This is a genomic window from Bradyrhizobium sp. GCM10028915 (assembly GCF_042666195.1).
GTDB lineage: Bacteria > Pseudomonadota > Alphaproteobacteria > Rhizobiales > Xanthobacteraceae > Bradyrhizobium > Bradyrhizobium canariense_D.
Map to the genome: position 1 here is coordinate 115,344 of NZ_JBHTFN010000001.1, position 56,027 is coordinate 171,370.

The window sequence follows — 56,027 nt, forward strand, 5'->3', positions numbered from 1 at the left end:
AGCGGCCTGGCTGTCGTGTTCGCGGTCACCGCCTTCCTCTGCGTGATTGCCTCGGCCAAGGCGCTCGATGCGCCCTTCGCCTTCCATGCCGCGCTGAGCGCGGCGGCGAGCCTGGCCGCGGTCTTCTGCATCATCAACCGTTACCTCGACCGACCGGCGGCGCTGCCGCCTGCGGAGATCAACGGCCGGCCCAACTACAACATGGGGCCGATCAAGTTCTCCTCCGTCATGGCGATGTTCTGGGGCATTGCCGGCTTTCTCGTCGGCCTCATCATCGCCTCGCAACTGGCGTGGCCGGCGCTGAACTTCGATCTGCCCTGGACCAGCTTCGGCCGCCTGCGTCCGCTGCACACGTCCGCAGTGATCTTCGCCTTCGGCGGCAACGTCCTGATCGCGACGTCGTTCTACGTCGTCCAGAAGAGCTGCCGCGTGCGCCTTGCAGGCGATCTCGCGCCCTGGTTCGTCGTCGTAGGCTACAACTTCTTCATCCTGATCGCCGGCACCGGCTATCTGCTCGGCGTCACCCAGTCGAAGGAATATGCCGAGCCGGAATGGTATGCCGATCTGTGGCTGACCATCGTCTGGGTCACCTATCTGCTGGTCTTCCTTGCCACGATCATCAAGCGCAAGGAGCCGCACATCTTTGTCGCGAACTGGTTCTATCTCGCCTTCATCGTGACGATCGCGGTCTTGCATCTCGGCAACAACCCGGCGCTGCCGGTCTCGGTGTTCGGCTCGAAATCCTACATCGCCTGGGGCGGCATCCAGGATGCCATGTTCCAGTGGTGGTACGGCCACAACGCGGTCGGCTTCTTCCTGACCGCCGGCTTCCTCGCCATCATGTATTACTTCATCCCGAAGCGGGCCGAGCGGCCGATCTATTCCTACCGTCTCTCGATCATCCACTTCTGGGCGCTGATCTTCCTGTACATCTGGGCCGGCCCACACCATCTGCACTACACGGCGCTGCCGGACTGGACCCAGACGCTCGGCATGACCTTCTCCATCATGCTGTGGATGCCGTCCTGGGGCGGCATGATCAACGGCCTGATGACGCTGTCGGGCGCCTGGGACAAGCTGCGCACCGATCCCGTGCTGCGCATGCTCGTGGTCTCCGTCGCCTTCTACGGCATGTCGACCTTCGAAGGCCCGATGATGTCGATCAAGGTGGTCAACTCGCTCAGCCACTACACCGACTGGACCATCGGCCACGTGCACTCCGGCGCGCTCGGCTGGGTTGGTTTCGTCTCCTTCGGCGCGCTCTACTGCCTCGTGCCCTGGATCTGGAATCGGAAGGGCCTCTACAGCCTCAAGCTCGTCAACTGGCACTTCTGGATCGCGACGCTTGGCATCGTCCTCTACATCTCGGCGATGTGGGTGTCCGGCATCCTCCAGGGCCTGATGTGGCGCGCCTACACCTCGCTCGGCTTCCTCGAATATTCCTTCATCGAGACCGTCGAGGCGATGCATCCCTTCTACATCATCCGCGCCGCCGGCGGCGGGCTGTTCCTGATCGGCGCGCTGATCATGGCCTATAATCTCTGGATGACGGTTCGCGTCGGCGAACAGGAAGTCCAGATGCCCGTCGCTCTTCAGCCGGCGGAATGAGGAGTCTTCCATGTCGTTCTGGACACGCCACCAAATCTTCGAAAAGAACTCGATCATCCTCATCGTCGGCATCCTGCTGGTGATCGCGATCGGCGGTCTCGTCGAGATCACCCCGCTGTTCTACCTCAAGAGCACGATCGAGGCGGTCGACGGGATCAGGCCGTATACGCCGCTGGAGCTCGCCGGGCGCAACGTCTACATCCGCGAGGGCTGCTATCTCTGCCATTCGCAGATGATCCGGCCCTTGCGCGACGAGGTCGAGCGCTACGGACATTTCTCGTTGGCCGCCGAGAGCATGTACGACCATCCGTTCCAGTGGGGCTCGAAGCGCACCGGTCCCGACCTTGCCCGCGTCGGCGCCAAATATTCCGACGACTGGCATGTGACCCATCTGGCCAATCCGCGCGCGATCGTGCCGCAGTCGGTGATGCCAGGCTATCCGTTCCTCAGCCAGACCGAGATCGATCCGGACACGATCGCCGACCACATGCGCACGCTGCGGACCGTCGGCACGCCCTACACCGACGACCAGATCGCCAATGCGGGCGCCGACATGAAGGCCCAGGCCGATCCTGACAATGCCGGCTCCGACGCTTTCACCAAGCGCTACGCCAAGGCCGTGGTGCGCAACTTCGACGGCAAGGCCGGCACGCCGACCGAGATGGACGCGCTGATCGCCTATCTCCAGATGCTCGGCACGCTGGTCGATTTCAAGATCTACAACGAGAAAGCCAATCTTCGCTGAGAAGGCACCCACGATGAAAGCCATCCTGACACTCGACAATCTCGCGTCCGGTCTCGTGACCACGATCTGGACGCCGGTCTTCGTCGCGATCTTCCTCGCGATCATCGCCTACGCATTATGGCCCCGTAACAAGGCTGCGTTCGACGAAGCAGCACACCTGCCGTTGCGGGAGGAGTGAGAGACCATGACCGATCATCATAGCGACATCGATTCCGTCACCGGCAAGTCCACGACCGGACATGAATGGGACGGCATCAAGGAGCTCAACACGCCGCTGCCGCGCTGGTGGGTGATCAGCTTCTACCTCACCATCGTCTGGTCGATCGGCTACTGGATCGTGTATCCGGCCTGGCCGCTGATCTCCAGCAATACCACGGGCCTGTTCGGCTACTCGACACGCGCCGATGTCGCGGTCGAGCTCGCCAATCTCGAGAAGATCCGCGGAGCCAAGATGGTTGCGCTGGGCGCGGCCTCGCTCGCCGACATCGAGAAGGACCCGGCGCTGCTGGCGCTCGCGCGCGCCAAGGGCAAGACCGTGTTCGGCGACAATTGCGCGCCATGTCACGGCTCAGGCGGCGCGGGTGCCAAGGGCTATCCGAATCTGAACGACGACGACTGGCTGTGGGGCGGTTCGCTCGACCAGATCATGCAGACCATCCAGTTCGGCGCACGTTCCGGCCACGCCAAGACGCATGAAGGCCAGATGCTCGCATTCGGCAAGGACGGCGTGCTGAAGCCGGATGAGATCGTCACGGCCGCCAACTATGTCCGGGCACTGTCGGGCCTTCCGACCCGCAAGGGCTATGACGCGGCCAAGGGCGAGAAGATCTTCGCGGAGAATTGCGTCGCCTGCCATGGCGACGGCGGCAAGGGCAACCCGGAGATGGGTGCCCCCAACCTGACCGATAAGATCTGGCTCTATGGTTCGGACGAGGCGACGCTGATCGAGACCATCAGCCAAGGCCGCGCGGGCGTGATGCCGGCCTGGGAAGGGCGGCTCGATCCCGCCACCATCAAGGCGATGGCAGTTTACGTCCACTCGCTGGGCGGCGGAAAATAGCCAATCCGGGACAAGCGGGGGCGAACAAAAAAAGCCCCCGCTTGCGCTGGATCAACTGACGCGGCGGCGTCGGGTCTAGGTTTTATCGCACCTCTCGAAAAGCTGCAGGCGATGAACAGGACCGCGAACCCAAAAGAGCTCCCATTAGACGATGACAACGGGCCGCTCTATGTGGCCCAGAAGAAAGTCTATCCCCAGAGCACCTCCGGCACCTTCCGCCGGATCAAATGGGGCCTGATGGCCTTCTGCCTCGGCGTCTACTACTTCCTGCCGTTCGTGCGCTGGAACCGCGGACTCGGCGCTCCCAGCCAAGCGGTGCTGATCGATCTTCCCAACAGTCGCTTCTATTTCTTCTTCATCGAGCTGTGGCCGCAGGAGGTCTACTACTTCACCGGCCTGCTGATCGTCGCCGCGGTGGCGCTATTCCTGATGAACTCGGTCGGCGGCCGTATCTGGTGCGGCTATCTCTGTCCGCAGACGGTGTGGACCGACCTGTTCTATGCGGTCGAGCGTCTGATCGAGGGTGACCGGCGCGAGCGGATGAAGAAGGACAAATCGTCCGACCCGATGAAGCTGGAGCGGATCTCCGAGATCGTGCTCAAGCATTCGATCTGGCTCTTGATCGGGTGGTGGACCGGCGGCGCCTGGGTGCTCTATTTCAACGACGCACCGACGCTGGTCAAGGAACTCGTCACGTTCCAGGCGCCGATGCTCGCCTATGTCTGGATCGGCATTCTCACCGCGACGACCTATCTGCTCGCCGGCTACATGCGCGAGCAGGTCTGCACCTATATGTGCCCGTGGCCGCGCATCCAGGCGGCGCTGACCGATGAATGGGCGCTCAACGTCACCTACCGCTACGACCGAGGCGAGAAGCGTACGTCGGTGAAGAAGGCGGCCGAGCTGCGCGCGCTCGGGCAGCAGGTTGGTGATTGCGTCGATTGCTACCAGTGCGTGGCGGTCTGCCCGACCGGCATCGACATCCGCAACGGACCGCAGATGGAATGCATCCAGTGCGGGCTCTGCATTGATGCCTGCGACAATGTGATGACGAAAATCGGCCGGCCGAAGCGGCTGATCGGCTATGACAACGACGTCAACATCCAGCGCCGCCAGGAAGGCAAGGCGCCGATCTACCGCATCGTCCGGGCCCGCACCGTCGCCTACAGCGCGATCATCGCGGCGGTCGGCGGCATCATGATCCATACGCTGGCGACTCGCAGCCTGCTCGACGTCAACGTGCTGCACGACCGCAACCCGATCGCGGTCAGGCTCAGCGACGGCTCGATCCGCAATGCCTACACGGTGCGGCTGCTCAACAAGAGCGGTTACGACCGGGTCATCGCGATCGACGCGAGCGGCCCGGTCAATGCGACAATCCATGTCATCGGAATCGATTCTGTGACGCCGGACCGGCCGATGATCGTGGTTCCGCGCGACTCCACCAGCGAGCTGCGGCTGCTCGTGACCGCTCCGGTGGAGGGCAATCCGGAAAAGTCCATCCCGGTTCACTTTCACGTCACCGATATCGGCCTCGGCGAAGTCGCCAGCGCCACCGACAATTTCGTCGCGCCCTAGGATCAGGAGTTCGCCATGGCAAACAAGCCGCTGACCGGATCAAAAGTGTTTCTGATGCTGGTCGCCTTCTTCGGCGTCGTGATCGGCGTCAACGCGACCATGATGAAGCTCGCGATCGCGACGCTGCCAGGGACGGACGTCGACAGCCCCTATGCCGCGGGCCTCACCTATGACCGCGAAATTTCGGCGGCGCAGGACCAGGCCGCGCGCAAATGGAAGGTCAACGCCCATGTCGAGCGCCGCGCCGATGGCGGCGCCGTGCTTCAGGTCGAGGCGCGCGACGCGAGCGGCCAGCCGATCGCCGGACTGAAATTCGGCGGCCGCCTGGAGCGGCCGACCGACAAGCGCGCCGATCTCGCCATCGAGCTCTCGGAGGCCGGCATCGGCCTCTATCGCGGCAATGTCGCATCGGTCGTGCCGGGCCAATGGGACCTGGTGATCGAGGGCGAGGCGCGGGGAACGCGCGTGTTCATGTCCCGCAACCGCGTGATCCTGAACTGAAGGATTTTGCCATGCACGTCTCGCGGGACTTTTCGCATTACGTCCGGACTGCGGGCGAGGGCGTCCAGCACATCGATCTCGCGGTCGAGGGCGTGCACTGCGCCGGCTGCATGGCCAAGATCGAGCGCGGGCTATCCGCGATTCCCGACGTCATGCTGGCGCGCGTGAACCTCACCGACCGGCGCGTTGCACTGGAATGGAAGGCGGGCACGCTCGATCCTATCAGCTTCATCGACCGCCTCGAAGAGCTCGGCTACAAGGCCTATCCTTACGAGACCGAGAGCGCGGAGGCGACCGAGGTCGCCGAATCGCGCTTCCTGCTGCGCTGCCTCGGCGTCGCCGCGTTCGCCACCATGAACGTGATGATGCTGTCGATCCCGGTGTGGTCCGGCAACGTCTCGGACATGCTGCCGGAGCAGCGCGATTTCTTCCACTGGCTGTCGGCGCTGATCGCGCTGCCGGCGGCGGCCTATGCCGGCCAGCCGTTCTTCCGCTCGGCCTGGCGCGCGCTGTCGGCCAGGACCACCAACATGGACGTGCCGATCTCGATCGGCGTGACGCTGGCGCTCGGCATGTCCGTGGTCGAGACCATCAACCACGCCGAGCACGCCTATTTCGACGCGGCGATCATGCTGCTCACTTTCCTCCTGGTCGGCCGCTTTCTCGACCAGAACATGCGGCGGCGGACCCGCGCGGTCGCGGGCAATCTCGCCGCGCTCAAAGCGGAGACCGCGGCCAAATTCATCGGGCCCGACGAGATATCCCAAGTGCCGGTGGCCGCGATCTATCCCGGCGACATCGTGCTGCTGCGGCCCGGCGAGCGCTGCGCGGTCGACGGCACCGTGATCGAAGGTCGTTCCGAGATCGACCAGAGCCTGATCACCGGCGAGACGCTCTACGTCACGGCAGGCCAGGGCACGCCGGTCTATGCGGGATCGATGAACATCTCAGGGACCTTGCGGGTGCGGGTCTCGGCGGCCTCCGAGGCGACGCTGCTCGCCGAGATCACGCGGCTGCTCGACAATGCGCTGCAGGCGCGCTCGCGCTACATGCGGCTCGCAGACCGCGCTTCGCGACTCTACGCGCCGGTGGTGCATGCCACCGCGCTCGTCACCATCCTCGGCTGGGTCATCGCGGGCGCCGGCTGGCATGATGCCATCGTGACCGGCGTCGCGGTGCTGATCATCACCTGTCCCTGCGCGCTCGGGCTCGCCATTCCGACGGTACAGACCGTGGCCTCTGGCGCGATGTTCAAGGCTGGTGTCCTGCTGAATTCCGGCGATGCCATCGAGCGTCTCGCGGAAGCCGATCACGTCGTCTTCGACAAGACCGGCACGCTGACGCTGCCCGATCTCGAAGTGATGAATGCGGCCGATATTCCCGCTGATATCTTCGAGCTTGCCGGACGGCTTGCGCTGTCGAGCCATCATCCAGTCGCCGCCGCGGTCGCGCAGGCCTCTGACGCCAGATCGCCGATCGTCGGCGCGGTCGAGGAGGCCGGCCAGGGCGTGCGTGCTGTGGTCGATGGCATCGAGGTTCGCCTCGGTCGTCCTTCTTTCTGCGGCGCCGAGACGCTGGTCTCGGACGTGACAAATCTGGATCCCGAAGCCTCGGTCGTCGGTTTCAGCAAGGGCAGCGAAAAATTCATCCTCTCCGTGCGCCAGGGCCTCCGCCCCGATGCGCAAGCTGTGATCGCGGCGCTGAAGGCGCGCAATATCGGCATCGAGATTCTCTCCGGCGACCGTGAACCGGCGGTGATCGCGGCGGCCCATGCGCTGGGCATCTCCGAATGGCGAGCCGGCGTGACCCCGGCCGACAAGATCGCGCGGATCGAGGTCCTGAAGCAGCGGGGCATGAAGGTCCTGATGGTCGGCGACGGCATGAACGATGCGCCCTCGCTGGCGGCGGCCCATGTCTCGATATCGCCGATCTCGGCCGCGCATTTGAGCCAAGCGACCGCCGATCTCGTCTTCCTCGGCCGGCCGCTGGCCCCGGTTGTCGCCGCCATCGATGCTTCGCGCAAGGCGCTGCACCTGATGCGGCAGAATCTCTGGCTGGCGATCGGCTACAATTTCCTCGCGGTGCCGGTCGCGATCAGCGGCGCCGTCACGCCGCTGATCGCGGCTGCCGCCATGAGCGGATCGTCGATCCTGGTGATGCTGAATTCGCTGCGTGCGCGCGGCGCCCCGCGGGAGATCGTGTGATGGAAATCCTGGTCATCCTGGTGCCGCTGGCGCTGATGCTCGGTCTCGCCGGTCTGGCCGCATTCCTTTGGTCGCTTCGAAGCGGCCAGTACGACGATCTCGACGGCGCCGCCTGGCGCGCCATCGCCGACGACGAGCCGCCGCAGGAGGCGCCGGCCAAGCGCTAGCGCTTCAAGGCGAGCGTCAGCAGGGCCGCGACAGCGAGCGCCAGGCCCACCCCGGCCACGCAGGCATGCCAGCCATACGCGTCGAACAGCCGGCCGAGGACGGCGGTGCCGACGAGCCCACCGCAGAAATAGCAGGCGAGATAGGTGCCGCTGGCGATGCCGCGGTTTACAGCCGCAGCCTGTCCGACGAATCCTGTCGCAGCCGCTTGCGCGGAAAAGGTGCCGCTTCCGACCAGAACCATCCCGGCGAGGACCGCGCCCAGGTGCGGGACCAACATCAGCGGCAAGCCGACCCCGGCGATGGCGAGCGAGCCCCAGATCGTCGGACGCGTTCCGAGGCGCGACGCCACTTTGCCAGCCAGCAACGTGGTGACCACCGACGGCAGGAAGACGAAGTAAACGAAGCCGAGGTCCATCATGCCCAGCGACAGCGGTGGTCGAACCAGAACGAAATTGACGAATGTGAAGGTGCCGATGAATGCGAACAGGATGCAGAAGCCGATGCCGTAGGCGGCACGCAGCCGTGCATCCTGCCACTGCGCGATCGTCGCGGCAAACGCCGATGCCGTCGACGTCGTTGCACGCGTCGGCTGTACGCGCGCAATGGTGAAATAGACCAGGGCGGCACCGGCCAGATTGAGGGCCGCGAAGAAGTAGAAATTCCATGCCAGGCCAAGGCTATCGGCGATCGCGGCCGAGACCAGCCGGCCGACGAGATTGCTGGCGACGTTTCCTGTGATGTAGGCGGCAAAGGCGCCGCCGGAATCCATTGCGCTGCATTGCTCGCCGAGATGAGCCAATGTCAATGCGAAGGCGGACGCCATGCAGAGACCCTGCGCGACCCGCAGGCCGGTGAAGACGGCAAGATTGGGTGCAGTCGCCAGCAGGCTCGTCGGAATCGCGAGCAGGGTCAGGCTGAGCAGGATGCCGGTCCGCCTGTCGATGTGCGGGCTGAGAAGGCCGACGACGAGGCCTGCGACAGCCATGCCGAACGTGCTGGCGTTGACGGCCAGGCTCATCGCGGCCGGCGTGACGCCGTAGCGGCGCGTCAGCGAGGGCAGGATCGCCTGTGTCGCGAAGAGATCGACGACCGTCAGGAAGGCAGTGAGGCCGATCACGAGAGAGCGAAGCGCAAGACCTGGTGAATGCGCGTCCATCGTCATCGCGGTCGGTTTGATCGGCGCGGAAAGATCGGTCATGGCAGGCCTCCCTTGATGAATGTGGCGCCCGCATGCGGGGCAGCATGGGGATCGCGGGCGCCACATTCCGTCACGCGTGCGCTGGGGTCGCGCACCCGTTACATGTTGTGGTCGTGCGGGTCCTTGCGGACGTCGCCGACATAGAGAATGACCGTTTCCTTGCCGAGGTTCTTCCACCAGTGCGAGGTGCCGGACACCTCCGGGCGGATGTCGCCGGCCTTGTGCACGATCGGATCGACGCAGTTGGAAACGTGTTCGACGATCTCGCCTTGCTGCACGAAGATCAGGGCAGGGCGGTCGTCATGGCTGTGCCAGGGCACGATGCCGCCGGGCTCGATGGTCAGCTTGCGGAAGCGCAGCTCGCGGCCTTCGATATGCGCCGGCTGTTTGCCGAGGTCGATGGCGCCGAGCGTGACGTCGGTGACGCCGACCGGCTTGTAGTCGACCATCTGCTGCGCGTTCGGCTTGATCTTGTCGGCCGGGCATTCGCCGGCGGAGACTGGCTGCGCCGAGAGTGTCAATACGCCGAGGATGGCCAGGCCGGGCCAGACCGCACGCGACAATGTGTGATGCTTGAACATCGGGACGTCTCCTGTGTTGGCCGCAACCGCAATGGTCGCTGGCTCTGTTGGGACTTTCGTCGAGAGGGCGCTCGTTCTGAAATGCTCTTTCGCTCTCGCTGCGATAGACCGGCGCTATCGGGCCCGATAGGCGCTCGCTATCGAACCGATTGGGGATTGGCATTTCCGCTTCCCGAGCGACTGGCGTTCGATGGTGGGGCGCCCGGTTGGCGGGCGTTCACGTCACTCCGGAGGAACATCTCATGACGAAATTGTCCAAGACCTTGATTGCCACGGCTGCGTTCGTGGTCATCGCCACATCGGCCTTCTCGGAAGCCACATGGGACTTCAAGGCCGGCATGGCCTACATGTATGGCGGACCCGGCAAGATGTCGGCGATGGCCATGGCCCCGGCGGAGAAGAACCACGAGGCCATGATGAAGAACGCCAAGAAAGTCCCCGACAACACCGTCTTCTTCATGGACAACGGATCGCTGTATTCCACCTCGGGGCGCCTGGACCCGACCGGCAATTTCTACGTGAACTGATCGCGTGCGCATGACGGCCGCCCCTTGCGGGCGGCCGGATCGGGCACCTAATATTCGTCCCCTGAACGCTGGAGCGCAAGATGACCTCTCTCTCGCCGGCCGATGCCGAGCGGCTTAAACACGCCTTCCAGCGCTGCCGTGACATGGATGGCACGCTGAACGAGCAGCTCCGCGCCTATGCCGACGCCAGCCGCGACGTGTTCCCGGCCTATGGCGAGGCAGTCGACAATCTGGTGACCAGATTGAATGGAAACGGCGGCGGCGAGACCGCGCCGCGTCCGGGCGAGTCGATGCCGCCGTTCATGTTGCCGGACGAGAGCGGGCGTCTCGTCGCGCTGTCCTCACTGCTGGAGAGCGGCCCGGTCGCCGTGATGTTTTTCCGCGGCCATTGGTGTCCCTATTGCCGGCTCAATGTCCGCGCGGTGGTCCAGGCGCTGGACCGCGTCGAGTCCATGGGTGCGCGCATAGTCGCGATCATGCCGGAGACGCAGGAATACACCCAGCAGCTCAAGGCGGAAGCTGGTGCCCCATTTCCGATCCTGACCGACCTCGACAACGGCTATGCGTTGTCGCTCAATCTCGCGATCTGGCTCGGTGCCGAGATCCAGCACCTGTTGTCCTATCAGGACATGGCGAAATTCCACGGCAATGATGGCTGGATGCTGCCGATCCCGGCCGTGTTCGTCGTTGGTCGCGACGGTCTCGTGAAAGCCCGCTTCGTCGATCCGGATTTCCGCAAGCGAATCGAGATCGATGATCTGCTTGAAGCGTTGGAAGGCGCGAGCAGGGAGGCCTGAAAGAGTGAGGAGCGAGCGTGGCTGCTACCCCGCAATCTCCCGCCAATCCGCACCGCGCAACATGCGCATAACGGCATTGGCCACCGCCGTGCGCTGCCGGCCGGCCACCCCGTAGAGGCTGACGGTGCGACGGGCGTCCAGCCCGGCGACCGCAGCGCGCGTCAACGTCTCCGGAACGGGCGAGGTGTGCGGCAGCATGGCGACGCCGATGTCGGCCTCGACCAGCTCGATCAAATCGCGCTCGTTCGAGATTTCGTGACCCTGCTCGATCGCGATGCCGTGCTCGCGCAGGCTCGCCGAGATACGGGCGGAATGCTCGCAAAACGTCCGGCTCAGCAGCTGCTCCGCGCGCAGATCGTCCAGTGCGATGCTGCTGCGGCCGGCCAGGCGATGTCCGTCGCTGACCACGAGCTCGAAGCTCTCGGTGAACAGCGGCCAGACATCGAGCCGCTCCCAGGCCTCGTCGATGTCCGCGGCAATCCCTAGCTCGGCCTCGCCCTTCTTCAGGAACTCGGCCACTTCACGACTCGAGCCGCGCAGGAAGCGGAATTCGAGCCGGTTGAACTGCCGCTTGATCTGGTTGAGATGCGGAATGAGGAGCGACAGGTCGATCGCATGCGTCAGCGCGACGCGGAGCGCGCCGATCTCGCCGCTCCGGAACGAGGAGGCCAGCGATCGGGCGCCGGTGGCCGCTTCGAAACACTGCTTCAGCAGCGGATGCATGCGCTGGCCGAGCTCGGTCAATTGCGCCGCGGGCCGTTCGCGGCGAAACAGATCGCCGCCGAGCTCGGCCTCGAGCTGCTTGATCGCGCGCGTCAGCGAAGGCTGCGTCACGTTGCATTCCTCGGCGGCACGCGTGAAGTTCAAGAGTTGCGCCACCGCGAGGAAATAGCGGACCTGGTGCATTTCCATGGATCGGCTCCCGGCAAGATCAGCCGAAAGCTAGCCGATCGGCGCGGAGAATGACATCCCGACCGCAATAGCGCACAGGCATGGTTTCGGAAGCCAACGGGCATTTCCGTCAAACCCGGCGATGCTTCACAGTCGGCTCAGCACAAGTCGTCATGTCAAAGGAGTTTGCCCGTGAATATGTCCGTCAAGCCGCAGACGTCCGCCTCCCGGGCGCTCGCGGGCAAGGTTGCGCTGGTCACGGGCTCAACCAGTGGCATCGGCCTCGGTATCGCGCGGGCACTTGCCGCGGCCGGCGCCGACATCGTGCTGAACGGCCTTGGTGTGGCGGCCGAGCTCGACCGGACGCGCGAGCAGATCGCGGCGGAGTTCGGCGTCAAGGCAAGGTTTTCGCCGGCCGACATGACCAGACCGAATTCGATCGCCGAAATGATCGCGGCGACGGTTGCGCAGGCCGGCCGCCTGGATATCCTGATCAACAATGCCGGCATCCAGCACGTTGCGCCGCTGGAGCAGTTTCCGGTCGAGAAATGGGACCAGATCCTCGCGATCAATCTGTCGTCGGCCTTCCACACCACGCGGCTCGCGCTGCCCGCAATGCGACAGAACGGGTTCGGGCGGATCATCAACATCGCCTCCGCGCACGGCCTGGTCGCCTCGCCGTTCAAGGCGGCCTACGTCGCCGCCAAGCACGGCATCGTCGGGCTCACCAAGGTGACCGCGCTGGAGACGGCAGAAGAGGGCATTACCTGCAACGCGATCTGTCCCGGCTATGTCTATACGCCACTGGTCGAGGCGCAGATCGATGGGCAGGCCAAGGCGCATGGAATCTCGCGTGACCAGGTGATCCGTGACGTGCTGCTGGCGCAACAGCCGAACAAGCGCTTCTCGACCGTCGAGGAGCTCGGTGCGCTCAGCGTATTTCTGTCCACCAACGCAGCGGCCACGATCACCGGGATTGCGTTGCCCGTGGACGGAGGCTGGACCGCGCATTGAGGCGAGCGCGTAACATAGGATCGCTAGGAGCGAACATGGCAAGGGTACGGGCTCTCAGGGAGCAGAATATGAACGATGTGAAGCGCGATACCAGCGTGTCGAAGGATCTGCCCGGCCAGGTGGTGCTGGTGCTTCAGGGCGGCGGTGCACTCGGGTCCTATCAGGCCGGGGTGTACCAGGCGCTGCACGAGGCCGGTATCGAGCCGGACTGGATCATCGGCACCTCGATCGGCGCCATCAATGCCTGGCTCATTGCGGGCAACGCGCCTGACCAGCGGCTGCTGCGCCTGAAGCAGTTCTGGAAGCGGATGGAGCAGAATCCGGTCTGGAATCTGCGCACCCCGTTTGCCGGCTTCAATGAAAAGCTCGCCTATTGGTCGACCTTGACCCACGGCATTCCCGGCTTCTTCCGTCCCAATCCATTGGCGCATGCGGGCGATTCCTATCCGCTCGGAGCCGATCACGCCGGCTTCTATTCGACGGCGCCGCTGGAGCGGACGCTGCTCGAGCTTGTCGATTTCGGCCGGATCAACCGCTGCGCGCCACGGTTGACGGTCGGCGCCGCTCACGTCCGCAGCAGCCAGATGCGCTATTTCGACAGCCGCGACGGCGAGCTGACGGTGAAGCATGTCATGGCTTCGGGCGCGCTGCCGCCGGCGTTTCCGGCGGTACGCATCGACGGCGAGCTCTATTGGGACGGCGGCATTCTGTCGAACACGCCGACCGAGGCCGTCTTCGACGACAATCCACGCAAAAATTCGCTGATCCTCGCCGTGCATTTGTGGAATCCCGCCGGCGCCGAGCCGACCACGATGGCGGAGGTGCTGAACCGGCACAAGGATGTGCAATATTCCAGCCGGATCGCGAGCCAGATCACGCGCCAGCAGCAAACCCATCGCCTGCGCCACGTCATTAGCCAGCTCGCCGCGCGACTGCCTGAAAGCGAGCGCAGCAATCCGGCGGTGAGGGAATTGATCGACTACGGCTGCCCGACCAGGATGCATGTCGTGCGCCTGCTTGCGCCGCAGCTCGACCGCGAGAGCCACACCAAGGATATCGACTTCAGTCCGTCCGGCATCATGCGGCGCTGGGATGCCGGCTATTCGCACACAAAGTCAGTGCTTGAGCGAAGGCCGTGGGTTGGCGAGTTCGATCCGCTCGCGAGCGTGGTGCTGCACGAACATATGGACGAGATGCCGATGGCGGCGGAGTAGGGCCGCAAGCGATCGTCCCCTTCATCGAATTGCCACATGCCTTGCGGATTGTCGGTCCTGGTCCGCAATCGAAAGTCCCTGCAGGTGGTGTCCGGGAGCGAACTTGAATCTGCCCTTGATACCGTCCGCGCCAACGCGGCGGGACCGGTCGTCGGCGTGTTCGGCCCTGACACGGTGACCTGGCAAATCGACCGCGAGGCCGTGATCTTTCTCGGCGCCGGCCGGGCGCTGCTCCTTCAACTCGCGCATCCCTGGGTCGCCGCCGCCATCGCCGAGCATTCGAAAACCCTCGCTGATCCGATCGGACGATTTCACCGCACCTTCGACATCGTCTTTGCCATGGTGTTCGGTTCGCTTGACCGCGCGCTGTTGTCGTCGCGGCAATTGCACCGGCGCCACAGCATGATCGTCGGCGAGATGCCCGAGACCGTCGGTCCGTTCGCGGCAGGCTCGCGCTACTGTGCCAACGACATCCCGTCGCTGCGCTGGGTTCATGCCACGCTGGTCGAGACCGCGCTGATGGCGCATGATCTGGTCTTGCCGCCGCTCTCGGCGGACGAACGCGAACGCTACTGGGCCGAGAGTCGGTTGTTCGGTGCGTTGTTCGGGTTGACGGCGCACGATCTGCCGGCGGACTGGTCCGGCTGTGCGGCCTACACCGCGGCAATGACGCAGTCGGATACGCTGACCGTCAGCCCGGCCGCGCGCGATATCGCCGCGCAGATCTTTGGTGGAGCGCGCCCGTGGTTGCGTCCGCCGCGCTGGTATCGCGCGCTCACCGCGAGCCTGCTGCCGGAAAGCTTGCGTGTGGGATTCGGGTTCGAGCTTGACGAGCGTGACACCAGATCCGCCGAGAAGGCGCTGCGATGGATACGGCGGGTCTATCCAAGGTTGCCAGACCGGCTGCGCTATGTCGGTCCCTACCAGGAAGCGCAAGCGCGGCTGCGCGGAGAGCCGCAGCCCGACTGGATGACGCGGTGCCTCAACCGTGCCTGGATCGGACGGTCGCAGATGGATGTGCGCGGGAGGGGGTGAAGTCCTCCGCCGTTGCCACAAACCACCGTCATTGCGAGGAGCTCTTGCGACGAAGCAATCCAGGCTGCTGCCACGGAAAACAGTCTGGATTGCTTCGCTACGCTCGCAATGACGAGGACACGCAGGCCTCACACCGCCGCCAGCTTCCGGTACAGCGCGTTGTAGCTGCCGGCCGGGATGCTCCAGGAGAACGACCGTCCCATCGCACTGCGACGCATGGTGTCGAGCTGGTCCTGCGCCATGAAGGCGGAGAACGCACGGCGGACGCCGCCGAGGAAGGATTCATGCGAAGGTTTTGAGAACAGGAAGCCGGTTTCGCCGTCGGTAATGGTCTCGGCGAGGCCGCCGGTCTGGTGGCCGATCGGCAGCGAGCCGAAGCGCTGGGCGTACATCTGGCTGAGCCCGCAGGGCTCGAAGCGTGACGGCATCAATGTGAAGTCGCTACCGGCGAAGATGCGGCGCGCCTGGGCCTCGTTGAAGCCGATCACGACCCCGATCGCGTCAGGCCGCCGGCGATGCGCGTCGATTAGCGCCTGCTCGAGCGCCGGCTCGCCGGAGCCGGTGACCACGATCTGCCCGCCGGCATCGACGATCTCGTCGGCCGCCGCCAGCACGAGGTCGATGCCCTTCTGGTGCACCAGCCGGGCGACGATGCCGAACATCGGGCCGCGCGACACCGCAAGCCCGAACTGCTTGCGCACGTAATCCGCATTGGCCTTCTTGCCGACCCAGTCGCCGGCGCCGAACTGCTGGGCAAGCTGGGCGCAGGAACGCGGGTCCCAGCTCTCGTCGATGCCGTTGAGGATGCCGGTGAGCTCGGCCGCGTCGGAGCGGACTCGAAGCAGGCCCTCGAGACCGCAGCCGAATTCATCCGTGGTGATCTCCCGCGCATAGGTGCCGCTGACTGTGGTGAGATGCGAGGCGTAGACCAGCCCGGCCTTGAGGAAGGAGAGCTGGTCGTAGAACTCGACGCCGTCGATGTGGAAGGAGCTCTCCGGCGCGCCGATCCGCCGCAGCGAGTCCTTCGGGAAGAGGCCCTGATAGGCGAGGTTGTGAATGGTCAGGATCGACGGCAGCTTGGAGCCGCGCCAGGCGAGGTAGGCCGGCACGAGCGAAGCCTGCCAGTCATTGGCGTGGATCAGGTCTGCTGCCCAATCCTTGTCCAACGTGCCCATCGCCAGCTCAGCGGCGGCCGAGGCAAAGCGCGCGAAACGGATGTCGTTGTCGGGCCAGTCGCGCCCGGACTCGTCACCATAGGGGTTGCCGGGCCGGTCGTAGAGTTGCGAGCACAACAGCACATAGACCGGCAGGCCGTCCTTGGTCGCGGCGCGGCCGAGCGAGCAGGCCGGCATCTCCGCGAACGCCGGACAGCGGCCAACGACCTGGATATGCGTGAGTTGTTCGATGATGTCGCGATAGCCGGGCAACATGACCCGGATGTCGGCGAAAGGACGAAGGGCTCGGGGGAGTGCAGCGGAAACGGCTCCAAGTCCGCCGACGCGGACAAAGTCGTCCATTTCTGTCGTAACGAACAAGACCCTCAAGAACTGCTGCCCTCTGCCGGAGCCCGATTGCTGCTATGCAAGAACGGGTCCAGTTGCCCTGGAATTCCCAAGCCCGCCCGCGAGACGTGTCTGTTCGGTAAAGACTTTCCTACTCAGCCGCCGCCCTCTAGGGTCGGCGCACCAACAACAGAGAACTTCGATAAGTTCCTAAGTGACTCAAGGACGCAAGCAGGCATGCAGCTATCAGATAAGCATGAGGGGACCACGACAAAGGCCTTCGCCGGCCTCAGGGTCCTGGATTTTTCGACCACCATCGCCGGTCCCCATTGTGCGCGGATGCTCGCCGACATGGGCGCCGAGGTCATCAAGATCGAGACCGACGGCGGTGAGACGATGCGGACCCGGCCGCCGCTGCGCAAGGGCTGCAGCACCGTGTTCGGCCAGCTCAACGTCGGCAAGAAGAGCGTCGTGCTCGACCTCAAGTCCGAGGACGGCAAGGAGGCGGTCCGCCGGCTGGCCGCGACTGCCGACATCCTGGTCGAGAACTTCCGCCCGGGCGTGATGCATCGGCTGCGGCTCGACTATGACAGAATACGCACGGTCAACCCGAAGCTGATCTACTGCTCGATCTCCGGCTACGGCCAGAGCGGCCCGTCGGCCGAGCTGCCGGCCTATGCGCCGGTGATCCATGCAGCCTCGGGCTACGACATGGCGCATCTCGCCTATCAGCCCGGCCGCAGCCGCCCGGATTATTGCGGCATCTACCATGCCGACGTCGTCACCGGCACCTACGGGTTCGGCGCGATCGCGTCGGCGCTCTACCAGCGCACCCTGACTGGGCTCGGCCAGCATATCGACGTTTCCATGCTGGAATCGATGCTGACGCTGACATTGATCGAGTTGCAGAACTCGCAGTTCACCGTGAAGCCGCCGCCGCGCCCGATGTTCGGGCCGACCGAGACGGCGAGCGGTTATGTCATGATCACGGTTGCCAGCGAGAAGACGTTTCAGGGACTGATGGGAGTGATCGGCCGCCCCGAATGGATCTCCGATCCGCGCTTCTCCACCTACGCCGCGCGTCGCGATCATTGGGCCGACTTGATGGACGGTGTAGAGGCCTGGTCGCGGCAGCTCTCGACCGATGTCTGTCTTGTCGCGTTAGGTGCGGCCGGCGTGCCGGCCTCGGCCTACCGCACTGTGTCCGAAGCACTGGCCGATCCGCAGCTCGCGCACCGAGAGGCGCTCTCGTCTGTCGAGGATGAAGGCGGCTCGTTCCAGGTCCTCAATCTGCCGTTCCGGATGACCGGTGCTGATACAACACCGGGCAAGACGATGGCCGTTCTTGGCGAGCACACGGACGGACTGCGCGCGGAGATCGGGCTCACCGACAATGCGCCAATTCCGTCAGGCAAAACAGCCGTGCAAGGCTGAGGGCAAGGCTGACGGCAAGTCTCACGGGAAGTCTGACGGATACCACGCTGTGGCAAGCAATGCGGCGTTGCGCGTGGCCGGCTTGCCATCATCCGTCAGCCTAAATTAGACAGGTCCGAGTTTGTCTCGTCCCGCCGCCCATGCCATGGTGGCGACGACAACAAAAATATCCGGGAGGACGCCAATGAAAAGTTTCAAGGTCGCCGATTTCAAGGCGCCGCTGCAGGAGTTCGACGAGGCCACGCCGCAACCGTCCGGCACGCAGGTGCTGATCAAGGTGAAGGCCGCCGGCGTCTGCCATAGCGACCTTCATATTTGGGAAGGTGGCTACGATCTCGGCCACGGCCGCAAGCCGCTCTCGCTGAAGGACCGCGGCATCAACCTGCCGCTGACCATGGGGCACGAGACGGTCGGCGAGGTGCTCGCCTTCGGCCCGGACGTGAAGTCGTCGGACCAGGGCGACGTGAAGATCGGCGATGTCGGGCTGGTCTATCCCTGGATCGGTTGCGGCAAATGCGCGACCTGTCTCGCCGGTGACGAGAACATGTGCCTGACGCCGCGCTCGCTCGGCGTCTATTGCGACGGCGGCTATTCCGACCACATGCTGGTGCCGCATCCGCGCTATTTGCTCAACCTCAAAGGCCTCGATCCCGCGTCGGCTGCACCCTACGCCTGCTCGGGCGTCACGACCTACAGCGCGCTGAAGAAGCTCGAGCAGCACTTCGACACGCCGATCGTGATGTTCGGCGCCGGCGGACTTGGCCTGATGGCACTGTCGCTGCTGAAGGCGATGGGCGGCAAGGGCGCGATCATGGTCGACATCGACGCGAAGAAACGCGAAGCGGCGGAGCAAGCCGGCGCGCTCGCGACCGTCGATCCCAAGGCGGCCGACGCGCTGGAGCAGCTTGCCAAGAAAGCCGGTGGTCCCATCCGCGCCGTGCTCGATCTCGTCGGAAACGCCGCCACCACGCAACTCGGCTTCGACTGCCTGACCAAGGGCGGCAAGCTCGTCCTCGTCGGCCTGTTCGGCGGCGGTGCGACCTGGGCGCTGCCGCTGATTCCGATCAAGGCGGTGACGATCCAGGGCAGCTATGTCGGCAATTTGCGCGAGACGCAGGAGCTGCTCGACCTCGTGCGAGCGAAGAACATAGCGCCGATCCCCGTGACGCGGCAGCCGCTCGCCAAGGCCAACGACGCGCTGGTGCAGCTGCAGCAGGGCGCGGTGGTTGGCCGCACGGTGCTGACGCCGTAACCAACGCTCCATCCTCCGTCATTGCGAGGAGCGAAGCGACGAAGCAACCCAGAGTGTTTCCGCAGATGCAGTTCTGGATTGCTTCGCTTCGCTCGCAATGACGATTTAGCTCGCTCCTCCTGAGGCTTCCCATGTCCGCAAATAACGCCTTCCACATTGCCGTGCTTGCCGGTGACGGCATCGGTCCCGAAGTCATGGCGCCGGCCATCGAAGTCCTGCGCAAGATCGAGACGAAATCCGGCCTGAGCTTTCGCTTCACCGAGGGGCCGGCGGGCGCCAATCATTATCTCGCCGCCGGCAAGTCGATGCCGGACACCACCATCAAGCTGTGCGAGGAGGCGGACGCGATCCTGCTCGGCGCCTGCGGCCTGCCGTCGGTGCGCTATCCTGACAACACCGAGATCGCGCCGCAGATCGAGCTGCGCTTCATCTTCGATCTCTATGCCGGTGTGCGCCCGGCGCGGCTCATTCCGGGCGTGCCGAGCCCGATCGTCGGCGCCGACCAGCGCGGCATCGATCTCGTCGTGATCAGGGAGTCCACCGAAGGCCTGTTCGCCTCGATGGGCAAGGGCGTCGTCACCCATGAGGAGGCGCGCGAGACCATGCTGATCACGCGCAAGACGTCCGAGCGCCTGTTCGAGTTCTCGTTTCGTCTCGCCGAGCGGCGCAAGGCGCGCGGCAAGCCCGGCGCGCTGGCCTGCGTCGACAAGGCGAACGTGTTCAAGGCCTTTGCGTTCTTCCGCGGCATCTTCGACGAGATCGCCAAGCGTCATCCGGAGGTGAAGACCGACCGGCTCTATGTCGACGCCTGCTCGGCGATGCTGGTGAAGCGTCCCTGGGATTTCGACGTGATGGTGATGGAGAACATGTTCGGCGACATCGTCTCCGACATCACCGCGAGCCTGATCGGCGGCCTCGGCATGGCGCCGTCGGCCGACATCGGCGACAAATACGCCGTGTTCCAGCCGTGCCACGGCACCGCGCCCGACATCATGGGGCAGGGCAAAGCCAATCCCACCGGGATGATCCTGTCGGCTGCAATGATGCTGGACTGGCTCGCCGACAAGCACGGCGTCGAAGGAGCGGCCGAGGCCGGCGAGACCATCGAGCGTGCGGTGGACAAGGTCTATGCCGACGGTCTCAAGCCGATGGAATTTGGTGGCCGCAACGGAACCGCCGACATCACGAAGGCGGTGCTTGCGGCGCTGTAGTCAAGGAAGAGAGGCCTCGCGGCCCCTCGCAATTCACCAGCGACGCCAGTGGCGGTGGCCGCCCCAGCCCCACGGACGGCCGCCGTAGAAGCGTCGCGGGCCGCCGTAAAAACCGTAGGCGCCGTAATAATTCGGACGCCAGAAGCAGCGACCCCAGGGGTTGCAGACCCAGCGCACCTGATCGACGTCGGCTGCCGGGCCGCTCGCGATACGGTCGGCCTGCGGAATGCCGTTCGGCATCGCTGCGAGTGCCTGTCCTGATGCGAGAGCGGCGCCGCCCAGGGCAGCCAGACCAACAACAGCAAATTTCAGTTTCATCGCAATCTCCCTCGTTTGATGGCGAGAGAACTTCCAGCAAATCAGCTGGTTGCTATGGTGTTGCGGGGCCGTGGGAATTTAATCTTCCTGAATGCATGTTCAGTTTGCCCGCCGTCATCGCGAAGAGCCAAGCAGGCAGAGGCACTCTGGATTGTTTCATTTTGCTCGCTGGCGACGGAATCACTGTCCCTGGAACTGCGGCTTGCGCTTCTCCATGAAGGCCTGCCGGCCCTCGCGAAAATCCACGCTGTCCATACAGGCCGTGCCGACCGCCCTGATCGCGTCCATGTCGCGCGCGCTTTCGTCCTTCAACACTTGCGCGATGGTGAGCTTGGCGGCCTTGATCGCGAGCGGCGCATTTTGCGAGATCGTCTCGGCGATGGCCATGGTCTCGCCCCAGAGCTGATCCTCCGGAAGCACGCGCTCGACCAACCCGATGCGCAGCGCTTCCGACGCATCGATGCGCATGCCCGTATACATCAGGAGCCGTGCCCAGGACGGGCCAACCAGCGACACCAAGTGCCGCAAGCCGTCATAGCCATAAGCGATGCCGAGCTTCGCCGCGGGAATGCCGAACTGGCTGCCATGGGAGGCGATGCGGATGTCGGCGAGCATCGCCACCTGCATGCCGCCGCCGAGACAAAAACCCTGGATGCAGGCAATCGTTGGCTTGGGATAATCGGCGAGCAGCGCGCGCTGGGCGGCGCTGCGTTTTGCGTATTCCTCGGAAGCGGCGGCGTTATGGCGCGTCTTCTCGAACTGGCTGATGTCGGCGCCCGACACGAATGCCTTGCCACCGCCGCCGCGCAGGATCACGACGCGCACGGCAGCGTCATCGCGTAAGGCGGTCAGCGCCTCGCCAAATCCCTCCCACATCTCCAGCGACATCGCGTTGCGCTTGTCGGGATTGTTGAACGTGATCACGCCGACGCCACTGGCTGTGTGCTTGAGGATCTTGCCGTCGGCGTAGGGAATTTCGGTCGTGCTGGACATGTCGGACATCGCGGGCGCTTTCGTTGGCGAGGCGCAATGTTCGGCCGGGGCGAGGCCAGGGTCAACCGCGACAACGGACCTGGCTTTGCAGCCGCCTGTGCCGCGATTGCATGGCGCGATCTATCTGGTCATGTGCGCGGTCAGCGGGTGGCTGCCGGCATTGCTGAAGAAGGCCGCCTCTTCGGCGGTCGCCTCCAGCAACTGCTCGTCCTGGTGATAGACGTCGTTGCGGAACTGGACGGTCTGGTCCTTGGTCATCCACGCCGTGAGGTAGATCCAGGCCACCGGCACCTTCTTCGCCATGGCGACGTCGAGATGCTGGCCGCTGGCGATCTCCGCGTCGATCGCGGCGCGGCTCCATTTCGGCTGGTCCTTCAGCAGCCAGGCGGCGAGATCGCGCACATTGTCGACGCGCGAGCAGCCGTGGGAATCGAAGCGGTAATCATCGCTGAACAGATTGCGCTGGTTGGTGTCGTGCATGTAGACCGAATAGGAATTCGGCATGTCGATCTTGACCGCGCCGAGCGCGTTGAACGTGCCGTTGTGCTGGCGCACGGTGAAATTCGGCGTATGGGTGCCCGACCAGTCAACCGAATTCGGGTCGATCGGATTGTCGTGGGCGTCGAGCACCTCCATGTGCATGCGCGACAGATAGCTGGGATCCTTGCGCATATGCGCGGAGATCTCGGTCTTGGCGATCGAGGAGGGCACCGTCCAGGTCGGATTGAGGACGACGCTGCTGATCTGGGCCGTCAGCGTCGGCGAGGGCTTTTCGGTCTTGCCGACGATCACGCGATAGCGCCTTACCACGACGTCGTTCTCGACCGCTTCGGCAAAGGCGGCGGGGATGTTGACCACGACATAGCGCTGGCCGAAGCCGAAATTCATGTTCTCGAGCCGCTGCAGCGAAGCCTCCAGCTGCCGGATGCGCTTCTGCACCGGCACGTTCATCGCCGCGATCGTGCGCGGCGTCATCGTTCCGGTCGGCGCGAGGCCGTGGCGGGCCTGGAAGCGTTTCACGGCGTCGGCGAGATCCTGGTCGAAGGCGCCGCTCGCCTTGTCGGCGGAAAGATCGCCGGAGACGATCAGCCGCTTGCGCAGGAGATCGTCATTGGCGCCCTGGGCGCCGGGCGCGAATTTGGCGTCCGCCGGGATCGTCGGCCAGCCGCCGCGCACGGCCAGATCGGAATAGCTCAGCGCCGCATCCTTGATGCGCTGGGCGGAGCCTTCGTCATAGGTCGGCTCATGCGTCAGCGCGAGCGCTGCGGCCGAACGGCTCTCCGCCGTAGATGCGGCCGCCGGCGCGGCGGTTTTCGGTGCGGCTGCGTGGGCCGGATTGGCGATGGCCGGCACCGTGCCAGCCGCAGTCGCCGGCTTGGGCCCGGCCTGTCCAATGGTCTCGGTCTGAGCAAGCGCAGAGGCGCTCGCAAGCATGCCGACGGCAATGATTATCGCATGGCGCTTCGACATGTGTCCCATCTTCCCTATGAGAGCGAGGCCCGGACAGGCGCTCGCATCGGCAATTCCCGGTTCGTCGGGCTGATTCGAGAAATCGGCGGGAGGCTAGCGCCTCCCGGTTGCGGCTCCCTTAAGCACGGCGCATCGCGAGCCCCATGCGCAAGGCACGCGGTCTCTGGATTGGGTCGCGAGAGGGCCGGAATGGGTTCGCGCAAACCGCGGGCGACGGCGGGAAAAATGGTCAACAAAAAGGGGCGGTCATGCCGCCCCGAGAAGTCCGCGCGAGCGCGCGGCCGGAGATATCTCGTCCGGATCTCGTCCAATCCAGCCGCGCCCCGTGGCGCGGCGGATTGAACATCGGGCAGAAAGGCACGAATGCCGATCGGCTCAGGCTTCGTTCGCCGCGATCGATTCCATCAGCGAGACGAGCTGACGCTGCACCGTCTGGTCCTTGATCTTGCTGTAGGCGCGCAGCAGGCGGAGGCTGAAGGCCGAGTCCAGGAAGAGCAGGCTCTCGACTTCGCGCGCCTTGTTGTCGCCGTCATAGAAGAAGGTCACGGGCACATCGAGGGCGGTGGCGATCTGCTGAAGCCGGGCCGCGCCGACGCGATTGACGCCCTTCTCGTACTTCTGGACCTGCTGGAAACTGACGCCGAGCTTCTCGCCGAGCTCGGCCTGCGAGACCTTCATCTCGACGCGCCGTAGACGGATTCGCTTGCCCAGCTCAATGTCCGGCTTGCCGGCACTGCGCTGCTTCATTCTCTTCGCCGCTGTCTTCATCTTTTTTCTCATCGGTCTTCGGTTGAAAACCCCCCGAAGAGCTGGGTCAGGGGTTCGCCCATATACTCGTCCTTGAATTCATGCGGGTGCACGAACTCTTCCTTAAACCACGGGAAGCGCGCCGGATTGAAGGCTTCGATCAGCCAGTCGATCATGTGCCGTACGCGCGGAATCCGGCCGCTACCGGGATGGTAGGACAACCAGATATCCAGCGGTCTGTTCAGCTCGACCTCCAGTGGAATCAACTTCCCGCCAAGCGCAATGGCGTAGCTCGGGAACACGCCGATTCCGGCGCCATTCGCGACCGCCCAGTAGTTGGCGCTCGAGACGTTGGTCTTCATGACCAGAAGGTCACGTTCCGGAACGCCGGGGAAGAAGCTCTCGAAAGTTTGCTTGGCGGCGAGTTGGTCCGCGAACTGCAGCACCAGGCGGTGCTTGATCAACTCCGCCGCCGAGCGCGGCGCGCCATGTTTCGAAATGTATTTCTCGGAGGCCCAGAACATCAGATGCATGCGGCCGAGCCGCACCAGCTTGACGTCGAGCGCCGAAGGCCGCGACAGGTGAATGGCGACGTCGGCCTCATGGCGGGAGACGTCGGCCGAACGCATCGCGCAATGCAGATCGACCAGGATCTTCGGATAGGTCTGCTGGAATTCGACCAGTCGCGGGGCGAGCCAGAATGTGCCAAGTCCCTCGGTGACGGCGACGCGGACCTCGCCGGACAGGGCGTTCGCTGTCGAATCGCTGGTGCGCAGCACGTCGAAGGCAGCCGCCTCCATTTGCTCGACGGCGGAGACCACCAGCGCGCCTTCGTCGGTCAGACGGGTGCCGTGGACGTCGCGGGTGAACAACGTGGTGCCGGTCTGGCGTTCGAAATCATCGATCCGGCGGCGAACGGCGTTGATCGACAGCGACAGGCGCTCGGCCGCCGAGCGGAAACTTCCGCATCGGACAACTTCCAGGAAAATGCGCGCCGCATCCCAGTCCGAGAGGCCGCTGACGTTTGTCTTTGGGCGTTCCTCCAGAGGAACGCCCCTTTCCGCCAAGGAGTGCATACAAGTCCCTTCGGGTCGCTAAACTGGCAGAATCTCGGGCAAACCACAACCACGGCGGGTTGGGGAACGACGAGTTTTGAACGTCATCCTTACTACGCCGCAGGTGGTATTCGGGTGCTGCCAAGCCTAGGAACAAGGGCTAGGAATCGGGCAAACCATCGCCCGTATGAGGGGTGTGGCGTGAGTTCCGTTGTGAGCCGTGACTTGCCTGCGGGATTGTCGGCATTGTCCGCAATGAACGTCCTTGCGCGAGAGCAGGTGCCTTCCGCGATGGATCAATTGCAGCACGCCAGGCGTTTTACGAGCGAGCGTTTTACGATCGAGCGCTTTACGACTGAGCGTTTCGACGGCCGGCGGCGCGACGCGATACGCGCCGGAACCGCGGTTTCAAGGCAGAAACACACTGAAATCATGTTCGGGGGCGTAGCGGCCTCGTGTTATCCTCGACGCTCCATGGGGGCCAAAGGGGTCGTCACAACCACGTCTCACAGGCCGAATTAGCGGAAAGAACGCCGTGTCGCATTCAGACGAACAGTTGCAGTCGGTGCTGGAAACGCTCGAAGAGTGCCGCAGGGTGCTCAACGAGAGCAATAGCCGTGAGTCGGCCGAGCTGCTGTCCATTGTCATCCTGGACGTGCGGATGAAGCTCAAAGGAATTGACAGTGCCGATCTCAAGGCACTGTGCGACGAAATGCTGCGGACGGCCACGAGCGAACCGCAGCCCCCTTCCAAGCAGACGCAGGACCAGCCCCGGCGTCCGCTGCTCCGCGTGGTGAAGTAGCCGCGCCGCCGAGTTTCGCTTTTTGGCGAGATTTGTGCGTGTCCCGGTGCCGCATCTGTGATCACAGACGGCATCGGGAGGAGCCCTGGTTTTGTGCGCCTCTGTTGCGCATTCGCTGGCATCGGCTACACCAGAGCCGGTTCGGCTCCGGGCCGCGCGCATTCCCCGCGCGCCGCATCGGCGCCAGAGATGGTTCCGACTGCATCATGCAAAATGTTTCGATCCCGGCGGCGCTGATTGCCGGCCTCGTCAGCTTCCTCTCCCCGTGCGTCCTGCCGCTGGTCCCGCCCTACCTGATCTATCTGACGGGCGCGACGATCGAGCATGTCGAAAGCGAAGAGCCCGCATCGGCCTCCAAACGCGCCATCATGATGTCGGCACTCCTGTTCGTGCTCGGCTTCTCCACGGTGTTCGTGGCGCTCGGCGCCAGCGCCTCGCTGATCGGGGCGCTGATCCGGGCCTGGTCGGCCGAACTCTCGATCCTCGCCGGCATCGTCATCATCGTCATGGGCCTGCACTTCCTCGGCCTGACGCGCATCGGCCTGTTGATGCGCGAGGGACGCTTGACCGCGCCCAAGCCCGTCGGCCTCTGGGGCGCTTATGTGATGGGGCTGGCCTTTGCCTTTGGCTGGACACCCTGTATCGGCCCGATCCTCGCCGCGATCCTCTCGGTCGCCGCCGCCGAAGCGACAGTGACGAGAGGCGCCGGCCTGCTCGCGGTCTATTCGGCCGGGCTCGGCATTCCCTTCCTGATCGCTGCCCTGATGATCGAGCAGTTTTCCACCCTGTTCGCGCGCATGAAGGGCCATCTCGTCAATGTCGAGCGTGCCATGGGCGTCCTGATGGTGATCACCGGTATTGGATTCCTCACCGGCGCGGTCTCGAACGTGAGCATCTGGCTGCTGGAGACGTTTCCGACGTTGCAGACGATCGGTTAGGCCTCCGCATCAAAGCGCGCTAGCGCGGCGCGGTCGATCTCGATACCGAGGCCCGGCCCCTCGGGCACCCGCACGACGCCGCTCGCATGCTCGATCGGCTCCTGCAAAATCGCCTGCCGGATCGGATGTTCAGTGCGGTCGAATTCCAGCATCGGCTCGAGCGGTGACAGCGAAGTCGGCGTTTGCGAGGGCAGCACCGCGAGGAGCTGGAGCGACGCGGCGATCGCGATACCGGTGCCCCAGACATGCGGATTGTAGCGGATGCCGAACGCCTCGCTCATGTCGGCGATCTTCTTGCATTCGGAGAGACCACCTGCCGCGCAGGTGTCGGGCTGGGCGATGTCAAGTGCGTGCGAGACGAACAACTCGCGGAAGCCGAAGCGCGTGAATTCGCACTCGCCGCCGGCGACCGGAATCGTAAGCGCGGATTTCACCGCGCGATAGCCCGCGATGTCCTCCGGCGGCACCGGCTCCTCGAACCATCCGATGTCATGGCGCTCGATCAGGCGGCCGAGCCGGATCGCCGCGACCGCGTCATAGGCGTGGTTCGCATCGACCATCAGCGCGACATCGGGGCCGATCGCCTCGCGCACCGCGCGGGTGACCGCGGCATCCTCCGCGATGCCGAAACCGACCTTCAGCTTCACGGCGCGGAATCCTTCGGCGGCATAACCCGCCGCTTCCTCCGCCAGATAGTTCAGCGGATCGCCTGACTTGCGCCGGTAGAGACCGGTCGCATAGGCCGCAACCTGCTTGCGCGCGCCGCCGCCGAGAAGCTGATGCACGGGTACGCCGAAATGCTTGCCCTTGATGTCCCATAGCGCGATGTCGATGCCGCTCATCCCCTGGATCACGACGCCCTTCTGGCCGTGATCCCGCAGGCGCGCATAGACCATCTGCCACAGCACGTCGGTGCGCAACGGATCCTCGCCGATCAGCCACGGAGCGATACTCTGCACCACTGCCGCCGTGATGCGCGCCGGGCCGTAGCATTCACCCCATCCGACAAGACCATTGTCAGTCTCGATCTCGACCAGCATTGCGGTGCGCGTGTCGTACCAGGCGCGCGAATAGGCAAAGGGCTGCGACAGCTTTGCTTCGAGAATGTGCGTGCGAACCCTAGTGATCTTCATTGCCGGCCTCCGTTCATCGCGCCTCGTCCAGCGCGCAAATCACCGTGCAGACCACGCCGCGGGGCAGGAAGTCGACCGTTGCCTCGCCGCCGAGCTGGTCGCGCGCGCTGCGCTCGATCAGGCGCGAGCCGAAGCCGCGTTGCACCGGCGCCGTCACCGGCGGTCCGCCGATCTCGGTCCAGATCAGGCGCAGCCGCGGCTTCGGCGCATCGGCGACGACCTGCCACTCCAGCGTCACCCGGCCGGTCTCGTTGGATAGCGCGCCGTATTTCGCCGCGTTGGTGGCGATCTCGTGCACGATCATCGACAGCACCACGGCGAGCCGCGGCGACAGCGGCACCGCGGGTCCGGCCATGCGGATGCGCTCCGGATTATTCAGCAGGAACGGCTGGAGCGCGCGGGCGATCACGTCCCGCAGCTCGGAGCCCGCCCATTTCTCCTGGCTGAGCAAATTATGCGCCTCGGCCAGCGCGCCGAGCCGGCCCTCGAATTTTACCCGCTCGTCCCGGCTGGCGCTGCGGAAGGTCTGCACCGCGATCGCCTGCATCAACGCGAGCGTGTTCTTGACGCGATGGTTGAGCTCGTCGATCAGGAGATCGTGCAGCATCTCGCCGCGCGCGATCGTGGTCGCCATCCGGACCGCGAAGGTCAGGCCGGTCAGCAGCAGGACGCCGCCGATAAAACTGGTGATCGCGATGTTGCGCCAGAGCGGAGCGATTAGCGAGCTCTCGGCGACGCCGGCCACGATGGTCCAGCCGGTCAGCCGCGACCTCGTATAGACGGTGGACAACGCGACGCCGTCGAGCGAAACCGTCGAGAGTGCGGCTTCCGGCGTGCGCAACATACTCTCGTACAGTGCGCCGGTAGCCCGTTTGCCAAAGATCTCCGTAGGGTTCGGCGTGCGCGCGAACACGATAGCCTTGGTGTCGAGCAGGGAGACCGTCCAATCCCGGTCGGGCCGTTGCTTTTCCACCAGGTCCTGAAAGGTGCTGACCGGCGGGCTGAAGCAGAGGTCGTAGATCACTTCGCCGTCGCGGAGCACCGGAACCTCGACCGTAAGCACCTGCCGGCCGTTGATCGCGCCGGTGAACAGGTCGGAATATTGCGGCGACCTGGTCGCAAACACCTTCTCGATGATCTCAAGATGACCGCGTGGCGGCAGGCTTGCGGTGTCCTCGGTCGCGGAGGAAAACAACAGCCGGCCCTTGCGATCGGAGATCAGCACGAGGCCGCCTTTGCCGTACTGGTCGACGAAGCCGAGCGCGATGCGGCGGAAGCTCTGGAAGTCGTCGTTGCGCAGCGAATTCGTCAGTGCAAGCACCTGCAGGCCGCCGGTCATCCGCTGCACCTCCGAGTCCAGCACGAGGCGCATGCTGCGCACATTCTCCAGCACGCGGCGGGTCGCGTCGTTGCGGTCCTGTTTGTAATTGTAGACGGCAATGCCGACCGCGAAGACGATCAGCGGCAACATCGTTCCCGTCACCAGAAGAGCGAGCCGGACCGGCAAAGTGAGCTTTGACAAACGCGGGCGTCCCGGTTCCAGCGCAGGGGAGCGCCGGATTTATGATTTTGGGAGACCATAGGGGCGGGATTTGCGCTACGCCAATAATTTTTGCGTTCGGACGCGCCGCCCAGGAAGAAGATTTTGCAGCGCGGTCCGCGGCTGCGCCTCAGCTCATGCTGATTGCGGTCAGTAGGAGACACATGGCGTACACGGCCGCCAGGCTGAGCCCGGCGATCCGGGCCTCTCGATGCGATTTCATAATGTCAACTCCCAGAGAGGGAGGCCGCCTCAAGGCGGCCCCCTTACACCTGGATCAATCAATTTCCTGAACGACCGTGCGCGTACCGGGATCGACGAGCATCACGCGATCGCCGGAGTAGACGTAGCGATACTTCGTCAGCGACGGACCCCAGTCTGCGGGAACGGCCTCAAGCTCGACGTCGCTCGGCACCGCCGCACCGACAACGATCTTTTCCTTCGTGGTCACCGGGCGAATGCGATGCTCGGTGACGTAGGATTTGATCTTGGTTCGGTACTGCGGCTCGATCTGGACGGCCGCCGCGTGGCCCGTCCCGGTCGTCGTCACGACGGTCGATTGCGCGAAAGCACCGGTCGACATCAGGACCGCCGCGGCGGAAAGCAGGAACAACTTCTTCATCTCGTTCTCCTCGTTTGAACATGCGCCGCAACAACCCCTCATTGCGGACAGCGTTCCCGGCTCAGGGAACTAATTGCCGCTTTTTCCCGTTTGTAGATGACCGGGCTGACGGCTCGGGCTCTGGAGGAGGACTACAAATGAAGTTGAAGATAGTAACTGCAGCATTGATGCTTTCCGCAATATCCCTGCCGGCGTTCGCGGCCGACGAGTTCTATGTCGTGCAGGACGTCAAGACGAAGAAGTGCACAATCGTCGACAAGAAGCCGACGGACACGTCCATGACCGTCGTCAGCCCATCGGGCGCGATCTACAAATCGCGCACCGAAGCTGAAGCCGGCATGAAGACCGTCAAGGTCTGCACGTCCAACTGAGGAGGATGACAAATGCCAGTTCTGATTCTCTGGGCCGTGCCGGCCGTGCTGGTGATCGGCGGCGGCATCTATCTGATCGGCCACATGCACTAAGCGGCAGTGGAAGGCGGGTCTGTGCGTGCAGCGCACGGGCCCGCACGCCGTCTGTTTGCTAAGAGAGGCTGCTCCCCTCGGCCTGCCACGCACCGGCAGGAGCGCAAGTTGCAGTGCAGCAGTTCGCGAAAGGGGTGGCCCTGCGACGAAGAGGGCCTCCCGCGCGCGTGAAATGACTTCCGTCCCGCCGAGGTTTTCCATACGCTTCCCACTCGCAAGCCGCATACCGGCTGCGCTCACGGCCCGGCGACAGGGCCGGAGCATCAAAAGGAGGGGAGACGATGAAGCGAAGATCATTTCTCGCTGGGCTCGGCGCGACCACTGCGGCGGCTGCGATGGGCATGCCGTCAATCGTCAGGGCACAGTCGCCGATCACATTGAACGGCGCGGTCCAGTTCAACGACGACCACGCCTTCAACCGGGCCCTGCTCCGGTTCGAAGAGCTGGTCAAGAAGTACTACGGCAAGCCCGTCAACTTCACACTGCACAGGAATTCCTCGCTTGGCCTCGAAAAGCAATATTTCGAGTACATGTCGCAGGGCAAAGCCGTCGATTACGGCATCGTCTCGCCGGCTCACATGTCGACCTTCGCCAAGGCGGCCCCGTTCATCGACGCGCCCTTCGTGTTCAAGGGCATCGACCACATGAACAAGGTCGTCGAAGCCAATATCCTGGCGCCGATCGCCGACGAAGTCGCGTCCAAGGCCGAGGTCGTTCTGATCGGCTATTCCGGCGGTGGCATCCGCAATATCTTCGCCAACAAGCCGCTCAAGACTCTCGCCGACCTTAGGGGACTCAAGGTGCGCGTACAGGGCGCGCCGATCTGGTCGAAGACCTTTGCGGCCGTGGGCATGAGCCCGACGGTGATCGCCTACAACGAAATCTACAACGCGATCCAGAACGGCGTGATTGCGGCCGGCGAGAACGAGGCGGCCGGCGTCGAGGCGATGAAGTTCTACGAAGTGGCTCCGCATCTCAACCTGACCCAACACGCCGTGTCGATCCGGCCGATCTGCTTCTCGGTGAAGACGCTAAAGACCTTGCCGAAGGAGTTGCAGGACGCGATCATGAAGGCCGGCAAGGAGGCCGGCGACTACGGCCGACAACTGGAGTCGAGTGAAGAAGTCGTCAAGCTCGACACGCTGGAGAAGGCCGGGAAGCTCAAGCGCGTTCCCTTCGAAGAACGGGACGCCATGAAGAAGCTCGCCGATCCCGTGATGGCCACCTACGCCAAGGAAATTGGCGCGGAAGGCATTTTCGAGAAGATCAACGTCGTCTGAAAACTGTCGCCGCCCACGCGACAGGACGTCGGGGCAAGCCAGACGGCTTGCCCCATTGCGTGATTGTGATCCCCCGGAGTCGTGATGACTGAAATATCGATGCCACCGAACCCGTCGCCATGGCGCCGAGCAACGGCGGCCTATGCAAAACTGCTGGAAATCCTGCTCGCCGCCTCCGTCGGTATGCTGGTCATTCCGGTCACGTTGCAGATCATCTCGCGCTACACGCCTTTGATTCCGTCCTACATCTGGACCGAGGAGATGGCGCGGTTCATGTTCATCTGGACGATCATGATTGGCGCCATGGTCGGCATCAGAGAGTCGCAGCATTTTGAAGTCGACGTCTGGCCTGACCTGTCACGCCGAAGCGAAGCCATGGTCCGGATTCTCGCGCGGCTCGGCGTGCTGGCGCTGGCACTGGTGTTCGTAACCGCCGGAATCGAGTTCACCCGCTTTGCCTGGAACAGAACTTCGGAGCTGGCCGATCTGCCGCTTTGGCTGATCCACGTCGCCTGGCCGATTTCCGGCGTGACCTGGATCGTGTTCGCCGGTGAACAGATCGTCGACGAGATGCGGATTTTGTTTGGGGCAAATCAATGAGCGGCAATGTTCTTTCTGCCGGGCAGGCCGCAATGGTCCTGTTCGGTACTTTCGTTGGCCTGCTCATCATCCGCGTCCCGGTCGCCTTCGCGCTTGGCCTTGCCTGCGTGCCGATCCTGCTGATCGAGCCGCATCTGTCGCTGATGACGCTCGCGCAGGAAACCTTCAACGCCTACAATTCATTCATCCTGCTAGCGGTCCCGTTCTTCCTGCTCACCGCCAATCTGATGAGCATCGGCGGCATCACCGACCGGCTGGTCGCGCTGTCCCGCTCGATGGTCGGGCACTGGCCGGGGTCGCTGGCGCAGATCAACGTGGTGCTGTCGGTGTTCTTTGCCGGCATCTCCGGATCCTCCACCGCGGACGCGGCGAGCCAGTCCAAGATATTCATCGATGCCCAGACCAAGGAGGGCTACGACCTCTCGTTCTCGATCGCCATCACCGCGGTCTCGGCCGTGCTCGCCGTCATCATCCCACCCTCGATCCTGATGATCGTGTGGGGCGGACTGATCTCGACCTCGATCGCCGCGATGTACCTCGCAGGCATCGTGCCGGGATTGCTAATCGCGGGCGCGCAGATGGCAACAGTGCATATCTATGCCGTGCGCCGGGGCTATCCGACCTATCCGAAGGACACCTGGAGGGAGATGTGCTGCGCCATCTGGCGCTCGATACCGGCGCTGATGACGCCGTTCATCATTGTCGGCGGCATCCTGCTGGGGTGGTTCACCGCGACCGAATCCGCCTGCGTCGCAGTGCTCTATTCCGTGGCGCTGTCGACGTTCTTCTACCGTGAAACCGGCGCGCGCGAACTCTACAAGGCGCTGCTCGATACCGGGCGCCTTGCCGGCGTGGCGCTGTTCTGCGTCGGTACCGCGAGCGCGTTCGGCTGGCTGCTGGCCTATTACAGGATTCCGCAGGAACTGCTGGCTAACGTCTCGACCTGGGGCATGGGCGCGATCGGGGCCGGCTTCTTCATCGCGTTCTGCTTTCTGGTGGTGGGCTGCTTCCTCGACGCCATTCCGGCGATCATCATCGTCGGCACCGTTCTCGAACCGCTGGCGAAATCGGTCGACCTTCATCCGGTGCAGTTTGCGATCATCTCGATCGTCTCGCTCGCCTTCGGATTGGTGACGCCGCCTTATGGCCTCTGCTTGATGATCGCCTGCTCGATCGCCGGGGTACGGCTGCGCTATGCGCTTAAGGACACGGTGATCATGCTGATCCCCATGCTGCTCGTGCTGGCGGCGCTCATTATTTGGCCCAGCGTTTCCCTGTTCCTGCCGCGCCTGATCGTGCCGGAGATGTTGAAATGAGCGGGGCTTGATCCCGCGGCTCTGATGCCCCGGAATCGGTGCATTTTTCTCAGAGATTGCTCTCGGTGATCGCAGCGTAGACCATGCTGCGCAGCTCGCGCCGGAGCGGGTAGGCGCTCGACGGCAGCACCTGCGTCATGATGATGGTGATCAATTCTTCGGCCGGGTCGATCCAGAACGAAGTCGTGGCCGCGCCGCCCCAATTGTATTCACCGGGGCTGCCGGCGACCAGCGTCTCGGCCGGGCGCATCGTCACGGCGAAGCCGAGGCCGAAGCCGATGCCGTTGTAGGCGGCTTCCGCGAACAGCGAGCGCGACACTTCCGGCAGCGAGCGTCCACCCGGAATGTGGTTGGTCGTCATCAGCGCCAGCGTCTTCGGCCCGATCAACCTGACGCCGCCGAGTTCGCCGCCATTGAGCAGCGCACGGCAGAAGGTGAGATAGTCGGCCGTCGTCGAGCACAGCCCGCCGCCGCCCGAAATCAGGGACGGCGGTGACAGGAACGAACTCTTGGTTGGATCATCCTGCAACGTCAGGCCCTCGCGGCGCTGGCCGGCATGGAAGGTCATGCCGCCACCCGGGTCGGCCGAGTAACAGGCAGCGAACCGGTGGGCCTTGGAAGCCGGCACGTGGAAATCAGTGTCGGTCATGCCGAGTGGATCGAGAATGCGCTGTTTCAGGAACTGCTCGAAGGGTATGCCGGAGATCTTGCCAATGAGGTAGCCGAGCACGTCGGTCGAAACCGAGTAATTCCAGGCCTCGCCCGGCGAGAACTCCAGCGGGATTTTTGCAAGGCTCTCGATCATGGTCTGGAGCGTGCCGGATTTCTCGACCTCGCCGATCTTTTCGGCGCGGTAGGCGGCATCGACGTTCGAGCGCTGCTGGAAGCCGTAGGTGAGGCCGGAGGTGTGGCGCAGGAGGTCGACGATCAGCATCGGCCGCGACGGCGGCCGGGTCAGGAAGGAAGGCGCAGTGCCGGCGACGAACACGCCGAGATCCTTCCATTCCGGAATGTACTTGGCGACCGGCTCATCGATGGCGACGAGGCCTTGCTCGACCAGCATCATGAAGGCGACGCTGGTGAGCGGCTTCGTCATGGAATAGATGCGGTAGATGGTGTCATCCTTGACGGGCAGCTTGCGTTCGACGTCGGCAAAACCCTGCACCGAGCTGTGGGCGATCTTGCCACGGCGATAGACCAGGAGATGCGTGCCCGGGAAGCGACCGGCATCGATGTACCGGCTCTTCAGATGCGCATCGACACGGTCGAGCGCGGCCTTGGACATGCCCACGGATTCGGGCGAGGCGGGGGTGGGGGCGAGCATCAGTTCCTCCGAAAGTTTTGTCCGCCGTTGATAGCCGAAAAGGCGGTCTTATTCCAACCCGGTCGCGCTTAACGCCGGCCGGCTGTTTGGTGTAGGCTTCACTTTGGAACGCCTCCAAGCAGCCCAAAAAGATCCCCAACGGGCCAATGAGAAAACGCAGGCAAACGACCATGACCCAGTTCAACGAAACCGAACTCACCGAAGCCGTCGTCCGGAGCTTTGACCAGACACCTGACCCGCGCGCGAAATTCCTGCTCCAGGAATTGGTGAAGTCGCTGCACGATTACGTGAGCAAGACCGGCCTCACTTTCGCGGAATGGGAATACGCCATCGATTTCCTGACCCGCACCGGCCAGAAATGCACGGACACACGACAGGAATTCATCCTGCTGTCCGACGTGCTCGGCGTCTCCATGCTGGTCGACGCGGTCAACCATCGCGAGCGCGAGGGCGCCACCCAGACCACCGTGCTCGGGCCGTTCTATGTCGGCGAGCACAAGGTGACGGCGCACGGAACCGACATCTCTCCGAACAATCAAACCGGCGAACGGATGTTCGTGCAGAGCCGTGTCACCGATCTCGACGGCAAGCCGCTCGCGAATGTCCCCGTCGACGTCTGGCACGCTGACGATGACGGCTTCTATGACTCGCAGAAGCCGAACTATGACGAGGTCGGCGCCTCGGCGCGGGCGCGCTTCATCACCGACAGCGATGGCCGCTTCTTCTTCCGCACCATCTTGCCGTGCAGCTACCCGATCCCGACCGACGGCCCGGTCGGCGAGATGATCGTGCAGACCAACCGTCACCCGATGCGCCCGGCGCATGTGCACTTCCTGGTCAATGCCAAGGGCTACGAGCCGCTGATCACCCACGTCTTCATGGACGGCGACAAATATCTGGATTCCGACGTGGTGTTCGGCGTGAAGGACGACCTCGTCGCCAAGGTCGAGCCGCGCAACGATCTCGAGCTGCCCGACGGCAGCAAGGCGAACGGGCGATGGCACCTGATGACCTACGAATTCCACCTCAAGCCCGGCGGCGGCATGGCGCCGAAGCCGCTGGGGACGAAGGCGGAGGAGCACGCCTGACCGTCAGGCGCGAGCAGCGCGCGCCGCCCGCTCATCTCCCGATAAACGCCGCCAGCTCGTCAGGCGTCCCCATCGGAAAGGCTTCTTTCATGAAGTCGAGGAAGGCGGAGACGCGCGCGCTCAACAGCCGGCGCGATGGATAGAGCGTCCACAACGCGATCTCCGGTCCGTCGATGTCGCCCCAATGCACCAGCGTGCCGGCAGCCAGGTCGTGACTGACCAGTGATACCGGAAGGCGTGCGGCGCCGACGCCCGCCCGGACCGCGTCGCGAACCATGACGAGCGATGACAGGCGCAGGAACGGATCAATCGCGATGCGCGACCTTCCACTGGGCATCGTGACTTCCCAGCTTGTCAGCTGGTCGCCCGCTCCGCGCATGACAGCCGGCACAGCGATGCCGTCCCTCGGTCGTTTCAGGTCCGGGCTTGCCACGACCACCAGCCGATCGCGCAGAAAGATTCGTCCGACAAGGCTGTCATCCGGATCGGGATTGACCCGAATGACGAGGTCATACCCTTCCTCCACCATGTCGACGGAGCGATCTTCCGTCGTGACCTCAAGACGGATCTCCGGATATCTGAGCGCGAACCCAGCCGCGAGGTTTCCCATTGCAGTCTGCGAGAACAGCAAGGGCGCGCTGATCCGCAAGCGCCCCCGCGGCCTGTCCCCACCCGAGGCGATCGCTGTCGCCGTCTCATCGAGCTCGGTGAGCAAGGCCCCCGTCCGCTCGTAAAGGGCGCGTCCTTCCTGTGTGAGTTTCAGGGTGCGCGCCCCGCGCTCGAACAGGCGCAGGTCGAGGGCAGCTTCCAGCTCGGCGACCCGCCGGGACAGGGTGGCTTTCGGGCGTCCGGTGGCGCGTGCGGCCCGTCCGAAGCCGCCGTGCCGGGCGACGAGATTGAAGTCGGTCAGTGCGAGCAGGTACATCGTTCCACCAGTGAGACAGTCCGTCCAAATATAGCGGCTATCGGTTCGTTTGTGGATCGCTAATTTCCGGGTGTCTTCTGACCAACCCGGAGTGATCTCCATGACCATCCTCGTTACCGGTGCAACCGGCACCGTCGGCCGCCACGTCGTCGAACAGCTCGCCAAACGCGGCGCCGATGTCCGTGCTCTCGCCCGCGATCCAGCCAAGGCAAACCTCCCGGCAGGCGTCACCGTCGTGCAGGGCGACCTGCTCGACGTCGACTCGATCCGCAGCGCGTTCAAGGGCGTCTCGACCCTGTTCCTGCTCAACGCAGTGGTGCCGGATGAATTCACGCAAGCGCTGATCGCGCTCAACGTCGCCCGCGAGGCTGGCGTCGAGCGGGTCGTGTACCTCTCGGTGATCCACAGCGATCGCTACGTGAACGTCCCGCACTTTGCCGGCAAGTTCGGCGTCGAGCGGATGATCGAGCAGATGGGCTTCAACGCCACCATCCTGCGCCCGGCGTACTTCATGAACAACGACGTCACGATCAAGGACGTGGTGACCGGATATGGCATCTATCCGATGCCGATCGGGAGCAGGGGACTCGCCATGATCCATGCGCGCGACATCGGTGAGATCGCGGCCCTCGAGCTGATCCGTCGTGAGCGCGCTGCAACACCGCTTCCGCTCACGCGCATCAATCTTGTCGGTCCCGATACGCTGACCGGCGCGAAAGCCGCCGCCGCCTGGTCGGAGGTGCTGGGTCGCACGATCGCCTATCCCGGTGACGATACCGCCGGCTTCGAGAAGAATCTCCGGCAGTTCATGCCGAGCTGGATGGCCTACGACATGCGGCTGATGAGCGAGCGTTTCCTCACCGAGGGAATGGTCCCCGAAGCCGGCGACGTCGAGCGTCTGACCGCGTTGTTGGGCCGTCCCCTGCGCTCCTATCGCGACTTCGTCTCCGAAATCGCGGCCTCTGCCTGACGGCATGGGCACGTCCCCATCACGACAACGAGGACTCCCATCATGACCTCTTCAATCGCCACTGTTCCGGCGGATCCGCAAGGTGCGACGAAGATATTGGTGCTTGGAGCGACCGGTGCCACCGGTCGCCTGATCGTCAACCAGGCGGTGGCGCGAGGCTACGACGTCACCGTGCTGGTGCGTTCCGCCGAGAAGGCACGTGACATCACGGGGGCGAAGCTTATCGTCGGAGACGCCCGCGATGAAACAGCCCTGCGCGCAGCCCTCAAAGGCCGTGAGGCCGTGGTCAGTGCGCTGGGTACACCGGTAAGCCCGTTCCGCGAGGTGACGCTTCTCTCGACCGGGACGCGCGCGCTCGTGAGCGCGATGAAGGCCGAGCAGGTCTCGCGGCTCGTTTGCATCACGGGAATGGGCGCCGGCGACAGTGCCGGGCACGGCGGCTTTGTCGCCGACAATGTGATCTTTCCGCTTCTCCTGAAGAAGGTGTACACCGACAAGGACCGGCAGGAAGCAATCGTCAAAGACAGCGGGCTGGACTGGGTCCTGGTTCGCCCCTCGATCCTGAACAACAAGCCCGGCCGCGGCTCGGTCCGGGCCCTGACGGATCTTTCGGGCTTCCATGGCGGTAGCATCGCGCGCGAAGACGTTGCGACATTCGTGCTGGATCAAGTGCGCGCCGATACCTGGCTGCATCGGTCTCCGCTGATCACGTGGTGATGCTTTGCGTGGCGACACCCGGATCAGCGCGCGTGCAACATCGCAAGCAGGACCACGACGACGCAGGCGAGCGCCGCCGTGGTCAATTTCCAGAACATCAGCGGGCTGCGCTCCAAGAGCGGCGTGATCCGCGTGTCGAGATAGGCCGGATTGGGTGTGCGAAGCTCGAAGACGAATTCGGACAGATCCTCGTGCCGCTTGTAGGGATCCGGATGCAGCGCACGTCTGAGCGCGCCGTCGACCCAGGCGGGCACGTTGCTGTCGTCATCGGCCGGGCGGTATTTGAGCCTCCGCACGTCCGCCTTGCGCCGGATCCTGGCGATTTGAGTGCCATAGGGAAGCTTTCCCGTCAGCATCTGGTAGCAGATCACAGCCAGCGAAAACATGTCGGAGCGCGGCGAGCCGCCTTGCCCAAGAAAATATTCCGGCGCCGTGTACTGTACCGTTCCCAGAATTTCGTCGGCCTCGTCCTGAGGGGCGGCCTCCGCGACGCCTGCCACCCTGACCGATCCGAAGTCAATGATCTTCGCGGTGCCGGTCTTGTCGATCAGGATGTTGTCGGGCCTCAAGTCCTGATGCAGCATCTCCATGCGGTGGAAGGCGCGCAGGCCCGCGGCGATCTGCTCGACCAGTCCGCGGACGGTTTCGAGATCGGGACGTGGATTGTCCGTCATCCATTGCCGCAAAGTCTGACCTTCGACGAATTCGGTCGCGACGTAGAGGTAGCTGCGCCGTTTCGACTGTGACAACGGCTTGAGCACGTGCGGGCTGTCGATCCGGCGCGCGATCCACTCCTCCATCAGGAAGCGCTTGAGGTATGCGGCATTGTCGCGCAAATCGATCGACGGGAGCTTCAGCGCGACCGGCTCCTCGGTCACCGCGTCGACGGCAAGGTAGATGTGGCTGCGGCTGCTGGCGTGGATTTCGCGGACGATCCTGTAGCCGTCGAAGATGGCCCGCGGCTCCGGCAGCGGGGGAAGGGGCAGCTGGGAGGTCTGGTTGAAGATGCCGGCCGGCTCGCGCTGCGGCACTGCATCGATGCGGAGGATCTGGACTGTGATGTTGTCGTCGCTGCCGCGCCGGTAGGCTTCCTCGACGATCGCCTTCGCCGCTCCGTCGAGCTCGGCTGCATGCTCGCTGAGCGCACTCGTGACAAAACGCGCGTCGACGAATTCATAGGCGCCGTCGGTCGCCAGCAGGAACGTGTCGCCAGTCTCGATCTCGAAACTCTGGTAGTCGATCTCGAGCTGCGGATTGATCCCGAGCGCACGGCCGAGATAGGTCTGCTCCGAGGACACGATGATCCGGTGATCGTCGGTCAGCTGTTCGAGCGCCTTGCCGGCCACGCGGTAGACGCGACAGTCGCCGACGTGGAAGATGTGCGCGGTGCTCGCCTTGATGACCATGGCGCTCAGCGTGCAGACATAACCCTTGTCACGGTCATAGGCATATTGGCTCTTGCGCGTCTGCGCGTGGAGCCAGGAATTGGTCGCGTCCAGCACGCGGCGGGCGGAGGTCTTCACCGTCCAGGATTCCGACGTGCAATAATAGTCCATCAGGAAGCTCTTGACCGCCGACTCGCTGGCGATCTGGCTCACCGTGCTGCTGGAGATGCCGTCGGCGAGGACGGCCGCAATGCCCTTCAGGCTGAGCATCGGCTCGTCCGGAACGAGGACGCCGTGAAAATCCTGGTTGATGGGCTTGCGACCCTTGTCGGAATGCTGGCCGACCGAGATCTGAAGTCCGCGGGTCATCGTCATCACCGGCAAAGGGGAGCCTCACCCTGATCGGGCGAGGCTCTCCTGTCGAGACGTATCAGGCCGCGACGCGGGGCGACGTGGCCTTGCCGGCCTGGCGCTTCGGCTTGGTCATGACGTGCGTGGCGTAGAGGGTCATGCCGGTGAAGGCGAGGCCGCCGACGAGGTTGCCGAGCACCGTCGGGATCTCGTTCCAGATCAGGTAATCCATGATCGAGAATTTTGCGTGCAGCATCAGGCCCGACGGGAACAGGAACATGTTCACGACGGAATGCTCGAACACCATGTAGAAGAACACCAGGATCGGCATCCACATCGCGATGACCTTGCCGGGGACCGAGGTCGAGATCATGGCGCCGACCACGCCGGTCGAGACCATCCAGTTGCAAAGCATGCCGCGCAGGAACAGCGTCGCCATGCCGGCCGCGCCATGCGCAGCGTAGCCCAGCGTTCGGCCTTCGCCGATATTGCCGATCGCGGTGCCGATCTTATCGGGGTCCTGCGTGAAGCCGAAGGTCGTGACGAAAGCCATCATGAAGGCCACGGTGAAGGCGCCGGCGAAGTTGCCGACGAAGACGAGGCCCCAGTTGCGCAAGACGCCACCGATGGTGACGCCGGGGCGCTTGTCGATCAGCGCGAGCGGGGAGAGCACGAACACGCCGGTCAGGAGGTCGAAGCCCAGCAGATACAGCATGACGAAGCCGACCGGGAACAGCAGCGCGCCGATCAGCGGCTGCCCCGTGTTCACGTTGATCGTGACGGCGAACCATGCCGCGAGCGCCAGGATGGCGCCGGCCATGTAGGCGCGGATGATGGTATCCCGGGTGGACATGAAGACTTTGGACTCGCCCGCATCCACCATCTTGGTGACGAATTCCGAAGGCGCGAGATACGACATCGATGGTTCCTTTTGCTTCCTGAGAAAGAGATCTCGCCCTCCTGCGAGAGCGATTGAACGTCACTGCCCGTGCGGGCTGACCTGCCGCGCACGAGGCGATGGAGAGTTGGAAGCCTTTGGGATTGCGTCACGACGACCGAGCCGAGGAGGGCCGCGAAGCAGTTGAGCTTCCGGGATGCAGCCGCCAGCGCCTGCATCAATGCGGCAAAGCCGCAGTCTTCATTGACGTAAATGGAGAAGCAAGTTGCGTGCCGTGTGCTGGGCTCATAAAAAGCAAGCAACATCAATCTGGTAGAGCTTTGGCTGCCCCGGCTTTTGCGCTTGATGCGGCCTTTTGCTTGAGCTGCTGCACAACTGTTGTGCGCCGCACAATTATTGGGCAAGCCGCAAATTTCGCGAGCGGAACGGGCCTGCGACAGACTGGCGCGCTGCCTGTAGCATACTGATCTTTCGAGATTTTCTACGTTGTGGCGCTTGGCACGAAGCTTGAATAGTTCCAGCCCGACGCCATTGAAGCCGTCCCGCGAGACTTCTCATCCGAATTGCCGACGCCACCAGACGGGGGTCTCCCCGCCGCGCGTTCGCATGCGCAGCTTCAGGCGTCGCCGGACCGGATGGGCTGCTCGTGTGCACTGACGCAATCATTCTGCAACGACGCAAAGGACGATATCGCCCATGACCAAGCGCACCCGCCGGCCGTCGGACACTGGCCTCAGCCGCCGTCAATTGTTGAAGGCCGCCGGCTCGACCGCCGCACTCCTGGCCGCCGTAAAACTCAATTTCCCCGCTGGCGCCTTCGCGCAGGACGCCGGCCCCGAGGTCAAGGGTGCCAAGCTCGGCTTCATCGCGCTGAGCGATGCCGGCCCCTTGTTCGTCGCCAAGGACAAGGGCCTGTTCGCCAAATACGGCATGCCTGACACCGACGTGCAGAAGCAGGCCTCCTGGGGCACCACGCGGGACAATCTCGTGCTCGGCTCAGAAGGCAACGGCATCGACGGTGCGCACATCCTCACCCCGATGCCGTATCTGATCTCGGCCGGCAAGGTGACGCAGAACAATCAGCCGACGCCGATGTACATCCTGGCGCGGCTCAATCTCGACAGCCAGTGCATCTCCGTCGCCAACGAATATGCCGACCTGAAGCTCGGCGTCGACGCCACGCCCTTCAAGGCGGCGCTGGAGAAGAAGAAGGCCTCAGGCAAGGCCGTGAAGGCCGCGATGACCTTCCCCGGCGGCACGCATGACCTCTGGATCCGTTACTGGCTCGCCGCCGGCGGGATCGATCCCGACAAGGACATCGAGACCATCGTGGTGCCGCCGCCGCAGATGGTGGCCAACATGAAGGTCGGCACCATGGATTGCTTCTGCGTCGGCGAGCCCTGGAATCTGCAATTGATCCATCAGAACATCGGCTACACCGCCATCAACACCGGCGAACTCTGGAACAAGCATCCGGAAAAATCCTTCGGCATGCGCGCCGCCTTCGTCGATAAATATCCAAAGGCCTCGAAGGCGCTGCTGATGGCGGTGATGGAAGCGCAGCAATGGTCGGACAAGGCCGAGAACAAGGCCGAGCTTGCCGCCATCATGGGCAAGCGGCAGTGGATGAACTGCCCCGTCGAAGACGTGCTCGACCGCACCGCTGGCAAGTTCGACTACGGCATCCCGGGCAAGGTGGTCGAGAACTCCCCGCACATCATGAAGTATTGGCGCGACTTCGCCTCCTATCCGTTCCAGAGCCACGACCTCTGGTTCCTCACGGAGGACATCCGCTGGGGCAAGTACGAGGCGAATTTCGACACCGAGGCGCTGATCGCCAAGGTCAACCGCGAGGACATGTGGCGCGATGCGGCCAAGACGCTCGGCGTCGCAAGTGCGGAGATCCCGGCCTCTACGTCGCGCGGCAAGGAGACCTTCTTCGACGGCAAGGTGTTCGATCCGGAAAATCCCGCTGCCTATCTGAAGTCGCTCGCGATCAAGCGCGTCGAAGTCTGATGGAGCCAGCGGCCGCCTCCGGGCGGCCGCATCGTCTTTTGCAGCCGGAGAGATATTGCGATGAAGATGCCCGCCACGAAGATCGAGGTTGAGACCGCGAAGCCTGCGAGCGCTGCCGCGCCGGTCGTCGCGATGACACCGAAGCGGCCGCCGCGATCGGAGACTTACGCGCGGATGGCGCGGGAGACCGCCGTGCGCGTCATCCCGCCGCTCGTCGTGGTCGCGTTGCTCATGCTGATATGGGAGCTGGTCTGCCGTCGCGCCGGCTCGGCGCTGCCGCCGCCGTCAAAAGTCTTCAAGGACACCAAGGAGCTGATCCTCGATCCGTTCTTCGACCATGGCGGCATCGACAAGGGTCTGTTCTGGCATCTCTCCGCCAGTCTCCAGCGCGTCGCGCTCGGCTATTCGCTCTCCGCCATCGCCGGCATCGCGCTCGGCGTCCTGGTCGGCCAGTCGGTCTGGGCCATGCGCGGGCTCGATCCGCTGTTCCAGGTCTTGCGCACGATCCCACCGCTGGCCTGGCTGCCGCTTTCGCTCGCGGCCTTCCGTGACGGCCAGCCGTCGGCGATCTTCGTCATCTTCATTACCTCGGTCTGGCCGATCATCATCAACACCGCGGTCGGCATCCGCAACATTCCGCAGGACTATCGCAACGTCGCCGCAGTGGTGCAGCTCAACCCGCTCGAGTTCTTTGCCAAGATCATGATCCCTGCCGCCGCGCCCTACATCTTCACGGGACTTCGCATCGGCATCGGCCTGTCATGGCTCGCGATCGTCGCCGCGGAAATGCTGATCGGCGGCGTCGGCATCGGCTTCTTCATCTGGGACGCCTGGAACTCCTCGCATATCAGCGAAATCATCCTGGCGCTGTTCTATGTCGGCATCATCGGCTTCGTGCTCGACCGCCTGATCGCGGGCGCCGGCAAGATCGTCACCCGCGGCACCGCGCTGAATTAAAGGGGAAGCACATGACCGCTTATCTGAAGCTCGACCATATCGACAAGATTTTCACCCGCGGCGCAGCCTCCACGGAGGTGCTGAAGGATATCAATCTCACCATCGACAAGGGCGAATACGTCTCGATCATCGGCCATTCCGGTTGCGGCAAGTCGACCCTGCTCAACATCATCGCAGGCCTGACCAACGCCACCATGGGCGGCGTGCTGCTCGAGAACCGCGAGGTGAACTCGCCGGGACCGGATCGCGCGGTGGTGTTCCAGAACCACAGCCTGTTGCCATGGCTGACCGTGTACGAGAACGTCCGGCTCGGCGTCGACAAGGTCTTCGCCAAGACCAAGAAGCGCTCCGAACGCGACGCCTGGGTCATGCACAATCTCAACCTCGTGCAGATGGCCCATGCCAAGGACAAGCGGCCCTCGGAAATCTCCGGCGGCATGAAGCAACGCGTCGGCATTGCCCGCGCGCTTGCCATGGAGCCGAAAGTATTGCTGCTCGACGAGCCTTTCGGCGCGCTCGACGCACTGACCCGCGCGCATTTGCAGGATTCGGTGATGGCGCTGCATCAGAAGCTCGGCAACACCATTCTGATGATCACCCACGACGTCGACGAGGCGGTGCTGCTGTCCGATCGCATCGTCATGATGACAAATGGGCCGAGCGCGCGCATCGGCGAGGTGCTGGAGGTGCCGCTGGCGCGGCCGCGCAAGCGGCTCGAACTCGCGACCAACGTCACTTACCTGAAGTGCCGGCAGCGCGTGCTCGAATTCCTCTATGAGCGTCATCGCTTCGTCGAAGCCGCGTAGGCGCGTCACCAACAGATGCTCACGCAACGCCTAATTTTGAATCATCAAGCTCAATCCTTGTGCGGCGCACAGGGATTGAGCGAATCGCAAAATTTGCGTGCGAAATAGTGCTGCAAGAATTTGGGGCACGACGAACAAGCTCCTGAATTTCCTGCGTTTCCGGAATGCGCGCAGTTGGCACGGAAATTGAAACACCGGCCGCGACGCCAACGACGACGTCCCTCAACATCATCAATCAGCATCGTGAACTCGCCACCGGGGCTTGGCCTCGGCGCGCGCCTCCGTGGCCGGAGGCTGAGCCTGCAACGACGCAGCGGTGAGGCAAGAAGGGATACTCAATGACGAAGAATCCAACCTGGATTTCAGACTGGCGCCCCGAAGATGAGGCGTTCTGGAATGCGACTGGCAAGACTATCGCGCGACGCAACCTGATCTGGTCGATCGTGGCCGAACATATCGGCTTCTCGGTCTGGCTGATCTGGAGCATCGTCACCACCAAGCTGCCGCAGGCGGGCTTCCACTACACCACCGACCAGCTGTTCCAGCTCGTCGCGGTGCCCGGGCTGATCGGCGCGTTGATGCGCTTTCCCTACACCTTCGCGGTGACGACCTTCGGCGGGCGCAACTGGACCATCTTCAGCGCGGCGATCCTGCTCATTCCGACGCTTTCGCTGGCCTATTTCGTCGGCCAGCCCGACACGCCGTTCTGGCTGATGCTGCTGATTGCCTCGACCGCCGGTCTCGGCGGCGGCAATTTTGCCTCCAGCATGACGAACATCTCGTTCTTCTTCCCCGACCGGATGAAGGGGTGGGCGCTCGGACTGAATGCGGCCGGCGGCAATATCGGCGTCTCCAGCGTGCAGCTCCTGACCCCGATCCTGATGACGCTCGCCGTCATCAACCTGTTCCAGGCATCGCCCGTCGACGGCGTCTTCCTCCAGAACGCCGGCCTGATGTGGGTGCTGCCGATCGCGATCGCGGTGTTCGGCGCAGTGTTCTTCATGAACAACCTGACCACGGCCAAGTCGTCGATCAAGAACCAGCTCGCCGTGGTCAGGCGCAAGCACACCTGGATCATGGCGTATCTCTATATCGGCACGTTCGGCTCCTTCATCGGCTACTCGGCTGCATTTCCGCTGTTGATCAAGACCCAGTTCCCGCAAGTCACCATTGCGATCGCGTTCCTGGGGCCGCTGGTCGGCTCGCTGTCGCGGCCGCTCGGCGGCTGGCTTGCCGACAGGATCGGCGGCTCGGTGATCACGTTCTGGAATTTCATCGTGATGGCAGGCGCGACGATCGGCGTGCTCTACTTCGTCGGGCACAAGGATTTCATCGGCTTTCTGTCGATGTTCCTGGTCCTGTTCGTGACGACGGGCATCGGCAACGGCTCGACCTACCGCATGATCCCCTCGATCTTCCGCGAGCAGAACTTGTTCAGGGTGCGCGGCAAGGGCGATGCGGAGCGCGCGGTCGCCTTGAAGACGGCGAGCATCGAGAGCGGTGCTGCGGTCGGCTTCATCGGCGCGGTCGGCGCCGTTGGCGGCTATCTGATCCCGACCGGGTTCGGCAAGTCGATCGCGCTGACCGGCGGGCCGCAGCTCGCGCTCGCGATCTATCTCGGCTTCTACGCCTCCTGCCTCGCGCTGACCTGGTGGTTCTATCTGCGTCGCAGCCCGCAGGGCGAAGGCGCGTCAAGCCTCGCCGGCGCGCGTGTCTAATACTTGGTACGAATCTCGCTTCTCCCCATACGCGGGGAGAAGCATTGCCCGACAGTTTGACAATGAACCTGGTTCGCAATGGCGCGCACCAAGGCAAACCCAACAGGCAGGAGAACATCATGACGCCGGAACAGATCACCCTCGTGCAGCAGAGCTTTGCCAAGGTCGCGCCGATTTCCGCGCAGGCCGCGGTGCTGTTCTACGATCGCCTGTTCGAGGTGGCGCCATCCGTGCGCGCGATGTTCCCCGAGGACATGACCGAGCAGCGCAAGAAGCTGATGGGCATGCTCGCCGCCGTCGTCGGCGGTCTGTCGAATCTGGACTCGATTCTTCCGGCGGCCTCCGCGCTTGCGAAGCGTCACGTCGGCTACGGCGCCAAGGCCGAGCACTACCCCGTGGTCGGCGCGACCTTGCTGTGGACCCTGGAGAAGGGCCTTGGCGAGGCCTGGACGCCCGAACTCGCTACCGTCTGGACCGACGCCTACGGCGTGTTGTCCGGCTACATGATGTCCGAGGCCTACGGCGCACAGTCGCAGGCCGCTGAATAGGAGATGCGTTGTGAGTGAACCGCTGGTCATTGTCGGAAACGGTATGGCGGCCGCGCGTCTGGTCGACGAGCTCGCCAAGACCGCACTCGGCCGCTACGCGGTCGCCGTCATCGGCGAAGAGCCGCGGCTCGCTTACAACCGTGTTCTGCTCTCCTCCGTGCTGGCCGGCGAGACCGGCTCGCACGAGATCGAGCTCCGACCCGCCGACTGGTGGCGCCATCGCGGTGTCACGGTGCGCTACGGCTATCGGGTCACCGAGATCGACACCGGCCGACGCGAGCTCAAGATCGAAGGCGAAGAGAGCATGGAATATTCCAAGCTCGTGCTCGCCGTCGGCTCGACGCCGCTACGGCTCAACGTGCCCGGCGCCGATCTCGCCGGCGCGCACACCTTTCGCGATACCCGCGACGTCGACCTGCTGCTGACGCTCGCGGCCGCCCGGAAGCGCGTCGTCGTGGTCGGCGGTGGTCTGCTCGGACTCGAAGCGGCCTACGGCCTCGCCAAGGCCGGAGCGCCGGTGACGCTGCTGCACCTGATGGACCGGCTGATGGAGCGCCAGCTCGATGCCTCCGCCGCGGACCTGCTCAAGACACTGGTCGAGCGCAAGGGCATTCGTATCCTGCTCAATGCATCCACAGCGCGCATCCACGGCGAAGGTCATGTCCAAGCGGTCGAGCTTGCCGACGGCAGCCGCATCGAGGCCGATGCGGTGATCTTCGCCGCCGGCATCAGGCCCAACATTGCGCTCGCAAAGGACGCCGGCATCGCAGTCAACCGCGGCATCGTCGTCAACGACGAGATGCAGACGGCGTCACCCGATATCTACGCGCTTGGCGAATGCGCCGAGCATCGCGGCACCTGCTACGGCCTCGTCGAGCCTGCCTACGAGCAGGCGCGCGTGCTGGCGCGGCATCTCGCGGGCCGTCCCGCGGCCTATCAGGGCAGCGTGGTCTCGACCAATCTGAAGGTGTCGGGCGTCAGCGTATTCTCCGCGGGCGACTTCATGGGCGGGGAGGGCAGCGAGAGCCTCGTGCTGTCAGACCGCAGGCGCGGCACCTACAAGAAGCTCGTCATCTCCGACGGCCGGCTCACCGGCGCGGTGCTGATCGGCGATACCGTCGATGCGCTCTGGTATCTCGAGCTGATCCGCAATCGTGACAAGGTGGCGGCGATCCGCACCGACATGATGTTCGGCCGCGCGCTTGCGCGTCCCTCCAAAGCGGCTTGATTGAGGCGGCTCGATATGACGGCGATCGATCCCACGCTCCGCGCTACCAAAACGACCTGTCCGTATTGCGGCGTCGGCTGCGGCGTGCTGGCGACGCCAGACGGCAAGGGCGGCGCGGCGATCGCGGGCGATCCCGATCATCCTGCCAATTTCGGCCGGCTGTGCTCCAAGGGCTCGGCGCTCGGCGAGACGGTCGGGCTCGAAAGCCGGCTGCTCTATCCGATGATCCGCTGCAAGGGCGTGCTCGAACGCGTCGCCTGGAGCGATGCGCTCGATCACGTCGCCCACCGCATGCAGCACATCGTCGCGCGCGACGGCGCCGACGCGGTCGCATTCTATCTCTCGGGCCAGCTGCTGACCGAGGACTATTACGTCGCCAACAAGCTGATGAAGGGCTTTGTCGGCACTGCGAACGTCGACACCAATTCGCGGCTCTGCATGTCGTCATCGGTCGCCGGTCACCGCCGCGCCTTCGGCGCCGACACTGTGCCCGGCTGCTACGAGGATCTCGACCAAGCCGATCTTCTGGTGTTCGTCGGCTCGAATGCCGCCTGGTGCCATCCCGTGCTGTTCCAGCGCATGCTGAAGAACCGGCAGGAGCGCGGCGCGCGCATGATCGTGATCGATCCGCGCCGCACCGACACCGCGACCGACGTCGATCTGTTCCTCGGCCTCAAGCCCGGCACCGACACGGCGTTGTTCTCCGGCCTGTTCGTTCACCTCGCCGACAATGGTGCCCTGGATCAGGACTACATCGGGCAAAACACGTCGGGCTTTGACGACGCGCTGGCGCGCGCACGCAGCATCGCCGGCAGCATCACCGCGACCGCACTGGCGACCGGCCTCTCCGAGCGGGACGTTGCCACCTTCTTCAAGATGTTCCGTGACACGCCCCGCGTCGTCACGCTGTACTCGCAGGGTGTCAATCAGTCGGCGCAGGGCACCGACAAGGTCAACGCGATCCTGAACTGCCATCTCGCCACGGGGCGCATCGGCAAGCCCGGTGCCTCGCCGTTCTCGCTCACCGGCCAGCCCAACGCGATGGGCGGCCGCGAGGTCGGCGGCCTCGCCAACCAGCTCGCCGCACACATGAACTTCACGCCGCCGGACATCGATCGCGTGCGGCGGTTCTGGAAGGCGCCGCGTATCGCGACCCATGAAGGGTTGAAGGCGGTGCAGCTGTTCGAAGCCATCAACCGCGGCGAGGTTAAGGCGCTGTGGGTGATGGGCACCAACCCCGCAGTGTCGCTGCCCGACGCGGACTTCGTGCGCGAGGCGCTGAAGAAGCTCGAGCTGTTCGTGGTCTCCGAGAACGTGCTCTCCAACGACACGGTCGATGCTGGCCCGCACGTGCTGCTGCCCGCGCTCGCCTGGGGCGAGAAGTCGGGCACCGTGACCAATTCCGAGCGCCGGATCTCGCGCCAGCGCTCGTTCCTGCCGGCGCCCGGCGAGGCGCGGCCGGACTGGTGGATCCTGAGCGAAACCGCAAAACGCCTCGGCTTCGGCGACAGTTTTAATTACAAATCCGCAGCCGACATCTTTCGGGAGCACGCCGCGCTCTCGGCGTTCGAGAACGAAGGCAGCCGCGACTTCGATATCGGCGCGCTGACCTCGCTGTCCGACGAGGGCTTCGACGCGTTGAAGCCCGTGCAGTGGCCCGCGCGCGAAGGCCAGGCGCCCGGCGAGCGCTTCTTCGCGGCCGGCGGGTTCTTCACCAATGACGGCAAGGGCCGCTTCGTCGCGCCGGAGGTGCCGGCGCTGCGCGGCGAGACCGGGCCGTCGCGGCCGCTGCGGCTCAACACCGGGCGCATCCGCGACCAGTGGCACACCATGACGCGCACGGGCCTCAGCCAGCGGCTCGGCGCGCATCTGCCCGAGCCGTTCGTCGAGATTCATCCCGATGACGCCGGCAGATACAACATCGTCCACGACGGCTATGCCCGCATCACCACCGACTACGGCCAGTGCACCCTCAAGGTCGTCGTCAGCGACCGCCAGCAGCGCGGCACGCTGTTCGCGCCGATCCACTGGAGTGCGATGAACGCCTCGCACGGTCGCGTCGGGGCGCTGGTCGCACCGTTCACCGATCCGTTCTCGGGGCAGCCGGAGTCCAAGGCGACACCAGCCGCGATCGTGCCTTATGAATACGTCTTCCGCGGCTTTGCGTTGTCGCGCAAGCAGCTGGAGCTGCCGCCGAACCTGATGTGGACCCGCGTCACTGTTACCGGCGGCTTCGGCTACCTCTTCGCCGACAATGCGGACCTGTCGCGCTGGCCGGCCTGGCTCGGTGGCGTTGCCGGCGAGGACGTCGCCGACTATCGCGACCTCGGCGGCGGCGTTTATCGCGCGGCCTCGTTTGCCGGCGACCGCATCGAAACCTGCCTGTTCGTCGGCCCCGCGCATGATGCCGGGGACTGGGAGGTGGTGAAGAGCCTGTTCGTGGCCGACCACGTCACCGATGAGCAGCGGCGCATGCTGCTGTCCGGCAAGTCGAGCGAGGGCGCGGCTTCGACCGGTCCTGTCGTCTGTGCCTGCTTCGGCGTCGGCCGCGGCACCATCTGCGACACCATCGCCGCAGGCGCGCGCACAGCCGCCGAGATCGGCGCAAAGCTCAAGGCCGGCACCAATTGCGGCTCCTGCATCCCCGAGCTGAAGCGCCTGATCGCGACAACGGAGGTGGCTCCGGCGATGCGGGCGAAGGTCGCGGGCGCTGCCGGGTAGCCGCGACTTTCTCGGTCGCCGCTGCATGCTCCGCCGTCATCGCCGGGCTTGACCGGGCGATCCAGTACGCCGAGACGCCTGTGATCAAGCGCTAAGGCCACTGCGTACTGGATTCCCTGCTTTCGCGGGGAATGACAGCGAGGGCGGGGCGCTATGCTTCGGCCCAATCGACGCACGCCTCATTGTGCCCTATGGTGCCGCGCTCTCGCCCTCAACACGCAAAAACAACAATGATGTACCTGGAAACGCCGCCGCGCCTGATCGAGACCAGACTCTTTTCCGCCATGCCCGACAAATTCCGCCGCAAGGGCGAGCGCACCGATTGGGCCGATGCCAACCGGCCCGGTGTGCCGACGGATTCCTTCATCGAAGGGCCGTCGTTCGACAAGGATGGCAATCTCTACATCGTCGACATTCCCTTCGGCCGCATCTTCCGCATTGCGCCTGACGGCGAGTGGTCGCTGGCGATTGAATATGAGGGCTGGCCGAACGGACTGAAGATTGCGGCGGACGGCCGCATCCTGGTCGCCGACTACAGGCACGGCATCATGGAGTTCGACGCCAGGGCAGGGCGCATTGCGCCGGTGCTGACCTCGCGCAACTCGGAGTCTTTCCGGGGCTGCAACGATCTGCATCTCGCGTCCAACGGCGACATCTATTTCACCGACCAGGGACAGACCGGCCTGCATGACCCCAGCGGCCGCGTCTATCGCCTGACGCAAAGCGGCCGGCTCGATTGCCTGATCGACACTGGTATCAGCCCAAATGGCCTGGTGATCGATCCAACCGAGACCGTGCTGTTCGTCGCGATGACGCGCGACAACGCGGTGTGGCGGCTGCCGTTCATGAAGGACGGCAGCGTGTCGAAGGTTGGCCGCTTCTGCTCGCTGTTCGGCACCAGCGGCCCTGATGGCATGACAATGGATGCCAAGGGCCGCCTGTTCGTCGGTCACGCCTCACTCGGCCATGTCTTCGTGTTCGCGCCCAACGGCGAATTGATTGCGCGGGTCAAGTCGTGTGCAGGTCCGAATTGCACCAATGTCGCCATTGGTGGCGCGAAGAAGGATCGGCTCTACATCACGGAGTCGGCAACCGGTAGCGGATTGGTCGCTGACATCGGCGTATTGAACTCTTGAGCGCGACGGCGGTTGCCTCAGCGAACGAGTGGTATCGGAGCAAATATGAACACGAAACCCTTCGGCAAAACGGGTGCCAGCGTCTCCGTCATCGGGCAGGGCACATGGTATCTCGACCATGGCGATCGCAAGCGCGCGATCGCGGCGCTTCAGCGCGGGCTCGACCTCGGCATGACCCACATCGATACCGCCGAGATGTATGGCGATGCCGAACTCGTCATTGCGGATGCGATCGCGGGCCGACGCGACGAGGTTTACTTGGTGTCAAAGGTGCTGCCGAGCAACGCCTCGCGCCGCGGAACCATCACCGCCTGTGAGCGCTCGCTGAAGCGGCTGAAAACCGATCGGCTCGACTGCTATCTGCTGCATTGGCGCGGCTCGTATCCGCTGGAGGATACCGTCGCCGCATTCGAGGAACTGGTGAAGGCCGGCAAGATCAAATCCTGGGGCGTCTCCAATTTCGATGCCGATGATCTCGACGAGATCCTCGACGCCGCCGGCGAACACCGCATCGCCTGCAATCAGGTACTCTATCATCTGAAGGAACGCGCGATCGAGCACGCGGTGATCCCGTGGTGCGAACGGCATGGTGTCGCTGTGGTCGCCTATTCGCCATTCGGCCACGATGATTTCCCTGCAAGCAACAGCAAGGGCGGCGCGGTGCTGGCGCGCATCGCGGAGGCGCGTCGCGCGACGCCGCGCCAGGTCGCACTGAGCTTCCTCACCCGTGCAACTACGGTGTTCGCGATCCCGAAGGCGTCGTCCGCGGAACATGCCGGCGACAATGCTGCGGCCGGCGATCTGGTGCTGACGAAATACGAGATCGCGGCGCTCGATGCGGCGTTTCCGCGCGGTCCGAAGCCGCGCGGCCTGCCCATGCTGTAGTGCACAAACGCCCGTTATTAATGGAGTCTTGACGTGCGCGGACGTGAGCGCATATCGGCATCCTGTTTTCGGAAGTTGTGAAAGCGGCGCAATTATCGTTTTTTACGATCATTCCCGATTCGCATTCCTAGGTTCCAGCCGTGACCCCGCCGCCCGCCGCAGCCGCAAGGCTCGACAGTATTCCCATGCCCATGCCGGAAAAGAAGCCGCAGGCGCGACGGGCGCCGGCGCGCGTCGATCACCCGTTCAAAGGCATCGCGCTGGTGCTGCTGTCGACGATCTTTCTCGGCTGCTCCGATGTTACCGCGAAATATCTGTCGTCGAGCCTGCCGTCGATCGAGATCACCTGGATCCGCTTCGTGACGTTTGCGCTGATGTTCACGCCGGTGATGCTGCCGGGCTCGCCGCTCCATGCGATGCGCACCGAGCGCCTCGGCCTGCAGTTGATGCGCGGCGCGGCATTGCTCGGCTCTTCGCTGTTCTTCATCACCGGCCTGAGCTTCCTGCCGATCGCAGAAGCGTCCGCGACCGGCTTCGTCTCGCCGCTGTTCGTCACCGCGCTCTCGATCGTCTTCCTGAGCGAGAAGGTCGGCATGCGCCGTTGGATCGCGACCGCGATCGGCCTGACCGGCGTGCTGATCATCCTGCGCCCGGGCTCCAGCGCGTTTCACGCCGCCGCCTTCTTCCCGATCGTCTCGGCGTTCTGCTGGGCCGCGGCGCTGATCCTGACGCGCATGATGAGCGGGCGTGAAGCCGTCCTCACCACGATGGCCTATTCGGCGCTGACGGGCGTTGCGATCCTCTCCCTGATGGTACCGTTCGTCTGGGTCACGCCGACCTGGACGGCGATCGGGCTTGGCATCGTGATCGGCGTCGCCTCCACCGTCGGCCAGTGGATCATCGTGCTGGCCTATCGCTACGGCGATGCCTCGGTACTGGCGCCGTTCTCCTACACGCAGTTGCTGTGGGTGAGCATCCTCGGCTTCTTCCTGTTCGGCGAAGTGCCTGATGTCTGGACCGTCACCGGTGCGGCCTTCATCGTCGCCAGCGGCCTCTACATCGCCCATCGCGAGCGCATCCGCCGCGCCCAGCTCCTGATCCTGGAAGAGCGTTCCCCGAACCCCTGACGCAAGATCGCGCGTCCGCTTCGTGCTATCGACGGCTCCAACAAGACGGGAGGAGCCGGATGCGCGCTGCGATTTTCAGGAACGGTGAGATTGTCGTCGACCGGATGGCCGAGCCAAAGCCCGGCCCCGGCCAGGTGCTGGTCAAGACGCTCGCCTGCGGCATCTGCGGCTCCGATCTGCACGCGCGCCAGCACGCCCACCGCATGGTGGAGATGGCGCGAAAGACCGGCCGCAAGCCGATGGATCTCGCCCGCGACGTCGTGTTCGGCCACGAGTTCTGCTGCGAGATCGTCGACTTCGGCCCGGGGACCGTGCGCAAGCTCAAGTCGTGCACGCGCGTCTGCTCGCTGCCAGCCCTCGTAACGCCGCAGGGCATCGAAGGCATCGGTTACTCCAACGACAATATTGGCGGCTATGCCGAGGCGATGCTGCTGAGCGAAGCGCTGCTGCTCGAGGTGCCCAACGGTCTCGCGCCGGAGCATGCCGCGCTCACCGAACCGCTCGCGGTCGGCGTTCACGCGGTCGCCAAGGCCAACATCCGAGGCGGCGAAGTGCCGCTCGTGATCGGCTGCGGCCCGGTCGGGCTCGCGGTGATTGCGGCGCTAAAGCTCAAGGGCCTGCATCCGATCGTCGCCGCCGACTATTCGCCGGCGCGGCGCGCGCTTGCGGCAAAGCTCGGCGCCGATGTCGTCGTGGATCCACGGGTGTCGCAGCCCTATCTGACCTGGGCCGAGCATGCGCAGATGTCGGAGGCGGAGAAGGCCGCGCGGCCGCCGTTGCAGGCGATGCTGCCCGCCCTCAAACCCGCGATCATCTTCGAATGCGTTGGCGTGCCCGGTCTCTTGCAGCAGGTGTTCGAGGGCGCTCCGCGCGATGCGAGGATCGTCGTGGTCGGCGTCTGCATGGAGACCGACAGGAGCGAGCCCATGCTCGGCATCATGAAGGAGCTCAACGTCCAGTATGTGCTCGGCTACACGCCGGACGAATTCGCGGCGTCACTGCGCCTGATCGCGGAGGGGCAGGTGGATGCGGCGGCAATGGTGACGGCGGAAGTCGGCATCGACGGTGTCGCAAAGGCTTTCGCAGATCTCGCCAACCCTGAGGCTCACACCAAGATCATCGTGCAGCCGTGGCGGTGATGCCTTACACCGGCAGCGCGATCGAATATTTCACCTGGCTGAGCGCAAAGCTGGACTCGATCGAGGCGATGCCGTCGAGCCGGGTCAGCTTGGTCTTCAGGAAAGTCTCGTAGGAGGCGAGGTCGGCGGCGACCACGCGCAAGAGATAGTCGCGATTGCCGGTCATCAGATAGCATTCCAGCACCTCGTCCCATTTCGAGATCGCGCGCGCGAAGCGGTTGAGGTCCTCCTCCTTCTGCCGGGCCAGCTTGATCGAGATGAAGACGCTGACATGCAGCCCCAGCGCCTTC

53 protein-coding genes (2 of these 53 cut by a window edge) are annotated in these 56,027 nt (G+C 64.2%); 36 read left to right on the forward strand and 17 right to left on the reverse strand.

Annotated features, from left to right (window positions below; translation table 11 throughout):
• From ccoN to ccoS, 8 genes are all read left to right on the forward strand, one after another.
• Positions 1-1,608 carry the 3' portion of a cytochrome-c oxidase, cbb3-type subunit I gene (gene ccoN / locus ACFQX9_RS00510; RefSeq protein WP_007607681.1) on the forward strand. Its footprint begins 42 nt before the window's first position, so only the last 1,608 of its 1,650 coding nucleotides appear in the window; its start codon lies beyond the left edge, outside the window; it ends in the stop codon at positions 1,606-1,608.
• A gap of 10 nt (positions 1,609-1,618) precedes the next feature.
• Complete coding sequence (ccoO, locus tag ACFQX9_RS00515) at positions 1,619-2,353, forward strand: cytochrome-c oxidase, cbb3-type subunit II (protein ID WP_085352096.1); 735 nt, start codon at positions 1,619-1,621, stop codon at positions 2,351-2,353.
• 13 nt (positions 2,354-2,366) lie between these two features.
• Positions 2,367-2,531, forward strand: coding sequence for a CcoQ/FixQ family Cbb3-type cytochrome c oxidase assembly chaperone (locus ACFQX9_RS00520; RefSeq protein ID WP_018457132.1), 165 nt, complete (start codon positions 2,367-2,369; stop codon positions 2,529-2,531).
• A 6-nt stretch (positions 2,532-2,537) separates the two neighbouring features.
• Positions 2,538-3,413, forward strand: coding sequence for a cytochrome-c oxidase, cbb3-type subunit III (gene ccoP, locus ACFQX9_RS00525; protein WP_018457131.1), 876 nt, complete (start codon positions 2,538-2,540; stop codon positions 3,411-3,413).
• 111 nt (positions 3,414-3,524) lie between these two features.
• A complete protein-coding gene (ccoG, locus tag ACFQX9_RS00530; RefSeq protein ID WP_377786033.1) occupies positions 3,525-4,991 on the forward strand; it encodes a cytochrome c oxidase accessory protein CcoG in 1,467 nt (488 codons plus the stop codon).
• A 15-nt stretch (positions 4,992-5,006) separates the two neighbouring features.
• The gene (locus tag ACFQX9_RS00535; RefSeq protein WP_377786035.1) at positions 5,007-5,492 is read left to right on the forward strand and encodes a FixH family protein; all 486 of its coding nucleotides are present in this window, start codon (positions 5,007-5,009) and stop codon (positions 5,490-5,492) included.
• A gap of 11 nt (positions 5,493-5,503) precedes the next feature.
• The gene (locus tag ACFQX9_RS00540; protein WP_377786037.1) at positions 5,504-7,696 is read left to right on the forward strand and encodes a cation-translocating P-type ATPase; all 2,193 of its coding nucleotides are present in this window, start codon (positions 5,504-5,506) and stop codon (positions 7,694-7,696) included.
• Positions 7,696-7,863 (forward strand): cbb3-type cytochrome oxidase assembly protein CcoS, encoded by a 168-nt coding sequence (gene ccoS / locus ACFQX9_RS00545; protein ID WP_007594007.1) that lies wholly within the window; start codon positions 7,696-7,698, stop codon positions 7,861-7,863. The genes ACFQX9_RS00540 and ccoS overlap by 1 nt, the downstream gene beginning before the upstream one ends.
• Here ccoS and ACFQX9_RS00550 read toward each other — a convergent pair.
• Both ACFQX9_RS00550 and ACFQX9_RS00555 read right to left on the reverse strand, forming a co-directional pair.
• Positions 7,860-9,062 carry an MFS transporter gene (locus tag ACFQX9_RS00550; protein ID WP_085352100.1) on the reverse strand — a complete coding sequence of 401 codons (1,203 nt, stop codon included), beginning with the start codon at positions 9,060-9,062 and terminating at the stop codon, positions 7,860-7,862. The two genes, ccoS and ACFQX9_RS00550, sit on opposite strands and share 4 nt — an antisense overlap.
• A 98-nt stretch (positions 9,063-9,160) precedes the next feature.
• The gene (locus ACFQX9_RS00555) at positions 9,161-9,643 is read right to left on the reverse strand and encodes a cupin domain-containing protein (RefSeq protein ID WP_204510570.1); all 483 of its coding nucleotides are present in this window, start codon (positions 9,641-9,643) and stop codon (positions 9,161-9,163) included.
• A 242-nt stretch (positions 9,644-9,885) separates the two neighbouring features.
• Here ACFQX9_RS00555 and ACFQX9_RS00560 point away from each other — a divergent pair, with 242 nt between their 5' ends.
• Together ACFQX9_RS00560 and ACFQX9_RS00565 are read left to right on the forward strand one after the other, a co-directional pair.
• Positions 9,886-10,170: a hypothetical protein gene (locus ACFQX9_RS00560; RefSeq protein WP_247394530.1), complete on the forward strand. Its 285-nt coding sequence runs from the start codon at positions 9,886-9,888 to the stop codon at positions 10,168-10,170.
• 80 nt (positions 10,171-10,250) lie between these two features.
• The gene (locus tag ACFQX9_RS00565) at positions 10,251-10,967 is read left to right on the forward strand and encodes a peroxiredoxin-like family protein (RefSeq protein ID WP_085362251.1); all 717 of its coding nucleotides are present in this window, start codon (positions 10,251-10,253) and stop codon (positions 10,965-10,967) included.
• A gap of 24 nt (positions 10,968-10,991) precedes the next feature.
• On the opposite strand, the gene ACFQX9_RS00570 is transcribed toward ACFQX9_RS00565, so the two are convergent.
• Entirely contained in the window at positions 10,992-11,879 is an 888-nt protein-coding gene (locus tag ACFQX9_RS00570; RefSeq protein WP_018457123.1) for a LysR family transcriptional regulator, read from the reverse strand.
• Between the two features lie 177 nt (positions 11,880-12,056).
• On the opposite strand from ACFQX9_RS00570, the gene ACFQX9_RS00575 reads away from it, so the two are divergent.
• The 3 genes from ACFQX9_RS00575 (at position 12,057) to ACFQX9_RS00585 (ending at position 15,121) form a co-directional block, all read left to right on the forward strand.
• On the forward strand, positions 12,057-12,872 hold the full coding sequence (locus tag ACFQX9_RS00575; protein ID WP_094183368.1) for a 3-hydroxybutyrate dehydrogenase: 816 nt from the start codon (positions 12,057-12,059) through the stop codon (positions 12,870-12,872).
• Between the two features lie 68 nt (positions 12,873-12,940).
• Positions 12,941-14,086 carry a patatin-like phospholipase family protein gene (locus ACFQX9_RS00580; RefSeq protein ID WP_018457121.1) on the forward strand — a complete coding sequence of 382 codons (1,146 nt, stop codon included), beginning with the start codon at positions 12,941-12,943 and terminating at the stop codon, positions 14,084-14,086.
• 36 nt (positions 14,087-14,122) lie between these two features.
• A complete protein-coding gene (locus ACFQX9_RS00585) occupies positions 14,123-15,121 on the forward strand; it encodes an oxygenase MpaB family protein (RefSeq protein ID WP_377786041.1) in 999 nt (332 codons plus the stop codon).
• 128 nt (positions 15,122-15,249) lie between these two features.
• On the opposite strand, the gene glgA is transcribed toward ACFQX9_RS00585, so the two are convergent.
• Entirely contained in the window at positions 15,250-16,665 is a 1,416-nt protein-coding gene (glgA, locus tag ACFQX9_RS00590; RefSeq protein WP_039799962.1) for a glycogen synthase GlgA, read from the reverse strand.
• Positions 16,666-16,860: 195 nt separating this feature from the next.
• Between glgA and ACFQX9_RS00595 the strand changes: the two genes are divergently transcribed.
• The 3 genes from ACFQX9_RS00595 to ACFQX9_RS00605 all read left to right on the forward strand — a co-directional run bounded on the left by ACFQX9_RS00595 (position 16,861) and on the right by ACFQX9_RS00605 (position 20,520).
• Positions 16,861-18,057 carry a CaiB/BaiF CoA-transferase family protein gene (locus ACFQX9_RS00595; RefSeq protein WP_317244789.1) on the forward strand — a complete coding sequence of 399 codons (1,197 nt, stop codon included), beginning with the start codon at positions 16,861-16,863 and terminating at the stop codon, positions 18,055-18,057.
• Positions 18,058-18,241: 184 nt separating this feature from the next.
• Complete coding sequence (locus tag ACFQX9_RS00600) at positions 18,242-19,309, forward strand: alcohol dehydrogenase (protein ID WP_085352109.1); 1,068 nt, start codon at positions 18,242-18,244, stop codon at positions 19,307-19,309.
• Positions 19,310-19,440: 131 nt separating this feature from the next.
• Positions 19,441-20,520, forward strand: a complete 1,080-nt coding sequence (locus ACFQX9_RS00605; RefSeq protein ID WP_247394500.1) for an isocitrate/isopropylmalate dehydrogenase family protein — start codon at positions 19,441-19,443, stop codon at positions 20,518-20,520.
• A gap of 33 nt (positions 20,521-20,553) precedes the next feature.
• Here ACFQX9_RS00605 and ACFQX9_RS00610 read toward each other — a convergent pair whose 3' ends face one another.
• The 5 genes from ACFQX9_RS00610 to ACFQX9_RS00630 form a co-directional block, all read right to left on the reverse strand.
• Complete coding sequence (locus ACFQX9_RS00610; protein WP_085352111.1) at positions 20,554-20,838, reverse strand: hypothetical protein; 285 nt, start codon at positions 20,836-20,838, stop codon at positions 20,554-20,556.
• Positions 20,839-21,018: 180 nt separating this feature from the next.
• Complete coding sequence (locus tag ACFQX9_RS00615; protein WP_018457114.1) at positions 21,019-21,840, reverse strand: enoyl-CoA hydratase; 822 nt, start codon at positions 21,838-21,840, stop codon at positions 21,019-21,021.
• 111 nt (positions 21,841-21,951) lie between these two features.
• Entirely contained in the window at positions 21,952-23,301 is a 1,350-nt protein-coding gene (locus tag ACFQX9_RS00620) for a murein L,D-transpeptidase (RefSeq protein WP_247300290.1), read from the reverse strand.
• Positions 23,302-23,676: 375 nt separating this feature from the next.
• Positions 23,677-24,048, reverse strand: coding sequence for a helix-turn-helix domain-containing protein (locus ACFQX9_RS00625; RefSeq protein WP_026233304.1), 372 nt, complete (start codon positions 24,046-24,048; stop codon positions 23,677-23,679).
• 29 nt (positions 24,049-24,077) lie between these two features.
• A complete protein-coding gene (locus ACFQX9_RS00630) occupies positions 24,078-25,124 on the reverse strand; it encodes a LysR family transcriptional regulator (RefSeq protein ID WP_018457111.1) in 1,047 nt (348 codons plus the stop codon).
• A gap of 514 nt (positions 25,125-25,638) precedes the next feature.
• On the opposite strand from ACFQX9_RS00630, the gene ACFQX9_RS00635 reads away from it, so the two are divergent.
• The gene (locus tag ACFQX9_RS00635; RefSeq protein ID WP_018457109.1) at positions 25,639-25,905 is read left to right on the forward strand and encodes a hypothetical protein; all 267 of its coding nucleotides are present in this window, start codon (positions 25,639-25,641) and stop codon (positions 25,903-25,905) included.
• A gap of 206 nt (positions 25,906-26,111) precedes the next feature.
• Positions 26,112-26,843 carry a cytochrome c biogenesis CcdA family protein gene (locus tag ACFQX9_RS00640; protein ID WP_204510575.1) on the forward strand — a complete coding sequence of 244 codons (732 nt, stop codon included), beginning with the start codon at positions 26,112-26,114 and terminating at the stop codon, positions 26,841-26,843.
• On the opposite strand, the gene ACFQX9_RS00645 is transcribed toward ACFQX9_RS00640, so the two are convergent.
• From ACFQX9_RS00645 to ACFQX9_RS00655, 3 genes are all read right to left on the reverse strand, one after another.
• On the reverse strand, positions 26,840-27,976 hold the full coding sequence (locus ACFQX9_RS00645; RefSeq protein WP_377786047.1) for a mandelate racemase/muconate lactonizing enzyme family protein: 1,137 nt from the start codon (positions 27,974-27,976) through the stop codon (positions 26,840-26,842). The genes ACFQX9_RS00640 and ACFQX9_RS00645 overlap by 4 nt on opposite strands.
• Before the next feature lie 13 nt (positions 27,977-27,989).
• Positions 27,990-29,447, reverse strand: coding sequence for a sensor histidine kinase (locus ACFQX9_RS00650; protein ID WP_368509019.1), 1,458 nt, complete (start codon positions 29,445-29,447; stop codon positions 27,990-27,992).
• A 346-nt stretch (positions 29,448-29,793) separates the two neighbouring features.
• Positions 29,794-30,138 (reverse strand): DUF1236 domain-containing protein, encoded by a 345-nt coding sequence (locus ACFQX9_RS00655; protein WP_018457104.1) that lies wholly within the window; start codon positions 30,136-30,138, stop codon positions 29,794-29,796.
• Positions 30,139-30,275: 137 nt separating this feature from the next.
• Here ACFQX9_RS00655 and ACFQX9_RS00660 point away from each other — a divergent pair, with 137 nt between their 5' ends.
• The 4 genes from ACFQX9_RS00660 (at position 30,276) to ACFQX9_RS00675 (ending at position 33,798) form a co-directional block, all read left to right on the forward strand.
• The gene (locus ACFQX9_RS00660) at positions 30,276-30,509 is read left to right on the forward strand and encodes a hypothetical protein (RefSeq protein ID WP_026233301.1); all 234 of its coding nucleotides are present in this window, start codon (positions 30,276-30,278) and stop codon (positions 30,507-30,509) included.
• Between the two features lie 374 nt (positions 30,510-30,883).
• Entirely contained in the window at positions 30,884-31,882 is a 999-nt protein-coding gene (locus tag ACFQX9_RS00665; protein ID WP_018457102.1) for a TRAP transporter substrate-binding protein, read from the forward strand.
• A gap of 84 nt (positions 31,883-31,966) precedes the next feature.
• Positions 31,967-32,482, forward strand: a complete 516-nt coding sequence (locus ACFQX9_RS00670; protein WP_026233300.1) for a TRAP transporter small permease — start codon at positions 31,967-31,969, stop codon at positions 32,480-32,482.
• Positions 32,479-33,798, forward strand: a complete 1,320-nt coding sequence (locus tag ACFQX9_RS00675; protein ID WP_018457100.1) for a TRAP transporter large permease — start codon at positions 32,479-32,481, stop codon at positions 33,796-33,798. The genes ACFQX9_RS00670 and ACFQX9_RS00675 overlap by 4 nt, the downstream gene beginning before the upstream one ends.
• Before the next feature lie 49 nt (positions 33,799-33,847).
• Here ACFQX9_RS00675 and ACFQX9_RS00680 read toward each other — a convergent pair whose 3' ends face one another.
• Positions 33,848-35,122 (reverse strand): serine hydrolase domain-containing protein, encoded by a 1,275-nt coding sequence (locus tag ACFQX9_RS00680; RefSeq protein WP_377786051.1) that lies wholly within the window; start codon positions 35,120-35,122, stop codon positions 33,848-33,850.
• Positions 35,123-35,292: 170 nt separating this feature from the next.
• Here ACFQX9_RS00680 and ACFQX9_RS00685 point away from each other — a divergent pair, with 170 nt between their 5' ends.
• Positions 35,293-36,210: an intradiol ring-cleavage dioxygenase gene (locus ACFQX9_RS00685; protein WP_204510580.1), complete on the forward strand. Its 918-nt coding sequence runs from the start codon at positions 35,293-35,295 to the stop codon at positions 36,208-36,210.
• Between the two features lie 31 nt (positions 36,211-36,241).
• Here ACFQX9_RS00685 and ACFQX9_RS00690 read toward each other — a convergent pair whose 3' ends face one another.
• Positions 36,242-37,135, reverse strand: a complete 894-nt coding sequence (locus ACFQX9_RS00690; RefSeq protein ID WP_377786150.1) for a LysR family transcriptional regulator — start codon at positions 37,133-37,135, stop codon at positions 36,242-36,244.
• Positions 37,136-37,235: 100 nt separating this feature from the next.
• Here ACFQX9_RS00690 and ACFQX9_RS00695 point away from each other — a divergent pair, with 100 nt between their 5' ends.
• Entirely contained in the window at positions 37,236-38,105 is an 870-nt protein-coding gene (locus ACFQX9_RS00695) for an SDR family oxidoreductase (RefSeq protein WP_204510581.1), read from the forward strand.
• A 42-nt stretch (positions 38,106-38,147) separates the two neighbouring features.
• Positions 38,148-38,822: an NAD(P)-dependent oxidoreductase gene (locus tag ACFQX9_RS00700; protein ID WP_204510582.1), complete on the forward strand. Its 675-nt coding sequence runs from the start codon at positions 38,148-38,150 to the stop codon at positions 38,820-38,822.
• Between the two features lie 23 nt (positions 38,823-38,845).
• On the opposite strand, the gene ACFQX9_RS00705 is transcribed toward ACFQX9_RS00700, so the two are convergent.
• Entirely contained in the window at positions 38,846-40,582 is a 1,737-nt protein-coding gene (locus tag ACFQX9_RS00705; RefSeq protein WP_166517755.1) for a bifunctional protein-serine/threonine kinase/phosphatase, read from the reverse strand.
• 55 nt (positions 40,583-40,637) lie between these two features.
• Positions 40,638-41,477 carry a formate/nitrite transporter family protein gene (locus tag ACFQX9_RS00710; protein WP_018457093.1) on the reverse strand — a complete coding sequence of 280 codons (840 nt, stop codon included), beginning with the start codon at positions 41,475-41,477 and terminating at the stop codon, positions 40,638-40,640.
• Positions 41,478-42,152: 675 nt separating this feature from the next.
• Between ACFQX9_RS00710 and ACFQX9_RS00715 the strand changes: the two genes are divergently transcribed.
• The 11 genes from ACFQX9_RS00715 to ACFQX9_RS00765 all read left to right on the forward strand — a co-directional run bounded on the left by ACFQX9_RS00715 (position 42,153) and on the right by ACFQX9_RS00765 (position 55,737).
• A complete protein-coding gene (locus ACFQX9_RS00715) occupies positions 42,153-43,472 on the forward strand; it encodes an ABC transporter substrate-binding protein (protein WP_377786055.1) in 1,320 nt (439 codons plus the stop codon).
• A gap of 60 nt (positions 43,473-43,532) precedes the next feature.
• A complete protein-coding gene (ntrB, locus tag ACFQX9_RS00720) occupies positions 43,533-44,429 on the forward strand; it encodes a nitrate ABC transporter permease (protein ID WP_018457091.1) in 897 nt (298 codons plus the stop codon).
• Between the two features lie 11 nt (positions 44,430-44,440).
• Positions 44,441-45,235, forward strand: coding sequence for an ABC transporter ATP-binding protein (locus tag ACFQX9_RS00725; RefSeq protein ID WP_247363492.1), 795 nt, complete (start codon positions 44,441-44,443; stop codon positions 45,233-45,235).
• 338 nt (positions 45,236-45,573) lie between these two features.
• The gene (locus tag ACFQX9_RS00730) at positions 45,574-46,953 is read left to right on the forward strand and encodes an MFS transporter (protein ID WP_018457089.1); all 1,380 of its coding nucleotides are present in this window, start codon (positions 45,574-45,576) and stop codon (positions 46,951-46,953) included.
• Positions 46,954-47,072: 119 nt separating this feature from the next.
• Complete coding sequence (locus ACFQX9_RS00735) at positions 47,073-47,501, forward strand: globin family protein (protein ID WP_377786058.1); 429 nt, start codon at positions 47,073-47,075, stop codon at positions 47,499-47,501.
• A gap of 10 nt (positions 47,502-47,511) precedes the next feature.
• Positions 47,512-48,729, forward strand: a complete 1,218-nt coding sequence (locus tag ACFQX9_RS00740) for an NAD(P)/FAD-dependent oxidoreductase (protein ID WP_377786060.1) — start codon at positions 47,512-47,514, stop codon at positions 48,727-48,729.
• Positions 48,730-48,744: 15 nt separating this feature from the next.
• Complete coding sequence (locus tag ACFQX9_RS00745) at positions 48,745-51,450, forward strand: molybdopterin-dependent oxidoreductase (protein WP_377786062.1); 2,706 nt, start codon at positions 48,745-48,747, stop codon at positions 51,448-51,450.
• Positions 51,451-51,683: 233 nt separating this feature from the next.
• Positions 51,684-52,586, forward strand: a complete 903-nt coding sequence (locus tag ACFQX9_RS00750) for an SMP-30/gluconolactonase/LRE family protein (RefSeq protein ID WP_377786152.1) — start codon at positions 51,684-51,686, stop codon at positions 52,584-52,586.
• A 45-nt stretch (positions 52,587-52,631) separates the two neighbouring features.
• Complete coding sequence (locus ACFQX9_RS00755) at positions 52,632-53,471, forward strand: aldo/keto reductase (RefSeq protein ID WP_377786064.1); 840 nt, start codon at positions 52,632-52,634, stop codon at positions 53,469-53,471.
• Between the two features lie 185 nt (positions 53,472-53,656).
• Positions 53,657-54,598 carry a DMT family transporter gene (locus ACFQX9_RS00760; RefSeq protein WP_018457082.1) on the forward strand — a complete coding sequence of 314 codons (942 nt, stop codon included), beginning with the start codon at positions 53,657-53,659 and terminating at the stop codon, positions 54,596-54,598.
• A 59-nt stretch (positions 54,599-54,657) separates the two neighbouring features.
• Positions 54,658-55,737 carry a zinc-binding dehydrogenase gene (locus ACFQX9_RS00765; protein ID WP_085362271.1) on the forward strand — a complete coding sequence of 360 codons (1,080 nt, stop codon included), beginning with the start codon at positions 54,658-54,660 and terminating at the stop codon, positions 55,735-55,737.
• Between the two features lie 4 nt (positions 55,738-55,741).
• Here the strand turns inward: ACFQX9_RS00765 and ACFQX9_RS00770 are convergent, their stop codons facing one another.
• Positions 55,742-56,027 carry the 3' portion of an Lrp/AsnC family transcriptional regulator gene (locus ACFQX9_RS00770; RefSeq protein ID WP_014497003.1) on the reverse strand. It continues 176 nt past the right edge of the window, so only the last 286 of its 462 coding nucleotides appear in the window; its start codon lies off the right edge, out of view; it ends in the stop codon at positions 55,742-55,744.

Bases quoted from the DNA above. Each gene is read 5' to 3' on its own strand.
- ccoO (WP_085352096.1), top strand. From the start codon at position 1,619: ATGTCGTTCTGGACACGCCACCAAATCTTCGAAAAGAACTCGATCATC.
- ACFQX9_RS00520 (WP_018457132.1), top strand. From the start codon at position 2,367: ATGAAAGCCATCCTGACACTCGACAATCTCGCGTCCGGTCTCGTGACC.
- ccoP (WP_018457131.1), top strand. From the start codon at position 2,538: ATGACCGATCATCATAGCGACATCGATTCCGTCACCGGCAAGTCCACG.
- ccoG (WP_377786033.1), top strand. From the start codon at position 3,525: ATGAACAGGACCGCGAACCCAAAAGAGCTCCCATTAGACGATGACAAC.
- ACFQX9_RS00535 (WP_377786035.1), top strand. From the start codon at position 5,007: ATGGCAAACAAGCCGCTGACCGGATCAAAAGTGTTTCTGATGCTGGTC.
- ACFQX9_RS00540 (WP_377786037.1), top strand. From the start codon at position 5,504: ATGCACGTCTCGCGGGACTTTTCGCATTACGTCCGGACTGCGGGCGAG.
- ccoS (WP_007594007.1), top strand. From the start codon at position 7,696: ATGGAAATCCTGGTCATCCTGGTGCCGCTGGCGCTGATGCTCGGTCTC.
- ACFQX9_RS00550 (WP_085352100.1), bottom strand. From the start codon at position 9,062: ATGACCGATCTTTCCGCGCCGATCAAACCGACCGCGATGACGATGGAC.
- ACFQX9_RS00555 (WP_204510570.1), bottom strand. From the start codon at position 9,643: ATGTTCAAGCATCACACATTGTCGCGTGCGGTCTGGCCCGGCCTGGCC.
- ACFQX9_RS00560 (WP_247394530.1), top strand. From the start codon at position 9,886: ATGACGAAATTGTCCAAGACCTTGATTGCCACGGCTGCGTTCGTGGTC.
- ACFQX9_RS00565 (WP_085362251.1), top strand. From the start codon at position 10,251: ATGACCTCTCTCTCGCCGGCCGATGCCGAGCGGCTTAAACACGCCTTC.
- ACFQX9_RS00570 (WP_018457123.1), bottom strand. From the start codon at position 11,879: ATGGAAATGCACCAGGTCCGCTATTTCCTCGCGGTGGCGCAACTCTTG.
- ACFQX9_RS00575 (WP_094183368.1), top strand. From the start codon at position 12,057: ATGTCCGTCAAGCCGCAGACGTCCGCCTCCCGGGCGCTCGCGGGCAAG.
- ACFQX9_RS00580 (WP_018457121.1), top strand. From the start codon at position 12,941: ATGAACGATGTGAAGCGCGATACCAGCGTGTCGAAGGATCTGCCCGGC.
- ACFQX9_RS00585 (WP_377786041.1), top strand. From the start codon at position 14,123: ATGCCTTGCGGATTGTCGGTCCTGGTCCGCAATCGAAAGTCCCTGCAG.
- ACFQX9_RS00595 (WP_317244789.1), top strand. From the start codon at position 16,861: ATGCAGCTATCAGATAAGCATGAGGGGACCACGACAAAGGCCTTCGCC.
- ACFQX9_RS00600 (WP_085352109.1), top strand. From the start codon at position 18,242: ATGAAAAGTTTCAAGGTCGCCGATTTCAAGGCGCCGCTGCAGGAGTTC.
- ACFQX9_RS00605 (WP_247394500.1), top strand. From the start codon at position 19,441: ATGTCCGCAAATAACGCCTTCCACATTGCCGTGCTTGCCGGTGACGGC.
- ACFQX9_RS00610 (WP_085352111.1), bottom strand. From the start codon at position 20,838: ATGAAACTGAAATTTGCTGTTGTTGGTCTGGCTGCCCTGGGCGGCGCC.
- ACFQX9_RS00615 (WP_018457114.1), bottom strand. From the start codon at position 21,840: ATGTCCGACATGTCCAGCACGACCGAAATTCCCTACGCCGACGGCAAG.
- ACFQX9_RS00620 (WP_247300290.1), bottom strand. From the start codon at position 23,301: ATGTCGAAGCGCCATGCGATAATCATTGCCGTCGGCATGCTTGCGAGC.
- ACFQX9_RS00625 (WP_026233304.1), bottom strand. From the start codon at position 24,048: ATGAAGCAGCGCAGTGCCGGCAAGCCGGACATTGAGCTGGGCAAGCGA.
- ACFQX9_RS00630 (WP_018457111.1), bottom strand. From the start codon at position 25,124: ATGCACTCCTTGGCGGAAAGGGGCGTTCCTCTGGAGGAACGCCCAAAG.
- ACFQX9_RS00640 (WP_204510575.1), top strand. From the start codon at position 26,112: ATGCAAAATGTTTCGATCCCGGCGGCGCTGATTGCCGGCCTCGTCAGC.
- ACFQX9_RS00645 (WP_377786047.1), bottom strand. From the start codon at position 27,976: ATGAAGATCACTAGGGTTCGCACGCACATTCTCGAAGCAAAGCTGTCG.
- ACFQX9_RS00650 (WP_368509019.1), bottom strand. From the start codon at position 29,447: ATGTTGCCGCTGATCGTCTTCGCGGTCGGCATTGCCGTCTACAATTAC.
- ACFQX9_RS00655 (WP_018457104.1), bottom strand. From the start codon at position 30,138: ATGAAGAAGTTGTTCCTGCTTTCCGCCGCGGCGGTCCTGATGTCGACC.
- ACFQX9_RS00660 (WP_026233301.1), top strand. From the start codon at position 30,276: ATGAAGTTGAAGATAGTAACTGCAGCATTGATGCTTTCCGCAATATCC.
- ACFQX9_RS00665 (WP_018457102.1), top strand. From the start codon at position 30,884: ATGAAGCGAAGATCATTTCTCGCTGGGCTCGGCGCGACCACTGCGGCG.
- ACFQX9_RS00670 (WP_026233300.1), top strand. From the start codon at position 31,967: ATGACTGAAATATCGATGCCACCGAACCCGTCGCCATGGCGCCGAGCA.
- ACFQX9_RS00675 (WP_018457100.1), top strand. From the start codon at position 32,479: ATGAGCGGCAATGTTCTTTCTGCCGGGCAGGCCGCAATGGTCCTGTTC.
- ACFQX9_RS00680 (WP_377786051.1), bottom strand. From the start codon at position 35,122: ATGCTCGCCCCCACCCCCGCCTCGCCCGAATCCGTGGGCATGTCCAAG.
- ACFQX9_RS00685 (WP_204510580.1), top strand. From the start codon at position 35,293: ATGACCCAGTTCAACGAAACCGAACTCACCGAAGCCGTCGTCCGGAGC.
- ACFQX9_RS00690 (WP_377786150.1), bottom strand. From the start codon at position 37,135: ATGTACCTGCTCGCACTGACCGACTTCAATCTCGTCGCCCGGCACGGC.
- ACFQX9_RS00695 (WP_204510581.1), top strand. From the start codon at position 37,236: ATGACCATCCTCGTTACCGGTGCAACCGGCACCGTCGGCCGCCACGTC.
- ACFQX9_RS00700 (WP_204510582.1), top strand. From the start codon at position 38,148: ATGACCTCTTCAATCGCCACTGTTCCGGCGGATCCGCAAGGTGCGACG.
- ACFQX9_RS00705 (WP_166517755.1), bottom strand. From the start codon at position 40,582: ATGACGATGACCCGCGGACTTCAGATCTCGGTCGGCCAGCATTCCGAC.
- ACFQX9_RS00710 (WP_018457093.1), bottom strand. From the start codon at position 41,477: ATGTCGTATCTCGCGCCTTCGGAATTCGTCACCAAGATGGTGGATGCG.
- ACFQX9_RS00715 (WP_377786055.1), top strand. From the start codon at position 42,153: ATGACCAAGCGCACCCGCCGGCCGTCGGACACTGGCCTCAGCCGCCGT.
- ntrB (WP_018457091.1), top strand. From the start codon at position 43,533: ATGAAGATGCCCGCCACGAAGATCGAGGTTGAGACCGCGAAGCCTGCG.
- ACFQX9_RS00725 (WP_247363492.1), top strand. From the start codon at position 44,441: ATGACCGCTTATCTGAAGCTCGACCATATCGACAAGATTTTCACCCGC.
- ACFQX9_RS00730 (WP_018457089.1), top strand. From the start codon at position 45,574: ATGACGAAGAATCCAACCTGGATTTCAGACTGGCGCCCCGAAGATGAG.
- ACFQX9_RS00735 (WP_377786058.1), top strand. From the start codon at position 47,073: ATGACGCCGGAACAGATCACCCTCGTGCAGCAGAGCTTTGCCAAGGTC.
- ACFQX9_RS00745 (WP_377786062.1), top strand. From the start codon at position 48,745: ATGACGGCGATCGATCCCACGCTCCGCGCTACCAAAACGACCTGTCCG.
- ACFQX9_RS00750 (WP_377786152.1), top strand. From the start codon at position 51,684: ATGTACCTGGAAACGCCGCCGCGCCTGATCGAGACCAGACTCTTTTCC.
- ACFQX9_RS00755 (WP_377786064.1), top strand. From the start codon at position 52,632: ATGAACACGAAACCCTTCGGCAAAACGGGTGCCAGCGTCTCCGTCATC.
- ACFQX9_RS00760 (WP_018457082.1), top strand. From the start codon at position 53,657: ATGCCCATGCCGGAAAAGAAGCCGCAGGCGCGACGGGCGCCGGCGCGC.
- ACFQX9_RS00765 (WP_085362271.1), top strand. From the start codon at position 54,658: ATGCGCGCTGCGATTTTCAGGAACGGTGAGATTGTCGTCGACCGGATG.